The sequence below is a fragment of the Microbispora hainanensis genome (genome assembly GCF_006874475.1).
In the GTDB taxonomy this organism is placed as follows: Bacteria; Actinomycetota; Actinomycetes; order Streptosporangiales; family Streptosporangiaceae; genus Microbispora; species Microbispora hainanensis.
On the sequence record NZ_VIRM01000022.1, the window covers coordinates 55,923 to 113,280 of the forward strand.

The following is a 57,358-nucleotide window of genomic DNA, read 5'->3' on the forward strand; positions in this document are numbered from 1 at the left end:
TGGCCCAGATGGAGTATCCCGAGCTCGTGGCCCGCGAGTCGCGCCGCCTTATGGCCTACACGAGAACGCCCCTGCGCCGAACAGCGTGATCGGGGAATGCCTTGATTGGGGAATGCGGGGCCACCCCGGTTAAGTTGTGAGAAGAGCTTGTGTTGGGCCCATGGAGCCGAGCGCGACCATTGGCACGAAAACGGGACACGGAGAGCAGGAGTGGGACTGTGTCGTTGCCACCGCTGGTAGAACCGGCAGCAGAGCTGACGGTTGACGAGGTGCGCCGCTACTCGCGCCATCTGATCATCCCTGACGTGGGCATGGCGGGTCAGAAGCGCCTCAAGAACGCCAAGGTGCTGTGTGTGGGCGCGGGCGGCCTGGGCTCTCCCGCGCTGCTCTACCTGGCCGCGGCCGGGGTCGGGACGCTCGGCATCGTCGACTTCGACGTCGTCGACGAGTCGAACCTCCAGCGCCAGGTGATCCACGGGCAGTCCGACGTGGGCCGCCTGAAGGCCGAGTCCGCAGCCGCCAGCGTGCGTGAGATCAACCCGCTGGTCAATGTCGTCATCCACAACGTCGCTCTCACGACCGACAACGTGATGGACATCTTCTCCGGCTATGACCTCATCGTGGACGGCACGGACAACTTCGCCACCCGCTACATGGTCAACGACGCGGCCGTGCTGCTCGGCAAGCCGTACGTGTGGGGGTCCATCTACCGGTTCGACGGGCAGGCGAGCGTCTTCTGGGCCGAGCACGGCCCGTGCTACCGCTGCCTCTACCCCGAGCCCCCGCCGCCGGGCATGGTCCCGAGCTGCGCCGAGGGCGGCGTGCTCGGCGTGCTGTGCGCGTCGATCGGCTCCGTCCAGGTGAACGAGGCCATCAAGGTCATCACCGGCATCGGGGAGCCGCTCGTCGGCCGTCTGATGATCTACGACGCGCTCGAGATGAAGTATCGCGACGTGAAGGTCCGCAAGGACCCCGAGTGCCCGCTGTGCGGCAAGAACCCCTCGATCACCGAGCTGATCGACTACGAGGCGTTCTGCGGCACGCTCTCCGACGAGGCGCAGCAGGCCGCCGCGGGCAGCACGATCACCGCGGCCGAGCTGGAGGCGATGCGCGAGCGGGGCGAGGACATCATGATCATCGATGTCCGCGAGCCGAACGAGTACGAGATCGTCAACATCCCGGGCGCCGTGCTGATCCCCAAGGGCGAGTTCCTGAACGGCTCCGCGCTGGAGACGCTGCCGCAGGACAAGAAGATCGTGCTGCACTGCAAGTCGGGCGCCCGCTCGGCCGAGGTGCTCGCGGTGCTCAAGAACGCCGGCTTCTCCGACGCCGTCCACGTGGGCGGCGGCGTGCTGAGCTGGATCAAGACGGTCGACCCCAGCCTGCCGACCTACTGACACGCGAACGACCGGCGGCCGCCGCCTCACGCCGAGGCGGCGGCCGTCGCCGTATGGCTACGCGTGGTCGTCCGGCACCACGCTGAGGCCGCTGGGCGCGACGATGCGCTGCAGGGTCTCGACGTAGGCGGCGAACGCCGCCCGCCCCTTGCCGGTGAGCGTGAACCACGTCTTGGGCCGCTTGCCCACATATCCCTTGCGTACGGCGACGTATCCGGCGGCCTCCAGCGCGCTGCCGTGCTTGGACAGGACCGAGTCGCTGACGCCCAGGGTGTCGCGGACGAACGCGAACTCGGCCTCGTCGGCCGCCGCGAGCAGCGAGACGATCTGCAGCCGGGCGGGGGCGTGGATGACGGGATCGAGCTCCATCAGCGCGTCTCTTCGAATCGGCGGGCCACCCGGCCGGCGATGCGACGGGAGATGCGGCGGGAGATCGCCCGGCTGCCGAGGACGAAGTAGGCGGTCAACGCGACGCCGCCGGCGGCCATCCCGTACGGCACGTCAGCGGCCTGGAGGGCGAACGACACCACCCAGCACAGCACGATTCCGGCGAAGAGCCAGGGCAGATAGACGGCCGAGAAGGCGCGTTTCATCGCGGGGTCGCTGACGGTCATCGGCCGCGTCTTGGCGAATACGGCGATCAGGGCGCCCAGCGCCGCCAAGAGCAGGATCCCGCCGCCGACGATCACCGGAACCGGTGTGCCGGGCTCGCTGACGACGAGGATTCCGGTCACGAGCAGTCCGATGCCTCCGATGAACCAGGCGGGCAGCCAGGTTTGGGATGTGATCGCCTTCGCCTGGGTCTGCCGGATCGTCGCCAGGCTCCGCGCCGCTTCCTCGGGGTTCATGAGGCTCCTCTCGAAACGCTTTCCATCTCGGAAAGTACTTTCCACTTTCCAGAGCGTCAAGTACTTTCCGATGGCATTTGTGGGGATGGCTGGCGGTAGGTCGCGTTAAGGTCACTGAAGGAGGGAGGCCACGACGGGAACGGAGGCGCAGTGGGCGAGACGCGCACCTGGCCGGCCGTGGCCGTGGCCTCCGCGTTCACCCTCGTCTGCGCGATCGTCGGCGGGATCGCCGCCAGCGCCGCCGTCGCCGAGCTGACGAGAGGGCCGAGCACGGCGGAGCTGCGCGAGGCGCAGGCGGCCGAGACGGCGCTGCGCTGGGAGCGCTGGCCGGCCGGCCGGATCTTCCCCGCCACCCTGGCCTACACGAGCGAGCAGGGCGGGCGTGAGTGGGCGCGGCGGGTCGGCATCTCCTCGCGCACCGACTGCCGCGGGGCCGTCGACACGGCCATCGCCGGTCAGATCACGGCGGCCGGCTGCCGGGCGGTCCTGCGGGCCACCTATCTCGACGCCCTGCAGGGCATCGTGGTGACGATCGGCGTGGCCGCCTTCCCCGACGCGCTCAAGGCGCGATCGGCCGTCCCCATCTTCCCCGGCGACGGCTCGGCCGCCCCCGGCCTGCGCGCCCTTGCGTTTCCCGGCACCGTGACCGACCGCTTCTCGGCGGGCGGCCGTCAGTCGCTGGTCCTGCGCACGGCCGGGCCGTACCTCGTGATGGCGACGGCGGGCCAGGTCGACGGGCGTCCGGCCCGTGCGCTCGGTGAGCAGCGGGAGACCATGTTCTCGTTTACCGGCGACCTGGCCGAGGAGGTCGGCGCGATCCTCACGGCGCCGGCGTCCCCGGACTGCACCGCCAAGGAGTGGCAGTGCTGACCACGCCGCTCCGCAGGGCCCTCGCGGCGTGCGCCGCCGCGTTCGCCCTGGCGGGTGGCACGTTCCTCGTTCCCGGCCCGGCCAGGGCCGACGACGTACGGCTCAGCCAGCAGGACGTGCTGCGCACGCTCGACGCCGACGACGCCTGGCGGCTGACGAAGGGCAAGGGCGTGACCGTCGCGGTCCTCGACTCGGGTGTCGATCCCGGCCACCGCGACCTCGCCGGATCGGTCGTCACCGGCAGGGACTTCACGGCCGGGGCCAACCCGCGCGGAGTGCAGCCCGTGCGCCTGCACGGCACCTACATGGCCTCGCTCATCGCCGGGCACGGGCACGGTCCCGGCGGCGCCGACGGCATCATCGGCATCGCGCCGGAGGCCAAGGTGCTGTCGGTGCGGGTGATCCTCGAAGACGAGGAGCCCGGGTTCCGCACGTTCAACTCCGATGCGCGCTACGAGGCCGTGGTCGCCAAGGGCATCCGCTATGCCGTGGACCACGGCGCCGAGGTGATCAACCTCTCGCTGTCGAAGGACGTGCCGACGAAGGACGAGCGCACGGCGATCAAATACGCGATCTCCAAGGGCGTGGTCCTCGTCGCCGCGGCGGGCAACGAGGGCGCGGGCAAGCGGACCGCGCCGTACTCCTACCCGGCGGCGATCCCCGGCGTGATCTCGGTGGCCGCCGTCACGTCCACGCTGAGGCGGGCCTCGTTCTCCAACCGGAACTCCTCGGTGATGGTGGCCGCGCCGGGCGTCGACGTCCTCGGGGCCGGCCCCGGCGACGAATACTGGGTCGGCCGGGGGACCTCCCAGGCGACCGCGCTCGTCTCCGGCGTCGCCGCGCTGATCAAGTCGCGGTATCCCCGCATGTCGCCCGCCCTCGTCGCGCAGGCGCTCGCGTCGTCGCCCGCCCGGAAGGGGCCGTACAACACCGGCACCGGGTTCGGGGTGGTCAACGCCCACCGGGCGCTGAGCGTGGCGGCCACCCTGGCCCGGCATCGCGCCACGGCGTCGGGGACGGGCGTGCAGAACCCCTCGCGTGCCGTCCGTGCGGCGGCGGCCGACCCGGACCCCATCGTGGTCGTACGGCGCGACACGGGGTCGATCCTGCTCTGCGGCGCCATCGCGCTCGGCGGCTTCGCCGGCTCGGGCGCGGGCGTGGCCGTCCTGCTCGTCCTCACCCGGCGGGCGCGCAGACGGCAGCGGGAGGAGGACGACGCGCTGCCGCCTGCTCCTTGGCCGACGGGCCTGCCGACGTAGCATCGAGGTATGCCGCCCGAGCAGCCCCGCATCCCGCAGACGGCGCGGACGCCGTCCGGTCTCCGGCGGCCGGGTCCGCGGGCGCTGCCGCTCGGCGCGTCCGCGCGCCGCGCCCGCGCGCGGCCCTGGACGGCGTCGAGGGGACGGACCGCCGCCGCCCAGGCGGCCAGGGAACGCGCCGAACTCGCGCGCGGCATCCGCTTCCGCTCGCTCTACCTCACGATCATGGGCGTCGTCCTCGCCGTCGCCGCGGTGAACGTGCTGCTGGGATCGGTCGGGCTGATCCAGGAGAACCAGGCGAGGCCGCTCACCGACGCCGAGCGCGCCCGATATGTGGCCGAGGACGTGGCCCGCCGGTGGCGCGCGTGGCCCGCCGGCATGGTCTTCCCCGAGGAGCTTCCATACCTCGCGCTCGGCCGCGCCCAGCAGTACGCGCGCCGGGTGGGCATCGCCCCCGAGGCGGCGTGCGCCGCGGCGGTCGACTCGCCGGTGGCGGCGGTGCTGCGCAAGCACGGCTGCCAGGCCGTGCTGCGCGCCACCTACGTCGACCAGACCTCGACGTTCGCCGTCACCGTGGGCGTCGCCGTGCTGCCGAGCGAGCAGGACCGCGCCGACGCGGCGGGCGAGCTGCCCGTGGACGACCGGGTGGGCGTACGGCCGGTGGCCTTCCCCGGCACGGTCACCGACACGTTCGGCGCGGCCCAGCGCCAGCGCACGGGATGGGTGGGCGCCGGGCCGTACATCGTCTTCTCCACAGTGGGGTACACCGACGGAAGGACGCGCGCCTCCGTCCCCCTGGAGGAACAGGTGAACAGCGAGATGTGGCCCGTGGCCGAGACCGTGGCCGGGCGCATCGCGCGCGCCCTCGGCGAGCCCCCCGACGTCCCCCGCTGCACACAGGGGAACGTGTGCTGAGGCCGGCCTTCCTCTGCGCGGCGATCACGGCCGTCCTCCTGGGGACGGGACCGGCGGCCGCGGCCGCGCCGGGCGACGAGGACGCGCGGTGGGCGCTCGACGCCGTCAACGCCGCCGCCGCCTGGAAGGTCAGCAAGGGCGCGGGCGTGACCGTCGCCCTGCTCGGCGGCGGGCAGCCCGACGCCGGCCTGCCCGGGCTGAGCGGCCGGATCGAGCTGGGGCCCGACCTGACGGGCGCGGCGATCGGCGACGACACGGTGCCGCCGGGCGACGACGCGACCGCTCTGGCCGCGGCGATCGCCGGAAGCGGACGCGGCGGGGGGACGCCGGGGATCGCGCCGGAGGCGCGGGTGCTGTCCGTCCCCGTGGCCCGGAACCCTTCCGGGGGCCCGGCGGGACCCGCGGAGACACAGGACAGCCCGATCGCCCGGGGCATCCGCTACGCCACGGGCCGGGGCGTCAAGGTCATCTGCCTGCCCGTCCCGGCGTACGCCGTGGACCGGGCGGAGCGGGACGCCATCTCCTTCGCACAGGCGAGGGGCGTGGTGGTCGTCGCGGCCGTGGGGGACGCCGGCCGGTCGCCGTACGCCCGGGAGAACGGCACGTCCTACTGGGCGTTCCCCGCGGGCTACCCGGGGGTGGTGGGCGTCGCCGCCGTCGACCGCAAGGGCGCCAAGACCCCGGGCAGCAGCGACAACCTCTCGGTCCTGGTCGCCGCGCCGGGCGACCGCGTGCCCGTGACCCTCGCGGGGGGCCGCCGGGGAGCCGTCTCGGGGACCGGTGTGGCCAGCGCGCTCGTCGCGGGCGCTATCGCACTAATAAAGGCGAAATATCCGGATTTGCCGCCGGAGTTGGTGTCGCGTGCTTTGACGGCGACCTCGCGGCCTCGTCCGGCCGCGGGTTATGACGACAAAGTCGGATTCGGCGTCATAGACGCGGCGGCGGCCCTGCGGAAAGCCGCGGAGCTGACCGAATATGGCCGCGCGTTCTCCATGCGGGACGACGTGGTGCAGGACGACGCGCATTTCGGCAGTGGCCCGGTCTCGGAGGGGCCGGCGCGCCCGGGGCCCGATCCGGTTAGGCTCTGGATCTACGGCATCGCCGTCGCCCTGGGAATCGGCGGTTTCTGCACCGCGTCCGTCGCGTTGCGCCGCCGTTGACCCGAAAGCCGCCGCTGCCCGAGTGCCGCCGGTGATCACATGTTGGCCGCCGTTCTGCAGCATTTCGGACGCGGTCTTCCCGATGTTCGTGTTTCCGGTGACAGAGCCCGGTTAAATTTCGCTAAGGTCGCGGCTCATGGGGTACGAGCTGCGCGTAGAGCGGGATGCACCGCTCGCCTACGCCGAACTCGCGAGCGTCTCGGCACGGGCCGGATTCGAGCTGCGCGGGTCGCAGGAGGCGGGCGAGGTCGTCGCGCGCCACGGCGACTCGGTGCATCAGATCGCGACCTGGTCGGGGCGGCTCTCCGGCCAGCCCGGGTCCGACTGGCAGGTCGCCCAGCTGGCTCTTCTCACCGATCTCATGGGGGCCCGGCTCCTGGGTGAGGACGGCGAGGCGTACGGCATCAGGAACGGCGTCGTCGAGCAGATCAACGGATCGTCCACGTACGAGTTCGGCAAGCTCGAAGAGATCCTCGCGGCCGGGCCGACCGAGTGGAGCGCTTGAGGGACGGCCGCGGCCAGCCGCCGCCGTACGCGGAGCGGGTGCTCGACGTGGTCGAGCGGATCCCCCGCGGCAAGGTGATGTCGTACGGGGACGTCGCCGAGTATCTCGGCGAGGGCGGCCCGCGGCAGGTCGGCCGCGTGATGTCGCTGTGGGGCGGAGCCGTGCCCTGGTGGCGCGTGATCCACGCCGACGGCACCCCGGCGGCCGGCCTCGAGGCCGAATGCGTCGCCCGGTGGCGCGAGGAGGGCACCCCGCACCGTGGGACGCGTGCGGACATGCGCGCGGCCCGCTGGGACGGCCGGGACCGGCCGTGACGGTGATCATCGTAACCGTCTTCCGGTGCTGACTCCAGAGCTGACTTCGGGCCTGACGATCCGCGCCCCGGACGGTCGGATCGGCGTCCCACCCCTCCCCGTAGTGCCACTCGTCACCCGGTGCCACAGGGGTGTCACCCGCTGATTCACAGGAAATCCACAGGCTTTCGCGAGTCAGGTCTGGCAGTGTTCTGGGGGCATTACCATTTTCTGAAACCAGGTCTGGCGAAGGGTGGTGCCTCCCGAATGACACCCGCACCCACGAGCGACGCCGTCGCTGAACGACTGCGGGCTGTCCAGGAGCTATACGACCGGGGCGAGCCGATAGACGCGCTGGTCGCGCTCGTGCGCGCGGAGGGGCTCAGCCCCGCGCAGCGCCGGGAGGTCGACCGCGAGGCGATCGTCGGTCCCCTGGGTCTGCGCCTCGACGCCGCCGCCAAACGCGGGCCCGCCCGCCGCCGTCAGACCATCGACGCGCTGCGCCCCTACCTCGCGGAGGTGGACCCGAAGGTCAAGCGGGAGCTGCCGGTCGGGCGCCGGGTCGCCTGCCACCTGATCGAGACGCAGGACCCGGGCGAGCTCGCCGAGGGCGACGCGCTGGCCAAGCTCGCCGCCGCCGCGGCCGAGCCCTCCCGCCGGGTGCGGCGGGGCCTGCGGTGGTACGCCGACCTGCCGGTGGAGGTCGGCGACCCCTCGCTGCTGCGCCTGCGGGCGGCCGACCTCGTGCCGGTCACGCAGATCGACGACATCACCTGGGTGGGCAACCGCCTGAGGGTGACCGGGCACGCCTACATCGCGGGCCTGTCGGTCCGCAGCGGGCGGTTCAACCGCGCCACCGTCGTGCTGCGCGGCCCCCGCTGGCTGCCCCGGATCACGATGAAGACCCGCAGGACCTACCGGCCCGAGGCGACCCACGCGGCCCGCGAGCCCGGATGCAACTACGACTGGGCGGGCTTCACCGCCGAGGTGCACCCGTTCGCCCTGCGCTGGCGCGCCGGGGTGCGGGCCCTGGTGCGCGGCACGAAGCGGGTGCTGCGCCGCCGCCACATCGTCCAGGACACCACCACCTGGCGGGCCGAGATCGTGATCTGGAGCCGCGCCGCCCGCGCGAAGGGCGTGCTGCGCGGCCCGGTGATCGGCCGCACCGAGCGCCCGGCCGGGCTCCAGGTGCGCCCGCGCTGGTGGGTGCGGCCCGTGTGGACCTCCGACAAGGCGCTGCAGGTGGTCTACCAGCCGACCCGCGCCCAGCTCACCGGTGTGCGGCTGAACGGCGACAACATCGAGCTCACCGGCTTCCTGCCGGGCCGGCCCGTCACCAAGGGCAAGGCCCGCGTCGGCGGCCACCGCATGTCGGCCGACTTCACCCCGGTCGAGGGCGGCAGCCGGTTCTCGCTGTCGCTCGCGGTCGGCACCCTGCTCAACGCCGAGTCCCGCCGGCTGTGGGTCGAGCCCAAGGGAGACCCGGCCGCCGCCGTCATGCTGGAGGGCGCGGAGGAGACCCGCCTGCTGCTCGGCGAGCGCGAGGTCACGGTGCAGGGCGACCGGCGCGACCGGGTCGTCATCTCGGGTCACAAGATCCTGCCGGTGATCACCTCGGCCGAGTGGCACGACGAGTCGATCACGCTCACCGGCCGCTACCCCGACCCCGACCAGGGCCCGCGCGACCTCGTGCTGCGGCACCGGGGCGGGCTCACGATCCGCGTGCCCCTGGAGCGCGACGGCGAGCGCTTCACCGTACGGCTGTCGCCCGGCGCGATGCCGCGCTTCGGGTCGGCCGTGCCGCTGGCCGAGGGCACCTGGAACGTCTCGGTGGCCCCGCCCGGCCGGTACGGCCCCGCGATGGTGCCCGTCCGGTTCGACCACGCCGGCCTCGACGCGCTGGACGAGAGCCCCCGGCTCATCGACGGCCGGGTCTACCGGTTCGTCGCCACCCGTTACGACGTGCCCGTGCTGGTGGCGGCCGAGGACCGGCCCGGCGACGAGCGGAGCGCGGCGGGCGTGTGGGCGCTCAGCCGCACCTTCTACCCCGCCGAGCGCGCCCGGCCGCTGCGTGAGGCCACCGTCTACGTCTCCTTCGACGGCCGTGCCTACTCCGACAACCCGCGCGCCATCTACGAGGAGCGGGTGCGGCGCGGCGACGAGGGCGAGCACATCTGGGTCGTCAGGGACGGCGCGTTCGTCCCGCCGGGCTCGCGCGAGCTGGGCCTCGGCGACGGCGTGACGCCCACGGTCGTCCGCGAGGGCAGCCGGGAGCACTACGAGGCGCTGGCCCGCGCCCGCTACATCGTGTCCAACGGCTTCATGCCGCAGTGGTTCCGCACCCGCGACGACCAGGTGTGCGTGCAGACCTGGCACGGCACGCCGGTCAAGCACATCGGCCGCGACCAGGCGCACATGAAGCGCGAGCCCCGGCCCCCGGTGTGGCACCGCCAGGCGGTGGAGGTGCGCGGCTGGGACCTGCTGCTGTCGCAGAGCCCGTGGGCGTCGTCCGTCCTGCGCAAGGCGTTCGGCTACGAGGGCGAGATCCTTGAGTCGGGCTACCCGCGCAACGACGTGCTCGTCTCCGGCGAGCGTGACGCGATGGCGGCCGAGATCCGGCGCCGGATCGGCATCCCCGAGGGCAAGCGGGTCGTCCTGTACGCGCCGACCTACCGCGACTACGACCGCAGGAACGCCACGGTCAAGCTCGACCTGGCGGACGCGAAGCGGGCGCTCGGCGCCGATCACGTCGTGCTGGTCCGCGGGCACATGATGCAGGCCTTCCCGCACGTGAACGCGCACGACGGCTTCGCGATCGACGTGACGACCTATCCCGACACCGCCGATCTGCTGCTGATCGCCGACGTGCTCGTCACCGACTACTCCTCGGTGATGTTCGACTTCGTGGCGACCGGGCGGCCGGTCGTGCTGTTCACGCCGGACCTGGCCAAGTATCGCTCCTCGCGGGGGCTGTACCTCGACCTGGAGTCCCAGCGTCCGGGGCTGCGGCTGGAGACCTCACCCGAGGTCGTGGAGGCCCTGCGCAACATCGACGCGGTGACCGCCAAGCTGGCCGACCGTTACGCGGCCTTCGCGCGGACCTACGCGCCGCACGACAACGGCAAGGCCACCGCCCGGGTCATCGACCACGTGTTCTCCTCCTGACCGGCGCCGAGAACGCCGAGGATCGCGAGGCACCGGTGCCGGACGGAGGAGGTCCCCAGGGGACGAGGCCAGGGCTGCGGCCGTACGCGCTGATGCTCGTGCTGGCCGCGGCGGTGCTGGTCGTGGACCAGGCGACCAAGTTCTGGGCGACCTCCGCACTGTCCGGCGGTGAGTCCATCACGGTGATCCCGGGCCTGATCGGGTTCCGGTTGTTGCTGAACCCCGGTGCCGCCTTCTCGACCGGCACCGGGGTGACGTGGGTGTTCACCCTGGTGGCGGCCGTCGCGGTCGCCGTCATCCTGTTCGTCGGGCGGCGGCTGCGCTCCCGGGCGTGGACCTTCGTGCTGGGGGCGTTGCTCGGGGGCGCCACCACCCATCTGCTCGACCGCCTCTTCCGCCCGCCCGCCTTCGCTCAGGGGCATGTCGTGGACTTCATCGACTACGGCGGCCTGTTCGTCGGCAACGTCGCCGACATCGCGCTGACCGTGGGCTGCGCCTTCCTCCTGCTGCTGGCCCTCCGCGACGTTCCTCTCGGGGGCGTGGCCGGCGAGGAACACCCCTCGGTGTAGGCGGCCTGGCGGGAACCCGTCGGCATGTGACGCCAATGCCCCTGGGAGGGCACACGGCCGGCTGGTTGGCTGTCCGACGCGGGTTCGCCACTCGCGCTCACGACAGCCATCCGAGAGAGCCGCACGACCATGAATCTTGTCCTGCCGATCCTGATCGGCCTCGCCTACGCCGTGCTGATGTCACTGATCCCCGAACCGGCCCGCCGCCGCTTCAACGCGATCATGGTGGGCGGGGCGGGGGCCGCCTACCTCAGCGGTGGGGGCCTCGGCGGCTGGGAGTTCCCCTTCACCGCCCTCGTCGCCTACTGCGCCTACCGCGGCCTGGAGTCGTGGACGTTCATCGGGATCGCCTGGCTGCTGCATACCGGTTGGGACGTGCTCCACCACCTCAAGGGCAGCCCGATCATTCCCTTCGCCCACGACTCGTCCTTCGGCTGCGCCGTCTGCGACCCCGTCATCGCCCTGTGGTGCTTCTGGGGCGGTCCCTCGCTCATCGGCCTCGTACGGGCCCGGATCGCCCGGCCGCGCACGACGGTTTCTCCGTGAGGAGTGGCGCTTCTCCCTCTCCGCCCCGGTAGCGTCCTGAACGTTCATGAAAGGACGCCATGTCGACTTCGTCATCATTCAACGGGGGGACCCCCGCACCGGCCTGGCGCCGCATCACCGCCTGGCTGATCGACTGGTTGTGGATCCTCATCCTTCCGCTGCTCCTGGTCCCCGTCGGCGTGGTCGTCTACTCGGCGGGACTGCGACTACCCGTCCCCCTGTGGAACCTCATATCGTTCCTCTTCCTGATCGCGCCGGTGACCCTCTGGTGCGCCCGGCGTGAGTCCGGCCGCTTCCAGGCCACGCCGGGAAAGCGGGCCAGGGGCCTGATCGTCGTCGACGCCCGCTCCGGGGGACCGATCGGTTTCGGGCGGGCGCTGCTGCGCAACACCGCCAAGATCGCTCTGCCGTGGCAGCTGGGGCACACCGTCGCGTACGGCTTCGCCGCCGAGGCCCGGAACCCGTCCGGGTCTCTGATGGTGCTGACGATCACCGTCTACGTCATCATGTTCGCCTGGCTGGGCGCCCTTTTCCTGCCCTCGGGCAGGACGCCCTACGACCTGCTCGCCGGCACCCGGGTCGTCCGGGCGCACGCGCCGTGATCGGCCGGCCCGCTCAGACCTGGTTCGCCGGAAGCACGACGACCTGACGGAGGTTGACGCGCCTGGCCCGGCTGACCGTGTAGGCGATCAGGTCGGCGACGTCCTCGGCGGTGAGGGACGTGATGACCTCGTACATCCCGGCGAGCTGCGCCCCGAGCTCCCGGCTGTCGACGTGGTCGCCCAGCTCCGTCGCCGTCAGGCCCGGCTCGATGTTGGTCACCCGCACGCCGCGCGGGCCGAACTCCGCCCGAAGGTTCGCCGACAGGTGGGTGAGGGCGGCCTTGGTCGCCCCATAGACGGCGTAGCCGGGGAAGACGGCGTGGGCGCCGATGGACGAGATGTTCACGAGGTCGGCCGTCCGGCCCTCCGTCCCCGCCGCGAGCAGGTCGGCGGTGAAGGCCCGGATGATCCGCAGTGCGCCGGCGAGGTTGGTGTCGAGCATCCGCGTCCACTCGTCGACGCGGCCGTCGTCGATCGGGTTGGGCAGCATCACGCCCGCGGTGTTGACCAGCAGGTCCACCGGGCCGAGCTCGGCATGGACGCGGTCGGCCGCGGCCGCCACGCTGTCGTCGCGGGTGACGTCGGCCGCCACGGCCAGCGCGGAGCCGCCGTCCGCGGCGATCTTCCGGGCGACCTCCTCCAGCCGGTCGGCGCGGCGGGCGAGCAGCGCGACCTTCGCGCCGGAGGCGGCCAGCAGCCGCGCCGTCGCCTCTCCGATGCCGCTGGCGGCCCCCGTGACGACGGCGACGCGTCCGGCAAGGTTCTCGTAGCTCATGGTGACTCCTTCGCGTTCGAGGTTGACGAGAGCCACCCTGCCGGGGCGGGCCGGGCACACCCAGCACACGCTTTTTCCTGGTAAAGCCAGTACTAGTCTGTGTACTAGTCTTGGGGCGTCATGGATGGCGATCTGGGACGGTTCCTACGCTCTCGCCGGGCCCGGATCCGGCCCGAGGACGTCGGCCTCCCGGCGCACGGGCGGCGGCGGGTCAGCGGGTTGCGGCGCGAGGAGGTCGCGCTGCTCGCGGGCATGAGCGCGGAGTACTACATCCGCCTGGAGCAGCAGCGCGTCCGCAACGTCTCCGACGAGGTGCTCGACGCGGTCGCGCGGGTGCTGCGCCTGGACGGCACCGAGCGGGCGCACCTGCGCCGCCTCCTCCGGCCGCCGGGCGACCGGCGGGCTCCCCTCGGCCAGGTCCGGCCCGGGGTGCGGATGCTCCTGGACGCGGCCGGCTCCGTGCCGGCGTTCGTCCTCGGGCCCCGGATGGACGTGCTCGCCTGGAACGCCCTCGCCGACGCGATCACCGGTTTCTCGGACATGCCCGAGGGCGAGCGCAACATGGCCCGCCAGACGTTCCTGACGCCGCGTGCGCGCTCCCTCTATCGCGACTGGCCGGCCGTGGCCGCCGAGACCATCTCCTATCTGCGGCTGTACGCCGGGAGGCACCCCGGCGACCCGCTGCTGGGCCCGCTCGTCGCCGGCCTGTCCGCCGACCCCGGCTTCGCCCGCCTGTGGGAGGAGCACCGGGTCGCCGAGAAGACCTTCGGCGTCAAGCTGCTGCGCCACCCGGAGCTCGGCGACCTCGACTTCGCGTACGAGACCCTGGCCCTGCCGGGGGACCCCGATCTGCTGGTCGTCATGTACACGGCCGATCCGGCCTCCCCAACCGGCCGTGTGCTGGCCCGGCTCTGGCGGGCGCATCGCGGCGATCTGGACGAACCGGACGTACGGGTGACCGCGGCCGACTGATCCGCCCCACTGGGACATGGAGTGGGCATTCGGGCACGATCTGTCTCAGTGATCTGGTGGAATGCTGTGTTGTGAGTGGTCAGAACTACCGGCTGGTGCGTCGCGGGGGAGTGGGACGCCGCGCGGCTCCCGTGCTGGACGAACATCAGCGCGCCGTCGTCGAGCACGAGAGCGGCCCGCTGCTCGTGCTCGCCGGGCCGGGCACCGGCAAGACCACCACGATCGTGGAGACCGTCGTCGACCGGGTCGAGCGCCGCGGCGTGGACCCCGAGCGGGTGCTCGTCCTCACCTTCAGCCGCAAGGCGGCCGGCGAGCTGCGCGAGCGGATCACCGCCCGGATGCGCAGGACCACCAGGACCCCGCTGGCCCTCACCTTCCACAGCTACGCGTACGCGCTGCTGCGCCGTGAGGCGGTGCTGGCCGGTGAGCCGCCGCCGCGCCTGCTCACCGGTCCCGAGCAGCTGCTGGAGATCCGGCGGCTGCTGCACGGCGAGCTGGAGGACGGCGCGCGGCACTGGCCCCCGGACATGCGGGAGCTGCTCAAGACCCGGGGGTTCGCCGAGGAGCTGCGCGACTTCCTGTCCCGCGCGGCCGAGCGCGGCCTGTACGGCGACGCGCTGGTGCGGTTGGGCCGCGAGCACGGCAGGCCCGACTGGGAGGCCGCCGGGCTGTTCTCCTACCGCTATCAGGACCGGTTCGACCTCGATCCGGTGCCCGCGCTGGACTACTCGGAGCTGATCCGCGAGGCGGCCGGTCTGCTCGCCGACGGCGAGGTGCGGCGGCGCGAGCGGGACGCGTACGACCTGGTGCTCGTCGACGAATACCAGGACACCGACCCGGCGCAGGAGTTCCTGCTCAGGCAGCTCGCGGGAGACGGCCGCGACCTGATCGCCGTGGGCGACCCCGACCAGTCGATCTACGGCTTCCGCGGCGCCGACGTGCAGGGCATCCTCCGGTTCCCCGAGCGCTTCCCTGCGCGCGACGGGCGGGACGCCCCGGTGGTCGCGCTGCGGGTGTGCCGCCGCAGCGGCCCGGCCCTGCTGGAGGCCTCCCGCCGCGTCGCCGGCCGCCTCCCGGCCGTACCAGGCCATGAGAACAGGACCGGCGGCCACCGGGACCTGATCCCGCTGGAGGACGCCGACCCGGGCGAGGTGAAGGTCCTGCTGGCCGACAGCACCAGCCAGGAGGCCGCGGTGGTGGCCGACACGCTGCGCCGGGCGCACCTGCTCGACGGGGTGCCGTGGTCGCGCATGGCGGTGCTGGTGCGCAGCGCCGTGCGCCACGTGCCGCTGCTGCGGCGGGCGCTGGTCACCGCGGGCGTGCCCGTCGTGGTCGCGGGCGACGAGCTCCCGTTGGTGCAGGAGCCCGGCGTCCGGCCGCTGATCACGCTGCTGCGGATCGCCGCCGCGCCGGCCGCGCTCGACGTCGCGACCGCCGAGGAACTGCTGACCGGTCCGCTCGGCGGCACCGACATGATCGGCGTGCGCCGGCTGCGCCGCGCCCTGCGGATCGCCGAGCACGAGGCGGTCGCCGCGGAGGCCGCCGCCGCGGAGGAGGCGGGTCAGCCGCCGCTGCCCTTCACCCCGCGCTCGTCGGACGAGCTGCTGGTCGCGGCGCTGCGCGACGCCCGGGAGCTGGGCGGCGTCGAGCCCCACGTCGCGGCGCCGGCGGAACGGCTCGCGCGGCTCATCGCGACCGCCCGCGAGGCCGTACGGCACGGCCAGGGCGCCGAGGAGACGCTGTGGGAGATCTGGCAGGCCAGCGGGCTCGCGGAGCGCTGGACCGAGGCCAGCCTCGCGGGCGGTGCCCGGGGCGCCCAGGCCGACCGCGACCTCGACGCCGTCGTGGCCCTGTTCGACCATGTGGCCCGCTTCACCGACCGGCTGCCCAAGGCCGGGGTCGCGGTGTTCCTCGACGACCTGACGTCCCAGGAGATCGCCGGCGACTCGCTGGCCGAGTCGGCCCCCGAGGGCGACGCCGTACGGATCCTGACCGCGCACCGGTCGAAGGGCCTGGAATGGGACGTGGTGGTGGTCGCCGGCGTCCAGGAGGGCCTGTGGCCCGACCTGCGCCTGCGCGGTTCGCTCCTCGGCACCGAGGCGCTGGTGGATCTGGCGGGCGGGGTGGAGTTCACGGGCGGAGTGGAGTTCGCGGGCGGCTCGGCGCTGGACACCACGCAGGCGGCGACCGCCGCGCTGGCGTCCAAGCTGCTCGCCGAGGAGCGGCGGCTGTTCTACGTCGCGGCCACCCGCGCCCGCAGGAAACTCGTCGTCACGGCCGTCGGCGGCGAGGACACCGACGAACGGCCCTCCCGGTTCCTCACCGAGCTGCTGCCCGGCGGGGTGGAGGCGGCGACCGTGGACGACCGGGCGCGGTGGCTCAGCATGTCGGCGCTGGTCGCGGACCTGCGCGCGGCGGTGTGCGACACGACCAAGCCCGAGGCGATGCGCCGCGAGGCGGCCGCGCACCTCGCCAGGCTGGCCCAGGCGGGGGTGCCCGGGGCCAACCCCGGCGAGTGGTACGCGCTGACCCCGATCTCCGACGACCGGCCGCTCGGCTGGCCCGACGACGTCGTCCAGATCTCCCCGTCGTCGGTGGAGAGCTTCACCAAGTGCGGCCTGCGCTGGATGCTGGAGACCGCGGTCGGGGCCGGGTCGTCGAACGTCACCCAGAACCTCGGCACGGTCGTCCACGCGATCGCCGCCATGGCCACCGAGGACGGCACCGACTACGTCAAGCGGCTCGACGACATCTGGGACCAGTTCGACTTCGGCGGGCTGTGGTTCAACCGCAAGCAGCGCCGCGTCGCCGAGCAGATGGTCGACAGGTTCGTCCGGTGGCAGAAGGACAGACCACGCGACCTGGTCGCTGTGGAGGAGGCGTTCACCGTACGGGTGCCGGGCCACGACATCCAGATCACCGGGCGGGTGGACCGGGTCGAGCGGGACGAGACCGGCCGGGCGGTGATCATCGACATCAAGACCGGCAGCGGCAGGCCCAAGGACACCGAGATCGACCGGCATCCGCAGCTGGGGGTGTATCAGCTCGCCACGACGCTCGGGGCGTTCGAACGGCACGGCCTCCTCCAGCCGGGCGGCGCGTCGCTGCTGCATCTGGGCAAGGCGGCGGGCCAGTCGGCCGACGCCAGGGAGCAGGCGCAGCGGGCGCTCGCCGACGACCCCGAGCCCGACTGGGCGGAGACCCTGGTCAAGACGGTGGCGACCGGCATGTCCGCCAAGGTGTTCGTCGCCACGGTCAACGACGGCTGCCGCAACTGTGCCGCTAAAATCGCCTGCCCTGTGAACGACAACGGAGGACAGGTGTGCTGACGCCCGGTGAGCTGGCCGGTCGGCTCGGGATCCTCCCGCCCACCCCCGAGCAGGCGGCCGTCATCGAGGCGCCCCCGGAGCCGATGGTGGTGGTGGCGGGGGCGGGATCCGGCAAGAGCGAGACCATGGCCGGGCGGGTGGTCTGGCTGGTCGCCAACGGCCTGGCCAGGCCCGAGCAGATCCTCGGCCTCACCTTCACGCGCAAGGCCGCCGCCGAGCTGGCCGAACGGGTGCGCCGGCGGCTGGCGGGGCTGGCGGCGGCCGGGCTGGTCGAGCCCGAGCTGCTCGACTCCGAGCCGACGGTCTCCACCTATCACGCGTACGCCGCCCGGCTGGTGACCGACCACGCGCTGCGCGAGGGGCTGGAGCCCACCATGCGGCTCGTCACGCCCGCCGTCGCCTGGCAGATGGCCGCCCGGGTGGTGGGCCAGTATGACGGGCCGATGGACCGGGTGGACCTGTCTCCGCCCAGCGTCACCGCCGCCGTGCTCGAACTGGCCGGAGAGCTCGCCGAGCACCTGCGCGACCCGTCGGACGTACGCGAGGTCGGCGACTGGCTGCGCGAGCGCCTGGCCTCGCTTACCGGGCGGATCGTCAAGGACCAGCGCAAGCCGGTCGAGACCCAGGCCGTCCGCGAGCAACTGCTGCCGATGGTCGAGGCGTACGAACGGCTCAAGCGGTCCAGGGAGGTCATCGACTACGGCGACCAGATGGCGCTGGCCGCGCGGATCGCCTCGCGGCATCCGGAGGTCGGCGCGTCCGAGCGGTCCCGGTTCTCCGTCGTGCTGCTCGACGAATATCAGGACACCAGCCACGCCCAGCTCGTGCTGCTGCGTTCGCTGTACGGCGGGGGCCACCCCGTCACGGCGGTCGGCGACCCCTGCCAGTCGATCTACGGATGGCGCGGCGCCTCGGCGGGCAACCTGTCCCGGTTCCCCCGGGACTTCCCCGCGGCGTCCGGAGAACCCGCCCAGGTGCGGCGGCTGTCGGTCAGCTTCCGCAACGGCGAGCACGTGCTCGGCGTCGCGGCCCGGATCCAGGCGCCCCTGCGCCGGGAGGCCAGTGAGGTGCCGGTGCTGGTGCCGGGCGGCAACCGGGTGGGCCGGGGCCGGGTGCTGTGCGCCTTCCACGAGACGGCCGAGGACGAGGCGGAGTGGATCGCCGAGGGCCTGGCCGGCATGCTGCACGGCGAGGACGCCCCGGACGGCCTGCCCTGGGGCGAGGGCGAGCGGGCCAAGCGCGGCCCCGCCCTGCAGCCGCAGGACGTCGCGATCCTCGCCCGCAAGCGGTCGCAGTTCCCGGCCCTGCGCCGGGCCCTGGAGGCCCGGGGGATCCCCGTGGAGGTCGTGGGCCTCGGCGGGCTGCTCACCGTGCCCGAGGTGGCCGACATCGTGGCGACCCTGCGGGCCCTGTACGACCCGACCGCCGGGGACGCGCTGGTGCGGCTGCTCGCAGGCCCGCGCTGGCGGATCGGCCCGGCCGACCTCAAGGTGCTCGGCGACCTGGCCCGCGAGCTCAACAAGGAGATCAGGCAGGCCAGGGGAGGACCACGGCCGGAAGACCCGCTCGACCAGGTCGTCGCCGACCTCGCCGAGGAGCGCGGCAGCCTGATCGACGCACTCGACGAGCTGCCCGACCGGCCCGACTGGCTGGAGCGGTTCTCCGCGCTGGCGCGGATGCGGCTGCCCGCCGTCGCCCGTGAGCTGCGCTGGCTGCGCGCCCACGCGGGACAGCCGCTGCCCGACCTGATCAGCGAGATCGAGCGCAGGCTCGGCCTCGACGTGGAGGTCGCCGCCAGGGGAGGCAGCCCGCTCGCCGCCCGCGCCGACCTCGACGCCTTCCTCGACGCCGCCTCCCGGTTCGCCGGCGACTCGGAGGACCCGACGCTCGGCGCGTTCCTGGCGTACCTCAAGGCGGCGGAGAGCGAGGAGTTCGGGCTGGAGGCCGGGCGGGTCGGCGACAGCAACACGGTCAAGCTGATGACCGTCCACGCCTCCAAGGGGCTTGAGTGGCCGGTCGTGGTGGTGCCGGGACTGTCGCAGCTCACCTCCCAGAAGGGCGGGCTGATCAAGGGCAGCATGTTCCCCGCGACCCCGGTCACCAACTCACGCTGGACGGAGAACCCGCGCAAGCTGCCGTACCCGCTGCGGGGGGACAGCGCGGACCTGCCCGAGCTGGCCGGGCTGGACCGGGAGGCATTGGGCGCCTTCGACGAGCGCTGCCGCGACCGCGACCTGATGGAGGAGCGGCGGCTGGCGTACGTCGCCGTCACCAGGGCGCACTACCTGCTGATCGCCTCCGGCTACCGCTGGGGCACCTCGTCGCGGCCTCTGGAGCCGTCGGACTTCCTGCGGGAGATCCGCGAGGCGGGCGCCCGGGTCGTCCGCTGGGCCGAGGACGCGGAGAGCACGGACAATCCGCTGCTCGCCGAGCCGCCGGTGGCCGAGTGGCCGTCCGTCACGGTGCGCGACGCGATCCTCGACGGCGCCCGCCTCGTGGAGGAGGCGATGATGGGCGACGCCCCGCCCCCGGCGGCGGACGATCACGCCCTGCTCAGGGACCGCGACCGGGAGCGGCTGCGGGCCTGGGCGCGCGACACCGACCTGCTGCTGCGCGAGCGGGAGACGAACCGGCAGCGGGCCGGGGCGGTCGTGGAGCTGCCGTCGCGGCTGTCGGTGTCGTCGCTGGTCACGCTGGCCCAGGACCCGGCGGCGTTCGCCCGGCAGGTGCGTCGTCCGCTGCCGCGCCGCCCTGCCCCGCTGGCGCGCCGGGGCACCACCTTCCACCGGTGGCTGGAGTCGCGCTGGGGCCAGCAGCGCCTGATCGACGACCTGGAGCTGCCCGGCGCCGCCGACGAGCTGTCGGAGACCGAGATCCAGCTCGCCGAGCTGCAGGAGCGGTTCGAGGAGAGCGAGTGGGCCGCGCGTGAGCCGGTCGACCTGGAGGTCCCGTTCGAGACCATGATCGGCGACCGTCTGCTGCGCGGGCGGATGGACGCGGTCTTCCGTGAGGGCGACGGCTACGTGGTGGTCGACTGGAAGACCGGTGAACGGCCGCAGGGCAGGGCCGCCGAGACCGCGTCGGTGCAGCTCGCGGCCTACCGGGTGGCCTGGGCCGCGCTGGCCGGGGTGCCGTTGGAGAAGGTCGGGGCGGCCTTCCACTACGTGCGCTCGAACGAGACCGTCCGCCCGGTGGATCTCCTCGACGCGGACGGTCTCACCACGCTCATTCAGCGGGTTCCGGAGGACTGACCACCGGGTCGAAGAGCGCGCTCGTCTCGATCTTTATCCCGAACGGTTCGGGCAGCTCCAGCACCTCGCCCTCCTCGGCGGTCACCATCCGCCGGTACGGCTGCCGCTCGTCGCGGGGGCCGAGGTCGGGGAGCGGGTCGCTCATCAGGGTCACCGTGCGTGGAGTCGCCAGGGGGTCCACGATCAGGTAGAGCGGCACGCCCGCCCGCGCGTAGTCGAGTGGCTTCTCCTTCCAGTCGATCTCGTGGTTGCCCGGAGAGCACACCTCCACGGCCAGCAGGACGCTGTGCCCGTGCACCCGCATCCGATCGAGCCGCTCGGCTTTCATCGGCAGGACGAGCAGGTCGGGTAGCCGATGGTCGAGCATCGGCGGGATGTGGACCGCCCAGTTGCAGAAGAAGCGCCAGCCCTTCGCCGTTATCAGGGGCAGCAGGAGCTTGGTGAGCCGGTAGACGATCTCGTTGCTCTCCTCACTCATCCACGGGCTCACGACGACCTGCCCACGACGAATCTCCGCCCGATAACCGGCGTCGTTGAGTCGCATGCACAGGTGCAGCACCTCGTCCGGGAGGGCCTGCGGCTCGTCGGGCTCGGGCTCGGGCTTCCTGGCCTCCTGCTGGGGTTCGTCCTCGCCGAGGACGGGGTCGTCCGGGGCGGGGTCGTCCTGCTTCTGCGGGACGGGGTGGTCGTGCCTGCCGCGTTTGGTCGGCTTGGTGAGAGCCATAGCGCCATCCTCTCCTGCTCCTCCATTGATGGTACGGAAGGTTTCCAGAGCGCCACGGAAAGTAACAGGAGAGTGATGGGCGGGAAATTGCTGGGAAGGGCGACGCGGTGAAGGAAGTCCCTACCGGGTGAAGGAAAATCGGCTCCTCAAATCAGTCATAGGCGACGTGCCTGCCACAAAGGTCCCGCGCCGGGTTCGGGATTATCCGCGGGAGTGATTCTCTATTCCGTCGACGCGGACCATTCATGATCGGCTAATAATGGCCTATGTCGGTTGTGCGGATGACGATGGCGGCGGTCTGCGTCGCGGTGGTGACCGGGTGTTCGGCGTCGGCGGCGGCGAATACTCCGGATCTCACGCTTCCCTTGGACGCCTACAGTCTCGGCGCGAAGGATCGCGCCCAGGTGACTCGAGCCCGGTTCATGCTGATGGAGGAATGCCTGCGCCATGTGGGGATCGATTTCCGCTTTCCCGCCGTCCAGCCGGTGACCGACCTGCGCAATGTCGATCTCCTGGGGTGGCTCGATCCCCGGCAGGCCGCAGAATCCGGATATCTGCAGGCTGGACGGAGCTCGGTCGAGATGACCGGCGTGCCGTCGTACTCGGTCGGCGACGAGGAGTTCGGCGTGCTGGAAGGGAAGGTCCGGCGATACCGCGGACGGACGGTGCCGCCCGGAGGCTGCAGGGCCAAGGCGGACGCCCTGCTGAACCGTGGAGCGCGAGGCGTGAGCCCGGCCGACGCCGGCAAGAGGTTCGACGACGACGAGGTCCCGCGTTTCGTCGACGCCGCGGCCGACGTGGCCGTGAAGGACCCGCGGATCGCGGCGGCCGAACGCGAGTGGAGCGACTGCATGCGGTCGGAGGGGTTCGACTATCGGAGCACCGTCGAGGCCGGTGGCGACCGGCGCTGGGCGGCGACCGTCAACGACGACTCGCCTGGTCACACCCCCAAGCCGCGCGGCACGAAGGCCGAGATCGACACTGCGGTCGCGGACGTGCGATGCCGGGCCGAGACCGGCTACACCGACGCTCGCCGCGAGGTCTTCGTCGAGGCCGAGAACCGGGTCATCGGCCGGAACCGGGCCCGGCTCGACGTCATCAGATCGCTCAACGAGGCCCGCCTCGCCAACTCCGCCAAGGTCTTCGACGGCACGCTCACGCTGTCCTGGTGATCACCGACCGGCGGCCGCCTCGATCAGCCGCAGGACGTCGTCCAGGTCGGCCTCGAACTCGGTGGCGAGGTCGGCGGGCAGGCGGAGCCATGGCGTGAGCCTGGCGTGAGCGGGAAAGCCGCCCTCGGGGTGACTGCCGCGGTGCCCGCGCGGATCGGGGTCGCCGCTCGTGAAGCGGCCCGAGACCTCGGAGGCGGCGAAGCCGATCACGAACGTGCTGAGCAGGCGCTCCAGCCGGGGCACTTCGCGATCCGGCACCCCGGCCTCGATGAGCGCGTCGTAGATCACGTCCACCGCGCGGACGGCGTCCGGCGTGACGGCGGGCCGGGAGAACAGCAGGGGCGCCGCCCAGGGATGCCGCCGGACCATCGCCCGGACGGCGCGTGCGAGGGCCGCGAGCCGTTCGTCCCACCGCTGAGGCTCCTGCCGATCCCGGCTCCGATCCGGCGGCAGGAGTGCCGAAAGCAGGTGCCCGACCATGGCGTCGAGCAGCTCGGCCTTGCCGCCGACATGCCGATACAGCGCCATCGGGGTCACTCCGACACGCTCGGCCACCGCGCGCATCGAGACCCCGTCGAGCCCGCGCTCGTCGGCGATGGCCAGCGCCGCCTCCAGGATCTCTTCCCGCCTGCCGCCCATAGGTATACAGTGTAGACGTATACACCGTATACATCGGAGGGACCGGATGCTCGCCGCGGAGAAGCTGGTGAAGCGCTACGGCCCGCGCCACGTGCTCGACGGCTTCGGCCTCACGGTCGCGCCCGGCGAGATCGCCGGCCTGATCGGCCACAACGGCGCGGGCAAGACCACCTTCGTCGAGATCGTCACCGGCCTGGTGCGCCCCGACGCCGGCCGCCTGTCGGTCGCCGGGCATGACGCGATCCGCTCCGGCGGTGCCGTACGACGTCTGCTCGGGGTGGCTCCGCAGGAGCTCGCCCTGTACAACCGCGTGAGCGTCCGGGAGCACCTGCGGCTGTTCGCGGGACTCGCCGGGCTGCGCGGGCGGCCCTGCTGGCCGCGGTCAGGGCCCGCGCCGAGGCGGGGGCCGCCGTCCTCTACACGACCCACTATCTGCCGGAGCTCGTCGATCTGGACGCGACGGTGGCGCTCGCCCGTGCCGGACGCGTCATCGCGCGTGGCTCCCAGCAGGAGCTCACCCGAGACCTGCCGGGCGAGTTGCGGGTCACCTTCGACGACCCGGGCGAGCCGGAGCTGCGCCTGCCGACCACGGACCCCGGCGCCGACCTCGCCGCGCTGCTCGCGTCGGGCCGCACGCCCGTCTCCGTCGACGTGCGGCGGCCCGGCCTGGACGACCTCTACCGCTCGCTGGAAGCCGCGTTCTCGGAGCAGGACGGGGAGGTGCGCGATGCGGTCGGGTGAGTCGGTGCGCCGCGTCGGCGTGCTGATACGTCACAACCTGCTGCTGATGCGGGGCGAGCCCGGCCCCCTGCTGAGCCGGATGATCCTGCCGCTCGCCTTCCTCGCCCTGCTGCGCCCGCTCTACACGGCGGCGCAGGGCGAAGCGGCGGGCACGGAGCAGGCGGTCGTGAGCACGCTGGTGACCTTCTCGCTGCTCGCGCTCGGCATCTCCGGCAGCGCGATCCTCACCGAGAGGCTCGGCCGCACCTGGGACCGCCTGCGCGGCACGGCGCTGCGTCCCGCGGAGATTCTCGTGGGCAAGGCCGTGCCCGTCTTCGCCGCCCTGCTCGCCCAGCAACTGCTCGTCATCGCCTTCGGCGTGTGGGTCCTGGGCCTGCGGGTGCCGCATCCGGCGCTTCTGCTTGGCGTCCTGCTCTGCTGGAGCTCCACCCTGCTCGCCCTCGGCGCGTTGCTCGGCGTGCTCGTACGCGGGTTGGGCGAGCTGTCGGCCGCGTACGACATCGGCGGCATGCTGCTCAGCAGTCTCGGCGGTGCGCTCGTTCCGCTCGGTGAGCTGCCGCACTGGGTCGCGGTCGCGGCCCCCGTCTCTCCCGGCTACTGGGCCGTTCGCGGGTTGCGCGCCGCCCTTTCCGGCGACGCGGCGACCGTGGCGGAGGTGTGCGGGGTGCTCCTCGTCGTCGCGCTGGCCTGCGGCGCCCTGGCGGTGGGACGTCTGAGGGGACGCAGCGGACGGCTGGTGGCGCTCTAACCCGGCAGGTAGTGGAACTCGGGCTTCGGGTGCATGAGGAAGTCGTGGTGGGAGATGTTCCAGGCGTACGCGCCGGCCATGGCGAAGGCCACGACGTCGCCGACGGCGAGTGAGGCGGTGACCCGGCGGGCGAAGACGTCCTTGGGGGTGCAGAGCCGCCCCACCAGGGTCACCGGGCCGTCCTCGCCGTCCTCACCCCTCGGGAGCACCACGAACGGCTGGTCGTGGCCCTTGGTGACCGGGGTCCGCAGGTGGTGGGTGCCGCCGGACAGGACGGCGAAGCGCTCCCCGTGGACGCGCTTCACGTCGAGCACCGTCGTCAGATACCACCCGCAGTAGGCCGTCAGGGCGCGTCCGGGCTCCACGCGCAGCGTCTCGCCGGGCCGGGCCAGCGCCCGCAGGCCCGCGCCGTACGCCGCCCAGTCGAACCGCTCCTCTGGACGGGTGTAGGAGACGGCCATGCCGCCGCCCAGGTTGAACTCGCGCAGCCCGAGGCTCCTGCCGTACGTCAGGACGGCCTCGGCGAGCGCGAGCAGGCCGGGGGCGGCGAGACCGCTCGCGAGGTGGGCGTGGATGCCGCGCAGCCGCACCGGCGAGGACCCGAGCAGGGCCAGGCACTCGGCGACCCCGGCGGGGTCCATGCCGAACGGCGTGGCGCCGCCGCCCATCGCGAGCGCCGCGCCGGTGACGGGCACGTCGAGGTTGACCCGCAGCAGCACGTCGGCCGGTTCGCGCATCCGCCGCAGCTCGGCCGGGCTCTCGACGTGCCAGCGATACGCCGAGGGGGCGAGGGCCAGCTCCGCGCCGGTCTTGCCCGGCCCGCCGAAGCTCAGCGGGACTTCCGGCAGCGCCGCCCTGATGTGCGCGAACTCGCCCCCGGAGGAGACCTCGAAGCCGTCCACGTGCGGCGCGAGCACCCGCAGCACCTCGGGGTCGGGGTTGGCCTTGACGGCGTAGCAGATCTGCGTGCCCGCCAGGGCGGCCCGCACGCCGGCCGCGTGACGGTCGAGCCCGGCCAGGTCGTAGACGTAGGCGGGGACGTCGTCCAACGACTCGGCGACCTTCCGCACGCCCGCCGGGACCTCGATGCTCATCGGCGCTCTCCTTCCGCCAGGCGGTGCACGCGGAGCGGGTTCGGGACGGGGACATATCCGGCGGTCCGGTCGGCCGCCCTCGCCCAGCGCACGCCCAGGTTGGCCTTGGCCGGCAGCGGCGCCCCGGCCAGCACCCGGGTCAGCGGTCCGGCCGGGCCGGGGGCGTGGTCCTCCATAAGACGGCTCAAAACCTCCCGGGCGGCCGCCCACAACGCGCGCAGGACGGCGTCGTCCGGGCCGGCCACCGTCGCGGCGACCTCTGCCAGATGGTTGACGAACAGGCAGTAGGCGACCCGGTTCCAGCCCCGCGCGGCGTCGTACGACAGAGGGGCGGCCACCTCGCCCGGCACGCCGGTCAGGTCGTGCCGTCCGGCGACCAGTTTGGTGCCCTCCAGGTCGCGGAAGACGGCCTCGACCGGCCACCCGGCGGCGTCGAATCCGACGAGCACGTTCTGCACATGCGCTTCGAGCACGACCCCGTGCCGGAAGAAGGCGTCGAGCACCGGGAACGCCACGCGCTCGACGTACGCCCCCCACCACGCCACAGGATCGGCCGTACGGCGGGCCAGGACGGCCTCGGGCACCCCGTCCGCGCCGGCGGCCAGGGCGCCGGCGAGCACCGGGGTGATCCCCGGCCCGCACACGGCCCACGGGCCGGTACGCACGATCACCCCGAGCCCTTCCAACAGCCGGGTGCCGAGCGCGGCGGACCGGTAGCCGGGCTCCGGCAGCCACCGCGTGCCGGGGAAACACCGGGCCAGCCGTTCGAAGACGGGAGCGAGCCGCCGGGTCAGCTCGACCGCGCCGCACAGCTCATACCAGGCGTTCTTGCGTACGCAGTTGGTGATGCGCACGTCGAGGCTGAACTTCAGGCACATGCCGGTGCCGGGGTCATACACCGTCCGGACCGACGACGTGGGCACGACCGCGCGGGGGCCGGGCCCGAGGTCGACCAGCCGCCCGTCCGCGAACGGCCCGCGCAGCTCGGCGGCCAGCAGGCCGAGCTGCCAGGGATGGGCGGGCAGCGGGACATATCCCTCCGGCGCGTCCCCGAACGCGTCGAGCGCCGTCGTGTCGCCTTCCTCCGTCACCAGGTCGGCGCGCACCCCGAGCAGCCGCGGCGCGAACCGCGCGTGCGTCTCGGGCGCGTAGTCCGGCCAGTCGTCCCCCGAGCGCGCCTTCGGAGCGGGGTGAAACGGGTGCCCGGCCACGAGGGCCTGCTCGGAGGCGAGCCACGGGTCGGCGGGCGGCACGGCCCGCGCGCGGGCGGCCAGGATCGCGGCGACCACGTCCCGCCCGGCCCGCACCTGGGCGGCGAACTCCTCGTTGCCCCCGTCGAGTTCCTGCTCCACCAGCGCGACGAGCGAGGACAGATCGAGGGGCCGCCAGCGTCCCTCCACGAGGTGCTCGGGCGGGCCGTCGAAGCGCAGCGCGATGCCGCCGCGGACGCGGACGCGCACCGGCGTTCCCGCCACGCGGAGCGTGAGGTGGGGTCCCGCGGCGCGCACGTGCCCACGAGGGCCGGCGACCTCGCGCAGCCAGCAGCGCAGCAGCGCCCCGAGCGCCGTCTCCTCGGCCAGGGCGGCGTGCGGATCCCGGGTGTGATTGTCGAGGAGCAGGCCGTCCATGCGTCAGGCACCCCTCAGATAGTTGGGACCGGTCGTGCCGTAGAACTTGTTGACGTCCCCGGCCCTGGTGCGGTCCTTGGCCACGAGCGTCCCGGCGACGACCATCGATTTGCCGGTGAGGCGGGCGGCCTCCAGCGTGCGCGCCCGCAGCAGCCGGGCCATCGGGTCGTCCCCGTACGGCTCCAGCGCGGCCGTCAGCGCCCGTGCGACGAGCGTGGCGGCGGACCCGGGCAGCGCGCCGTGGGCCACCGCCATGGCGGCGAGGTGCAGGGTGATCGTCACGAAGACGTCGGCGAGCGCGTACGGGTCGTCGGTCAGCATGCGCTCGTCGCCGAAGCCGGGCGGCTCGATTCCCGCCGCGTGCAGCCGCCGGGGCGAGGCGAGCAGCCCGTCGTTGTCCTTGACCAGCAGTCGCATGGGCCCGTCGCCGAACACCAGCGCGAGGTTCTGCTGGTGGGCCTCCAGCGCGACGCCGTACCGGACGAAGAGCGTGACGTTCCACGCGAGCAGCGCCGCGAGGTAGTCGCGCAGCAGCGCCTCCGCGTCGCCGCCGTAATGGCGCCCGGCCACCTCGTGCAGGACGAGCCGCCCGCCCTCGCCGGGCAGCGGCGCGAGCAGGGCGGCGACCGGCACGATCTGCCCTTCCGGCAGGTCGCGGACGAGCCAGCCCAGGTATTCGTGTTCCGCGTGCCCGTAGGTCTGCTCGTCCGCGACCGTGACCCGCAGGCCGGGTTCGCGCGCCAGGACCGCGCGCAGCAGCGACTCGGCCAGCGCGCCGTCACGCAGGGTCCCCGGTTTGATCGACCGGCGGTTGCGCAGGCCCAGCGTGCTGGCCGGGAGGGGCACCTTGAGATGGACGCGCTCGGCCACCTCGACCGTACGGGTCGACAGGGTCGGGCGTACGACCAGACAGGGCCGTGGTCCCGCGACCAGCCCGGGAAGCCCGGACACCAGCGGCTCCGTCAGCGGATGGACGGGAAGGAGCACGTGCGTGCGGGCCAGACCGGGCGGCAGCCCCACGTCACGCGGCGCCGGCCACCAGCGGGGAAGACCCGGCCGCGAGAGCGTCACCCGCTCGCGCGGCGCCGCCGCCCACCGCATCGCGAACTCCGGGGCGAACTCGGGCGCGTACGCCGCCAGGTCGCCGGGGGAGAGCCCGAGGCGGGCGCGGGCCGTCGGATAGAGCGGGTGGTCCACGGCCGCGGCCAGCGACTCGTACCGGATGAGGCCGCGACGCCCGCGCAGCCGCCGGGTCACCTCGCCGCGCATGCGGTGGTGGGCGTCCAGGGCCGCGAGCGCGTCGTGGCACTCCCGCTCGAAGGCGGCGACCCCCTCGGCGTCGGCGGGGTGGGCGACGGCCTTCAGCGTCTCCAGCACCTCCGCCAGGCGCAGGCGCTCGTGCGGGGCCGTGGCGAAGTCCTGGAACGGACTGCCCGGGGCGAGCCCCACCCGCCGCCCCGAGGCGAGCACGATCGCGACCCCGTCCTTGTCGTGGGTGACCCTGGCCGAGATCCCGGCGTAGTCCTCCCGCAGCAGGGCGTTCAGCACCCGCGCGGCCAGATAGCGCTCCCGCTCGGTGGCCTGGTCGTGCGCCGCCGGGATCATGCGAGCACCCAAGGGTGCTCCTTCCTGAACGTGCCGATCGCGGCGTCCACGCTCGCGTGGTCCGGGCCGACGGCGCGGAGCAGGCCGAGGTAGTCGCGGTTCGTGCCCGTCACCTCGACATGATCGCCGATCTCGCGCAGCGCCCGGTGCCAGAGCCGCACGCCGTCCTTCTCCGAGGACAGGTCCGGCGGCGCGGCGGCGACCGTGCCGGAGCGCTCGGCCACGAGGCTCACCACGGACCCGTACGCCGCTCCGCACGCCGCGCGCATGCCGTCGAGGTCGAAGGAGGACACCGGTTCGCCCGCGTGGACGCGCAGGATCCACTCGTGCAGCGGCACGCCGAGCAGGTCCGCGAGCAGGAGGTCGCAGTTGTCGCCGATCAGCCGATAGTTGATCTCGATGACGCGGGGGCCGTCGCGGGTGACGGCATATTCGGTGTGGCACGCGCCGAAGCCGATCCCGGCCGCGTCGAGTGCCGCGCCGAGATGGGCCAGGTGGTCCGCGTCGGGGGGCCGCCAGTCGAGACGCTCCTCCACGAAGTGCGGCAGCGGGCCGAGCGTGGTGGCGAATCCGCCCAGCACATGCCGGGTCTCGCCGTCGCCGAGCGTCTCCAGCGTGCGCACCGGCCCGTCGAGGAACTCCTCCGCGACCAGGACCTCCCCCGGCCGCCGCTCCCGTGCCGCCGCGACGGCGGCGGCCAGCGCGTCCGGGCCGTCCACCAGCACGACGTCCTCGCTGGCCACGCCCTGCGCGGGCTTGACCACCACCGGGTACGGCAGGCCCTCCGGCAAACCCTCAGGCAGGTCCGCGCCGGGAGGGATCCGTACGGACCCGACCGGTTCGACGGCGGCGAGGGCGCGGCGGGTGAGCGCCTTGTCCTTGGCGGTGACGCAGGCCCGCCAGTCCTTGCCGGGCAGGCCGAAATACTCGGCGGCGAGCGCGGTCGCGGCCTGGAGATGGTCGGAGTTGGAGAAGATGACGTCGGGCCGGTGGTGGGCGGCCACCGCGTCGATCACGGCCCGGAAGTCGCGGACGTCCGCCGCCACGACGTCGTGGCCCGGATACCGATCAGGCTGGTCGGTGAGTATCGTCACGTCCCAGCCCAGCGCGGCCGCGGCGGGGAGGAACCCGCCGGTCACCGAATCGGTCGGGTTGAGCGTGGTGAGGTACAGCCGCACCGGCCCTCCATAGGTAAGGCTAACCTAAGTGAGCGCATCCTAACCGGGAGCCCGATCATTTGACCGGCGAACGGGAAAGGGCGGGGAGATTGCCGGAGCGGCGCCAGTGGAAGGATGACGGCGTGGAAATCGCGGACGGACTGCTCGGACCCCTGCTCCTGGCGCGCAGCGCCATCGACCGATCGGCGGCCCTGCGGGGCGACGAGGAATGGCTGCGCCGGGCGTGGGAGGCGGAGAAGACGCGGGTCCTCTTCGTCCACGACGGCCGCACCCTGGTCCGCCGCTTCACCGACGGCGCGGCCCTGGTGCTCACCTCGCCGGCCGAGGCGCCGGAGGGCACCCGCTATCTGCTGGGCGTGGACGAGGACGGCGTGCCCTACTTCGCCGTCAACGCGCCGCTGCCGGAGGGCGACGTGGCGGGCCTGCGGGAGGCCGCGGTGCTGCTGGACGACCGCGACGCCGGGCTGCTCGTCTACGCGGTGGCCCTGGAGGCGTGGCACGCGAGCCACGAATACTGCCCGAGGTGCGGCAGCCGTACCGACGTGACCGCGTCGGGCCACATGCGGGTGTGCCCGCGCGACGGCAGCCAGCACTTCCCGCGCGTCGACCCCGCGGTGATCATGCTGGTGCACGACGACGAGGGCCGCATCCTGCTCGCGCGCGGCCCGGAGTGGCCCCAGGGCCGGATGTCGGTGCTCGCCGGGTTCGTGGAGCCGGGGGAGTCGCTGGAGCACGCGGTGGTCCGCGAGGTCCTGGAGGAGGTGGGCGTCGCCGTCACCGCGCCGCGTTATCTCGGCAGCCAGCCCTGGCCGTTCCCGCGCAGCCTGATGCTCGGCTTCTTCGCCCGTGCCGTCACCACCGACCTGCGTCCGGACCTGGAGGAGATCGCCGAGGCCCGCTGGCTGTCCCGGGAGGAGCTGGAGAGCCAGGTGCGTTCGGGCGACCTGGTGCTGCCCGGCCAGGTCTCGATCGCCCGGCGGCTGATCGAGACCTGGTATGGGGAGCCGATCCCCGACACCGAGTGGTGAGTCAGCAGGCGCCTTCGAGGTGCCGCTTCACCTCGGCGACGGAGGGGTTGGTCATGGTGTGGCAGTCCGCGACCACGGTGGGGACGACCTGGTTGCCGTTGTTCACGCTCGCGACGAAGTCCGCGGCGTCCGGGTGCTGCTCGATGTCCACCTCGCTGAAGACGATGCCCTCCCGGGTGAGCTGGCTCTTCAGCCGCTTGCAGGGGCCGCACCAGCTCGTGGTGTAAACCGTCAGCGCCATCTGTCGTCCCTTCCGTGCGCATCACTGTTGCCGAGAGCAGTCATGGCAACATCGTGAGCGCGCCGCATGTTCCCGGTTATCCGGCGACGCGTCCCAGCCGGGCGACGATCCAGTTCTGGACGGTCTCGGCGACCCCCGGCTCGCGGTAGAGCGGGGCGCTGTGCTGGGTGCCGGCCATCGTCTTGACGGTCATCCGGACCCCGACGCTCGCCAGCGCCTCCTTGAGCATCTCGCTCTGGTAGGGCGGGACGAACTCCTCGGAGGAGTGAAAGGCGAGCATCGGCGGGTCGCCGGGCGAGGCGTGGAACGGCACCTCCATGCTCGACCAGACGCTCGGGCACTTGGCGGGCGTGCAGCCGCCGGCCAGCTTGATCGCCGCCTTGCGCAGCTTCTGCTGCTCCTCGGTGCCGAACGCGCTGCCGTCCGCGAACGCCGACAGCGGCGAGACGGGCGGGGAGATCCCGACGACGCCGCGCAGGCCCGGCCGGCCGTCGCCGTACGCGCCGACGGCGGCGGCGAGGTGGCCGCCCGCGGAGAACCCGACCAGGACGTAGCGGCCGGGGTCGGTGTTGAACATCGCCGCGTGCCTGCGCACGGCGTTGACAGCGGTCAGCACGTCGGTGCGCTGCGCCGGCCAGGCCGCGTCGCCCGACAGCCGATAGTCGAGGTTCACGACCGTGTAGCCGAGCTGGAAGTAGCTGCGGCTGATCGACTTCATGTACTTCTTGTCGCCCCCGGACCACCAGCCGCCGTGGATGACGAAGACGGCCGGGCGCCGCGGCCCGGCGGTGTGCCACCACACGTCCATGGTCTGCCGCGCGTGCGAGCCGTACGCGTAGGTGCGGATGCGCGCGTCCGGCGGGGTGGGCGCCGACGAGGGCGAGGCCGACGGGGACGGCGAGGGCGACGGGCTCGCGGAGGGCGAGGCGGAGGACCCGGCGGTGGGCCGGCCGGAGGAGGCGCCGGAGTGCGTCGCGGAGGGGTTGGGGGAAGCGGAGGGGCGATGGGCGGGGGAGCCTGCCGGGGTGGCCGCCTGGGCGTCCGGCGAGGCGAGGGCGAGGGTGGCGAGGGCGGCGGCGCCCATGCCTAAAGCAGTTCGGACCGCGGTGGCCACGGTGTGTTCCTCCCCGATGTAGCGTCGTGCGCCGACCGGTCCCCGGGACATGCTCGGCCGGCTGCTGGAAGGATGATGCCAGTAACAACGTCCGCAACGCATGTTGGGAGCTCCTCCTTGGACGTCCTCGACGGTCTGGATCCCGAGCAGCGCGAGGTCGCCCAGGCGGTGCGCGGACCGGTGTGCGTGCTCGCCGGCGCGGGGACCGGCAAGACCCGCGCCATCACGCACCGCATCGCGTACGCCGTGCACACCGGGGTCGTCGAGCCGCAGGGCGTGCTCGCCGTGACCTTCACGACCCGAGCGGCGGCCGAGCTCAAGCAGCGGCTGCGCGGCCTCGGGGCGGCCGGCGTGCAGGCCCGCACGTTCCACGCGGCGGCCCTGCGCCAGCTCAGCTACTTCTGGCCGCGCGTGATCGGCGGCGACCCGCCGCAGGTGGTCGAGTCGAAGCTGCCGCTGCTCGTGGAGGCGGCGAGGCGCCTGCGCAGGAACCCCGACCGCGGCGAGCTGCGCGACGTCGCGAGCGAGATCGAGTGGGCGAAGGTCACCCAGGTCGGCCCCGAGGACTACCCCGCCGCCGCGGCCAAGGCGCGGCGCACGCCGCCGATCGCGCCCGAGGAGGTGGCCCGGCTGTACGAGGGGTACGAGAGCCTGCGCCGCCAGCGCAACCTGATCGACTTCGAGACGATCCTGGAGCTCACGGCGGCCGTGATGACCGAGCACCGCGAGGTCGCGGCGCAGATCCGCCAGCAGTACCGCTATTTCGTGGTCGACGAGTTCCAGGACGTCAACCCGCTGCAGAAGCTGCTGCTCGACACCTGGCTCGGCGGGCGCGACGACGTGTGCGTGGTGGGCGACCCCAACCAGACGATCTACTCGTTCACCGGCGCGACGCCCCACTACCTGACCAACTTCGCCGTCGAGCACCCCTCGGCGGCCGTGATCAGGCTGGTGCGCGACTACCGCTCGACCCCGCAGGTGGTGACGCTGGCCAACCGCGTGATGGCGCGCTCGCCCCACCGGCTGGAACTGGTCGCCCAGCGGCCCGACGGTCCCGAGCCGGTCTTCACCGAGTATGACGACGAGCAGGCCGAGGCCCTCGGCGTCGCGCTCACGGTCAAGAAACTGATGGCCGACGGTGTGCCCACCCGCGAGATCGCCGTGCTGTTCCGGGTCAACGCCCAGTCGGAGGCGTACGAGCAGGCGTTCACCGACGCCGGCGTGCCCTATCTGCTGCGCGGGGCGGAGCGGTTCTTCGAGCGCCCCGAGGTGCGCCAGGCCGTGGTGCTGCTGCGCGGCGCGGCCCGGTCGTCGGCCGACGAGCCGCTCGCGCCCGCCGTGCACGCGATCCTGTCGGGCATCGGGCTGACCGCCGAGCCGCCCGGGGGCGGCAAGGCCAGGGAGAAGTGGGAGTCGCTCAAGGCGCTCGCCGACCTGGCCGAGGACATGGCGGCCGAGGGCGCCGACCTGCCCAGGTTCGTCGGCGAGCTGGAGCGCAGGGCCATGGAGCAGCACGCGCCGCCGGTCGAGGGCGTGACGCTCGCCTCCCTGCACGCCGCCAAGGGCCTGGAGTGGGACGCGGTCTTCCTCGTCGGCCTCACCGACGGCATGGTCCCGATCGTCTACGCGGAGACGCCGGACCAGATCGAGGAGGAGCGCCGGCTGCTGTACGTCGGGATCACCCGGGCCCGCGAGCACCTGCACATGTCGTGGGCGCTCGCCCGCTCGCCGGGGGGCCGCCGTTCCCGGAGGCCGTCGCGTTTCCTCGACGGGCTGTCCCCGCGTACGGCGAGCGTGGCCAGGGCCGAGCGGCCGGGGGGCTCCGGCGGCCGGGCGAAGCGGTCGGCGGCGCCGCTGCACTGCCGGATCTGCGGCAAGACGCTCTCTGCCGCGGCCGAGCAGAAGCTGGGCCGCTGCGCGACCTGCCCCGCGGACTACGACGAGGCCCTGCTCGAACGCCTCAAGGCGTGGCGCACGGCGGAGGCGAAGGAGCAGAAGGTCCCCGCGTACGTCGTCTTCACGGACGTCACCCTCCAGGCCATCGCCGAGCGGGCGCCCGCCTCAGAGGAGGACCTGCTCGCGATCGCCGGAATCGGACGCGTCAAACTTGAGCGGTACGGCGACGCGGTCCTGGAGCTCTGCCGCGGCGCCGGTAGTGTTACTGACGAGTAATACCCGCGTGTGCTGGAGGCTGCCGTGAACTCGGCCCTGAAGGAGCTGCTGGACCTGCTCGACCTCGAACCGATCGAGCTCGACATCTTCCGGGGACGCAGCCCGGAGGAGCGCATCCAGCGGGTCTTCGGCGGCCAGGTGGCGGCGCAGGCGCTCGTGGCGGCCGGCCGTACGGTGCCGTCCGACCGGATGGTCCACTCGCTGCACGCCTACTTCATCCGGCCGGGGGACCCGGCCGTCCCGATCGTCTACAACGTCGAGCGGGTGCGCGACGGGCGGTCGTTCACCACCCGGCGCATCACGGCGATCCAGCACGGCAAGGCGATCTTCTCGATGTCGGCGTCGTTCCACATCGAGGAGCCGGGCGTGAGCCACCAGGCCGTGCGCATGCCGCAGGTGCCGGACCCCGAGACGCTGCCGACCTTCCAGGAGCGGATGCTCGACGTCGTGGGCGACGAGCCGGGCTGGCGCGAGCTGCTGGCCAAGCCGCGACCGGTGGACGCGCGCTACGTGAACGCGCTGACGTGGGAGGCGGCCCACGACCCCGCCCTGGTCACCCCGGAGAACAACGTCTGGTTCCGCTACGACGCCGACCTGCCCGACGACCCGCTGCTGCACGTCGTGCTCGCGGCCTACGCCAGCGACTTCACGCTCGTCGACACCGTGCTGCTGGCCCACGGCCTGGCCTGGGGGTCCTCGGCGGTGTCCGGCGCGTCGCTCGACCACGCAATGTGGTTCCACCGGCCCTTCCGGGCCGACGAATGGCTGCTGTACGCCCAGGAGTCGCCCTGGTCGGGATCGGCGCGCGGGCTCGCCCGCGGGCAGATGTTCACCGCCGCCGGGGAACTGGCCGTGTCCGTGGTCCAGGAGTGCCTTATCCGGGTGTCGCCGGCGTTGCACTCCGATGTCACGAAGTCGTGAAAATCGCAGGTAGAAAATAGGTTGCCCACCCTGCCGCAGCGGTTTAGGGTCTTGGACAAGTCAGCCGGACGCTTCGGTCCGGCGAGATCGCACTGAAATGGAGGTGAGTCCAGTGAGGAACATTACGACGTCCCGCACGCTGTGGCTCGCCTCCGCATGCCCGGCCGCCATTGTCATGCCGAAACTGCGGCGTGGCGAGGCCGCCTCTGCCCTGGCTCCGGTGACCGGAGCCGCGGGCTCGGCCGCCTTCGGCGCGTTCGCCGGCCTGGCCGGTCGCCGCAGCAGCCTGGCCAGCCACCGCAACCCCGTCCAGCGACCGGTTTACGTGAACCGGCCGATGGGCGATGAGCAGATCCGCACCGCCGCTCGCGGAGGTGCGCAGGGTCCGCACGATGCCTGGAGAGGACCAGTCATACCCTGACTAGGTCTCCATCTCCGGGCCGCGGATCCCACCCAGGATCCGCGGCCTTCTTGTTTGTCGGCCACGAATCCACACCCCACAACGAGGACAACCAGACCAAACCATTCAAAGAGGTGACGCAGATGGCGGCCCCGGTCATGGACCTGATCGAAGCCGAAATCCCCTGTCGTACCGAACCCGACCTGTGGTTCGCCGAGTCTCCCGAGGACGTGGAGTTCGCCAAGGCGCTCTGCGGCGGCTGCCCGATCCAGAAGGCCTGCCTGGCCCGCGCGCTGGAGCGCGAGGAGCCGTGGGGCGTCTGGGGCGGGGAGCTCATCCTGAGGGGGGTCGTCGTACCCCGCAAGCGCCCCCGTGGGCGCCCGCGTAAGTCCCCTGTCGCCGCCTGACCAGCAACCACAGCAATTTCCGGAAGGAACCGATCCAGATGAGCATCTCCCCGACCACCGCCCTGTATCTGCATCAAGAACTGGCGTACGAGCGAATACGAACGCTCCACCGCGAAGCTGCGGAGGAGCGGCTGGCCGGCCGGATCAGGAGCGTGCAGAGGGCACGCCGGCAGGCCGAGCGCGCGTCCCGGCGGCTGAGCTCCGCGCTGTCGCGCATGTGACGCGAGCCTGACACGACGACCGACCATGTGAACCGATGACGAAGGCCCGGGCCCGGAGAGCGGCCCGGGCCTTCGGCCGTTTTCCGGGCAGGCCGCGCTCGTAAAGATGTGATCACCGAACGCACAGAAGATCGTCTGCCGTGGGAGCGGGCGAGGACCACGGGGTATGAGGCGGATCGCCGCCGGGGCCGGGATGGTCACCAGGGGCAGGCGAAGTGGTGCATGAGCGGTGGGTGGGACTCGGATGGGCGACCGTACGTCAGGCGCGCTTGATCTCGTGGCGGCTGCGCGACGGCTCGCCGTCACCGCGCTCGTCGCCGGACTGTGGTGTTCGGTCATGCCGGAGGCCGAGGCCGCGCCGATCGCCGCGACGTCGCGGGTGGCCCGCCACGGCGACGGGAACGGCGGCGGTCACGGCGACGGAGCGACCCAGGCCAGCGGGGGCACCAACACCTCGAACGCGCCCGCCATCAACAGCCCGCCCAAGCAGATATCCGGGGGCCGGCGCAACGTGAACGCCCCCGCGGCCAACAGCGCCGTCACATTCGTGGGCGTCCAGCAGGTGTCGAGCGTCAGCGTCTTCACCAACACCCTCAACGGCAACTGCAAGAGAGGGATCAAGCGCTGCGTCATCAACCAGAACCTGCAGACGAGCGAGGGCCGGGGCGGCCGATAACGCCGCAGGCTCAGGTCAGGGCGAGCGCGTTGTCCTCGGATTCGCCCGTCTCGTCGGCGAAGCCGGGCACCCAGCGCACCACCTCGTCGCGGAAGCGGGCGGTGGCGCCGAGCTGGCACAGCACGCCGACGCCGGCCGCGTGCACGCGGTGGATCAGCACGTACGACGCGGGCAGGTTGAGCTGGCGGACCACGCTGTTCGGCCGCAGGTCGGCCACGGTCGCCGCCTGCTCCCGCAGCCACTCCCTGCTGAAGGCGAACTCCTCGACCCGGGTCGGCTCGACGTACGGCGCGAGGAAGGCTCGCAGGGCGTCGACGTCGACCTCGATGTGCGGGCGGATGAAGCCCTCCGCGCGGAGCCCGCGCACGACCGTGTCCATGTCGCCCTGGTTGAAGATGCGGGTGAGCCTGCCGAAGGCGACGGGGTAGCCGTCGGGCATGCGGTTGACCGCCCCGAAGTCCAGCACGCCGAGGCGCCCGTCCTCCAGCAGCCAGAAGTTGCCGGGGTGCGGGTCGGCGTGCAGCATCCCGACCCGGGCCGGGGAGCAGAACAGGAAGCGGACGAACAGCAGACCGGCGTGGTTGCGCTCCTCCTGGGTGCCGTCGGCGATGATCCGGGAGAGCGGGGTGCCCGTCATCCACTCGGAGACGAGGATCTGCTCGTTGGCCGCGATCACGGCGGGCACGTGGAAGTCGGGGTCGTCGCGGAACTCCTCGGCGAACGCCTGCTGGGCCTCCGCCTCCTTCAGGTAGTCGAGCTCCTCGGCCACCCGCTCCTTCAGCTCGGCCAGCACCGGCTTGATGTCCAGGCCGGGCAGCAGCGCGCCGAAGAGCTTGCCGAGCCGCGCGAGCTGGTTGAAGTCGGAGATCAGGGCCTTGCCCGCCCCCGGATACTGGATCTTCACGGCGACCGGGCGGCCGTCGTGCCACACGGCGCGGTGCACCTGCCCGATCGACGCCGCGGCGCTCGGCCGGTCGTCGAACTCCAGGAAGTTCTCCCGCCAGTCGTCGCCGAGCTGCTCGGTCAGCACCCGGTGGACGGTGGCGGCCGGAAGCGGCGGCGCGGCGTCCTGCAGGCGGGTGAGCGTCGCCCGGTAGGGCCCGGCGATCTCGGGCGGCAGCGCCGCCTCGAAGATCGAAAGTGCCTGACCGAGCTTCATCGCCCCGCCCTTGAGCTCGCCGAGCACCTTGAAGACCTGGTCGGCCGTACGCTTCTGGATCTCCTGGGCGACGATCTCCGCGGAGGCGCCACCGAGCCGCCTGCCCAGTCCGAGCGCGGTGCGGCCGGCGAACCCGAGAGGGAGTGTCGCGAGCTTTGCCGAGCGGGTCACGGCGCGGTGGGGAAGGTCACTCACACGACCATTGTCGGCGATGAAGAGTGCTTTCGACCACAATTTCCGATCGAGCGGCCGCCAGGGCACCGGAGGGCGCGAGCCTCGCGGAGGAATACGCCGTCTATGAGATTGGTCACACCGCGACTGCCGTGACGAGAGTATCCGCTGGTTAGCGGGGTGGTCTGTGGCCGTTCACGCGGCCCGCCCGGGAGCGCGGGGCAGGGTCGCCGCCGCGCCGGTCGCGTCGCTCGGGACGCAGCCGCAGTCGGGGTGCGGCTCGCAGGTGCGGTGCCGCCAGCGCCACCCGGGCGACACCTCCAGCAGGCCGCCGGGCACGCGCCCCTCGTCGAGATAGGCCAGAGCCTGACCGGCCGCCTGCGCGGCGACCAGGCACGACAGCACCACGTCGCAGGCGATCTCACCCGCCGGGTAACCCCCGAGCCGGGCGCCCACGAGCGGCCAGGACGGATCCCGGTCGCGGCGGCCGAGATCGAGGCAGCGCAGGCAGGGGGTGAGCCCGGGGACGACGAAGGGCCCCACCGAGCCGTGTCCCTCGAAGGCGCAGACCAGCAGGTGGGGCACCCCCTCGGCGACGATTTCGTGGACCAGCGTGGCGTCGAGCGGCTCGGCGGGCGCGAGGATCACCAGGTCGGGGCGTACCCCGCCGTCGGACAGACGGGAGGCGGCCCGCCCGGGCCAGGCGTTGACCGCGGGGGAGATCCGCCGGGCCGCGAGCACGGCGGCCTCCTCGCGGGTCGTCCCCGTCTCCGCGCGGCCGAGCCCGCCGGGGGCCACGTCGCCCCAGGTGGCCGTGCCGGGATCGACCACGCAGATGTGCCCTGCTCCCGCCGCGGCGAGGAGCGTGACGACCCGTGCGCCGACCCGGCCCGCGCCGTACACGCGGATCCGGGCCGCTCGGCGCGCCGACATCGCGCTCATGCCGCCGTCGGTGGAGGTCAACGCCAGCCTGTCCAGGTCGGGGCGGAGGCGGTCGCGCTCGGCGAGTGGCAGGTCGGCGAGGGGCTCCGGCCGCGCCGCGGCGTCCTCGATCAGGCCGTGCGCGGCGAGCCGGGCGACGACCTCCAGGGCGGACGCCTCGTCGAGGCCGCTGCTCGCCACCGCCTGCCGCAGGGTGCGGGCGCCGTCGAGGCCGTCGATCAGGCGGCGCACGGGCGGCTCGACACCGGTCAGCACGACGGCCCGGAGCGGATGGACGCCGAACTGCAGCGTGCGGCCGTCCCGTTCGATCCGGCGCAGGACCGGCTTGAGGCGAGGTCTCATAGTCGCCAGACCTTGCCATATGCCGGGTGGGCGCGGCGTCGATACCAGCGTGGCTGTGGATAATTACCGGGGTGATCGTGGTCGGTGAATATCCGCAACCCCGTAGCTTTCACGCCCGCAAGGTCACGTTCGCCCGATTGACCAGGGAGAACGTGTACCACCCCCTGTGGAATTCGGCGCGTGTCGGCTACCTTTCATATGTGCCCCCCGAGACAGTCGAGGTTCGTCGGAGCGCACGACGGCGGCGAACCGTTTCCGCGTACCGCGATGGCGACAAGACCATCGTGCTGCTTCCGGCTGGTCTGAGCACGACCGACGAGGAGCAGTGGGTACGCCGCATGCTCGACCGCCTTGCGGCCAAGGAGCAGCGAAGACGCCCGAGCGACGACGACCTGCTCGAACGGGCGACGGAGCTTTCGGCGCGCTATCTGGACGGCAAGGCCCTGCCGGCAAGTGTCCGCTGGGTGGAGAACCAGCTGCACAGGTGGGGGTCGTGCACCCCCGACCACGGCACGATCAGGTTGTCGGCCCGGCTGCGGGGCATGCCGGCCTGGGTGGTCGACTACGTCATCATGCACGAGCTCGTCCACCTGCTCGTGCCCAGTCACGGCCCGCGTTTCTGGGCGCTCGTGGAGCGCTACCCGCGGGCGGAACGTGCCAGGGGTTTCCTCGAAGGATTCTCGATGGCCGCCAACGGCGCGCCGGAGGAGTGTTGACCCGGGTCGTCGCGGTGCTGGTCACTCCGGGCATGGCGGACGCGGCTCCGCCCGGCGTTGACCCGGCCGAGTTCCTGACGGCGATGGCCGAGGACACCTATGAGATGGTCGCGGGGCTCGAACTCGTGCGGCCGGTGATCCTGTCGGCCGGCGTTCCGGGGCTTGAGGACATCGCGTGGCCGGGCACGCCCGTCCTGCGGATCGCCTCGCCCGCCGACGCCTTCGCCGTGCTGCCAGCCGGCGACGAGACCGCGGAGGAGGGCGTGGTCGTCAGCGCCGACGCCCCCGACCTGCCGCCGCTGCTGATCGGAAAGCTGTTCCGCGAGCTCGGGCGGGCCCACCTCGCGGTCTGCCCTGCCGAGGGCGGCGGTGCCGTCGCCGTGGCGGCGCGCCTGCCGGTCCCCGAGTGGGCCGCGCCCGACCTCGACGAGCCCGACGCCGTCGCGGCGATGCGCCGCCGTGCGCCGGGCCCCCGCATGGTCGCCACCGGTCCCGGCTGGCACCGGCTCAGGAAACCGCAGGACGTGGCCCGTCTCGACCCGGGGCTCGAAGGCTGGGACAACACCCGGGCTCTGCTGAGCTGATCTACAACTGCCGGGGCAGGCGGAGCTCGGCGAAGAACGCCCGGTGGTCGCTGCCCGGCACCCGGTGGACGCCGGTGCGCACGGCCGACGCCCGCTGGTCGTACAGCACGTGGTCGATCGTGATCAACGGCGGAAACCATCGGTCGGCGGGCCAGGTCGCGGTCAGGCCGCCGCCGGTCGCGCCGGCCGCGTCCGCGTAGCCCCGCCCGAGCACCGCGCGCAGCGCGGCGTGATCGAGGCTCGCGTTGAAGTCGCCCGCCAGGACGCGTACGACGCCGGGGGACGTGGCCGGGAGCGCCGCCAGATCGGCGTCCCACCGGGCCGCGTAGGGAGCGTTCAACGGCGCGAGGGTGTGCACGTCGACGATCTCCACGGGCGGCCCGGACGGCAGGGAGAGCCGGGCCCTCGGCATATGGTGACCGCCCTCGGGCACGAAGTCGGGCGCCGCGGTGAGGGGGTGACGCGCGTAGATCCCGCTGCCCGAGGGCCCGGGCCCGTCCTCCAGGTGCCGATAGGGCAGCAGGCGCGCCACGCCCGCCGCGTCCAGCGCCTCGACGGCCTCGGGAGTGAGCTCCTGGGTGGTGAGCACGTCCGGCCGGAGCCGGCGTACGAGGTCCACGACGGTCGCGGCGTCGCCCGCGCCGAAGAAGAGGTTGACCGTGAGGATCCGCAGCGACGGCCCGGCGGCCGTGGGGGCCGAGCCGGCCGCGCGGGGCAGGACCACGGCCGCCAGGAGCACCGACGCCGCCACCGCCACCGCGATCACGGCCGCACGCCGGGCGGCCAGCGCGATCGCCACCGACAGGAGCGACGCGGCCGCGACGTAGGGCGTGCCCGTCATCAGCGCGACGCCCACTCCGCCAAGGGGGACGGCGCCGTCGGCCCCGGCGAGCCGGGCCGCCGCCCAGACCGCGAACGGCGCCACCGCGAACCACGCCAGGATCGGGGAGACCCGGAGCCTCCGGCGTGGGGGAGAGACGATCTCGCCGCCCACGTCCAGCTCGGTCATGGGGTGACACTAGCCACCGGACGGGAAACGCGGCGTAAGGGAGACGTGCGCGAACCGTGCACAGGGTGAACACCCTGCGGGCGTCAGGCGCGGCACAGCGACCGGGCGCGGCGGGCCAGCCGCCGCGTCGCCTCGTCGCTCAGCTCCGGGATCTCCTCCACCGGAAACCAGCGCAGGTCGAGGGACTCGTCGCTGATCACCGCCTCGGCCCCCGGCGGCGCGACCGCGCCGTACTCGACGTCGAGATGCCAGCTGTGCGGCGGGTGGCACCAGACCTTGTGCCGGTCGAGCGCGAGCGGGCCGTCCAGCAGGGTCAGCCCGGCGATGCCCGACTCCTCGGTGGCCTCGCGCAGGGCGACCTGCGCGAGCGTCGTGTCGGACGCCTCGCAGTGCCCGCCCATCGGCAGCCACATCCCGGCCTTGGGGTGCAGGGTCAGCAGCACCCGTTCGCCGTCGTGCGACAGGACGGCCGTCGTCGCCGTGAGGTGGCCGGGAGCGCACTCGCGCCACATCGCGTCCTCGTGGCCGCGCAGGTGCGTCAGGAACTCCTCGCGGAGCCGCTCCTCCTCAGGGGTGGGCGCGACCCATCCGGCCAGTACGGCTTGCGCGTCACGATGCAGGCTCACCGGCGCAGCCTACCGACAGCAGCCCAGCCTTACTTGCCGGACTCCTCGCCGGTCGCCTCACCCGAGCCGGGCTCCTTGGGCTCCTCAGGCTCCTTGGGCTCCTCCAGCGCGGACAGGTCCCACTCGGCCTCGCCCTTCACGAACGACTCGGGGTTGTCCAGGTCGTCGGCGGTGGGCATCAGGTCGGGGTGACCCCAGACGGCGTCCCTGCCCTCGATTCCGCGCTCGGCGTCCAGGGCCTTCCACAGGGCGGCCGCCTCACGCAGCCGTCGCGGGCGCAGCTCCAGGCCCACCAGGGTGGCGAAGGTCCGCTCGGCCGGGCCGCCCGTGGCGCGGCGGCGCCGTACGGTCTCGGCCAGCGCCGCGGCGGACGGGAGCTTGCCCTCGGCGGCGGCGTCGACCACCGTGGCCACCCAGCCCTCGACCAGCGCGAGCGCGGTCTCCAGCCGGATGAGCGCGGCCTTCTGCCGCTCGGTCTCCTCGGGCTTGAGCAGCTCGCCGCCGCCCAGGACCTCCTGGATCCGCTCGGGGTCGCTGAGGTCGAGCCCCTGGAGCTTGTCCTGCAGGGCGGACACGTCCACCGTGATGCCCTGGGCGTACTCCTCGACCGTGCCGAGCAGGTGCGCCCGCAGCCACGGCACGTGCTGGAAGAGCCGGTGGTGCGCCGCCTCGCGGAGCGCCAGGTAGAGGCGGATCTCGTCGGAGGGCGTCTCCAGGCCGCTGCTGAACGCGGCCACGCCTCCGGGCAGCAGGGCGGCGGTGTCCGACAGCGGCAGGCCGATGTCGGAGGAGCCGACCACCTCGCGGGCGAGCGAGCCGAGGGCCTGGCCGATCTGCTGGCCGACCATCATGCTGCCCATCTGCCGGAGCATGCCCATGAGCGGCCCGGCCACGGCCTGCGCCTCGGGCGGCAGGCCCGCCCCGCCGAGCGTGCCGCCCATCGTCTCGACCATCTGGGCGGCGACGGGATCGCACAGCTGCTTCCAGACCGGGATCGTCTTCTCGATCCACTCCGACCGGCTCCAGGCCTGCGGGGTGGTCACGCCGCTCGGCAGCGTGGTCACCTCGTTGAGCCACAGGTCGGCCAGGTTGAGGGCCTCGACGATCTGGCGTCGCTCGCCCTCCATGACGCTCGGATCGCCCTCGGCGACCACGGCGTGCCGTGCGATGTTCTTCGCCATGTCCCAGTTGACGGGACCGGCCTCCGGTGAGGCCGACAGCATGTCGGCGAACTGCCGCATGGCCGCGGCGATCTGCTCCGGGCTGCCGAACATGGCGAACGGGTTGTCGTTGGGGTCGTTTTCGCGACCTGGCAGGTCAGTCACCGCGCCACCTCGTGCAGGATGGAGGAGTCCACATCCGCCACGTTATCCGCCGTGGGGCGGATCAGTGCAAAGTGAGGACCTCGTGCCTACCTCGAAACGCCTGCGTCCCCCCGTCGTCGCCGTCACCGGCGCCGCCTCCGGTCTCGGCCGGGCGTTCCTCGCGAAAGTGGCCTCGTCTGCGGATTTCCGCCGCGTCGTGGCCATCGACGAGCAGCGCGGCGACACCCCGGACGTCACCTGGCGGGTCCTCGACATTCGCGATCCGCTCTTGGCGAACCGGATCTCCGATGTGGACGTCCTGGTGCATCTCGGCACGGACGAGTCGCTCGACACCGACCCCGCCGCGCGCCGCCGCTACAACCTGCGCGCCGCCCAGACCGTGCTCACGGCCTGCGCCGCGGCCCGGGTGCGGCGGGTCGTGCTGGTCACGAGCGCGATGGTGTACGGCGCCGCCGCCGACAACCCGGTGCCCCTGCCCGAGGACGCGCCGGTCGCGGCCGAGCCCGACACCGGCCTGGTGGGCGACCACCTGGAGATCGAGGCCCTGGCGCGGCGGTCGCTGCGGGCGCACCCCGGCCTGGAGGTGATCGTGCTGCGGCCCGCCGCCCTGGTCGGGCCGGGCGTCGACACCGTCATCACCCGCCACTTCGAGGCGCCGCGGCTGCTCGTGGTGAAGGGCTGCCTGCCGCGCTGGCAGTTCTGCCACGTAGACGACCTGGTGTCCGCACTGGAGGCCGCCGCCCTGGGCCGCGTCGGCGGCGTCGTGGCGGTCGGCTCCGAGGGCTGGCTGGAGATGGAGCAGGTGGAGGAGATCTCCGGCCTGAAGCGGTTCGAGCTGCCGGCGGGGCTGACGTTCGGCACCGCGCAGCGGCTGCACCGGCTCGGCATCACGCCGACGGCCGCGACCGACCTCCACTACGTGGTCTATCCCTGGGTGGTCGACGGCGTGGCGCTGCGGGAGGCGGGCTGGAAGCCGGCCTGGACCAACGAGGCCGCGCTGCGGGAGCTGCTCGAACTGTGCGAGGGCAGGCACGCGGTCGTCGGCCGCCGCCTGTCGGGCAAGGAGGCCACGATCACCGCGGCGGGCGCGACCGTCGCGGTCATCGGCACCGCCGCGATCGTCCGGGCCGCCCGCCGCAAGCGCCGCACCTGACGGGCCGCAGGCACTACCCTCGGTGACGTGGACGTCATCCGATTGCTGGGCATTCGCGACACCCCGTTGTCCGTGGACGAGGTGCTGGGCGCGGTGGAGGACCACGCCGCCGGAGGCACCGCGGTCTTCGTCGGCACCGTGCGCGAGCAGGACGGCGGCAGGCCGGTGACACTCCTGTCCTACTCGGCGCATCCGTCCGCCGAGGAGCGCCTGCGCAGGGTCGCGGAGAAGGTCGCGGCGGATTTCCCCGTCACCGCCCTGGCGGCCGTCCACCGGGTGGGCGACCTGCGCCTGGGGGAGATCGCCGTCGTCGTGGCGGCCGCCTGCCCCCACCGCGGCGAGGCGTTCGAGGCGTGCCGCAGGCTGATCGACGACCTCAAGCACGAGGTGCCCATCTGGAAGCACCAGGTGTTCGCCGACGGGGACGCCGAGTGGGTCGGCGCCTGCGACTGATGCACCCGGAATGCCCGGAGCCCGGAACGCATAGAGTTCGTCCATGTCCCGACGCGCTCTGACCCTGCTGGTCGCGGGATTCCTCGCGCTCGCGCTGGCCGTGATCGGCGCCATGCTGCCGGTGCCGTACGTCGTGCTGAGCCCCGGACCCACCGAGAACACGATCGGGGACGTCAAGGGGAAACCGGTCATCACGATCTCGGGTCATGAGACCTATCCCACCCAGGGCAGGCTGAGCCTGGTCACCGTCGCCTACCAGGGCGGGCCCGACAACCGTCTCGACCTGATCACCGCGCTGCGCGGCTGGCTCGACCCGACGGTCGCCGTGGTGCCGGAGGAGACGCTGTTCCCGAAGTCCACCTCGGCCGAGCAGGTCCAGGAGCAGAACACACAGGAGATGACCGACTCGCAGCAGTCGGCCACCGCCGCCGCGCTGAACGCCCTCAAGATCCCCACCGAGAAGGTGATCACGGTCGCCGGGACCGACAAGGGCACGCCGGCCGACGGCAAGCTCAAGCCGGGCGACGAGATCACGGCGGTGGACGGCAAGACGGTGGGAGAGCTCTCGTCCGTCGCCTCGTCCGTGCAGAGCCGCAAGCCCGGCGAGCAGGTGACGTTCACGGTCAAGCGCTCCGGCGCCTCGACGCAGGTGCAGGTCGGCACCGTGGCGGGCGACGACGGCAAGGCCAAGGTCGGTGTCCAGATGCGCTCGGGCTACCGGTTCCCGTTCAAGGTCGACATCAGCGTCGGCGAGGTCGGCGGGCCGAGCGCGGGCCTGATGTTCTCGCTGGGCATCTACGACAAGCTGACGCCGGGGGCGCTCACCGGAGGCATGTCGGTCGCGGGCACCGGGACCATCGACCCGGCCGGACAGGTCGGCCCGATCGGCGGGATCGAGCAGAAGATGGTCGGCGCGCGCCGGGCCGGGGCGACCGTCTTCCTCACGCCAGCGGGCAACTGCGCCGACGCCGTCAAGGCCGCGCCCGCCGGGCTGCGCCTGGTGCGGGTCGAGACGCTGGACGGCGCCATCAAGGCGATCGACGCCCTGCGCGATCACAAGGGCGAGGTCCCCGCCTGCCCGGCCGGCTGACCGTACGACCCGGGCGCGGGGCCGTGACCTGCTCGTCCTGTCCGCACGTGGCGTCGTGATAACGATCAGATCTGTTACCACGACCACGCCAATCGCGGTGTAGGTTTCCAAGCACGGACCGTTGCCCTCTGACAATCATGGCCCTGCCAATCTGAGACAAGGGGTTGAGCGTTGAGCTTCCGGAGCCCCGGAGCCGGACGGGCGGTGCGCTTGCCCCGACGGCCGCGCCTTCTGATACCCGTGCTGCTCGCCGTCGTGGCGATCGTCGTGTTACTGCTGGTCTTCTCGGGGATCTACACCGACTACCTCTGGTATGACTCGGTGAGCTTCTCCTCGGTGTTCTCCACGATGCTGATCACCCAGGTGGTGCTGTTCATCGTGGGCGCCGCCCTGATGATCGCCATCGTGGGCGGCAACATGGTGCTCGCGCACCGCACCCGCCCGATGTTCGGGCCGGGGATGTTCGGGGCGCCGCAGGGCGCCGACCGCTACCGGGTCGCGCTCGACCCGCACCGGCGGCTGGTCTTCCTGGTCGGCATGGGCGTCCTCGCCCTGTTCACGGGCTCGTCCACGGCGGGGCTGTGGAAGACCTGGCTGCAGTTCGTGAACCGCACGCCCTTCAACCAGAAGGACGCGCAGTTCGGCCTCGACCTGTCGTTCTTCGTGTTCACGATGCCGTTCCTGCGGATGCTGCTGAACTTCCTGTTCACGGCCGTCGTCCTGTCGATCATCGCGGCCGTGATCGTGCACTACCTGTACGGCGGGTTCCGGATCTCCTCGCCCGGCGGAGTGCACGCCACCCGGGCCGCCAGGGGGCACCTGTCGGTGCTGCTCGGCGTGTTCGTCCTGCTCAAGGCCGCGGCCTACTGGCTCGACAGGTACAGCCTGGTCTTCTCCGACCGCGGCAAGACCTTCGGCGCGTCGTACACCGACGTGCACGCGGTGCTCCCGGCCAAGGGGATCCTCGCGGTCATCTCCCTCATCTGCGCGCTGATCTTCTTCGCCGGCGTCATCAGGCCGGGCGGGATGTTCCCGGGCGTGGCGTTCGGGCTGCTCGTGCTGTCGGCGGTCCTGATCGGCACCGTCTATCCCTCGCTGGTCGAGCAGTTCCAGGTCAAGCCGAACCAGCAGAGCAAGGAGCAGGCGTACATCCAGCGCAACATCGACGCGACACGAAAAGCCTACGGAGTCAATACGGCGAAGGTCACGGAGTACAGCGCCAAGACCGACACCGACGCCTCCGTGCTGCAGACCGAGGCGTCGGCCATCCCCGGCATGCGCCTGCTCGACCCGAGCCTGCTGTCGCCGACGTTCCAGCAGAAGCAGCAGATCAAGGGCTACTACCAGTTCCCCGAGCAGCTCGACATCGACAGGTATCCGGTCGACGGCAAGCCGCGTGACACGGTGGTGGCGGTTCGCGAGATCGGCCGCCCGCCGGACGGGCAGCGCAACTGGATCAACGACCACCTGGTCTACACGCATGGTTTCGGCTTCGTCGCCGCGCCCGGCAACAAGGTGGACAGCAGCGGCCTGCCGGAGTTCAGCGAGCGCGACATCCCGCCGGTCGGCGACCTCGGCGACTACGAGCCCCGCGTCTACTTCGGCGAGAACTCGCCCGACTACTCGATCGTCGGCGGTCCCACGACCGGCAAGAAGATCGAGCTCGACTACCCGCAGCAGGGACAGGCGGGCGACGCACAGCAGAACAACACCGGCCAGGTCAACAACACCTACGAGGGCAAGGGCGGCGTCTCGGTCGGGAACTTCTTCCGCCGCCTGCTCTACGCGGTGAAGTACGGCGAGACCAACCTGTTGCTGAACTCGAACATCAACGCCGAGTCCCGCATCCTCTACAACCGGGAGCCGGTGCAGCGCATCCAGCAGGTCGCGCCGTTCCTCACGCTGGACCGCGACCCGTACCCGGCCGTGGTGGGCGGACGGATCGTGTGGATCGTGGACGCGTACACGACCTCCGACTCCTATCCCTACTCGGAGCGGAAGAGCCTGGAGTCGCTCACCACCGACGTGCAGTCGAGCCGTCTCGGCGTGCCGCAGGTGCCCAGGGACGAGATCAACTACATCCGCAACTCGGTCAAGGCGACCGTGGACGCCTACGACGGCACGGTCACCCTGTACGCCTGGGACGAGTCCGACCCGGTGCTCAAGACCTGGGAGAAGGCCTTCGGCGGGGTCGTCAAGCCGGCCTCGCAGATCAGCGAGGAACTGCGCGCCCACCTGCGCTACCCGGCCGACCTGTTCAAGGCCCAGCGGGAGATCCTCACCTCCTACCACGTCACCGACGCCAACGCGTTCTTCGGCGGTCAGGACTTCTGGAAGGTCCCCGAGGACCCGGCGACCGGCAAGAGCAAGCAGCCGCCCTACTACGTGACGATGAAGATGCCCGGCAGCGACACCGAGCGCTTCTCGCTGACGACCACGTTCGTGCCGAACCAGCGGCAGAACATGGCGGCGTTCATGGCGGTCGACGCGACGGCCGCCACGCCGAACCCGCCACTGGAGATCCTCCAGTTGCCGAGCACGACCGCGATCCAGGGTCCGCCACAGGCGCAGAACCTGTTCGAGTCGAACACGACGGTGTCGACCGAGCTCAACCTGCTGCGCGGCGGCGGCACAGACGTGCTGTACGGCAACCTGCTCACACTGCCGTTCGGCAACGGTCTGCTGTACGTCGAGCCGGTCTACATCCAGCCGCGCGCGGAGACCTCGGGCAAGTATCCGACCCTCCGCCGGGTGCTCGTCCTGTACGGCGAGAAGGTCGGCTTCGGCCCCACGCTCAGCAACGCGCTTGAGCAGGTGTTCGGCGGCACCGTGGCGACGCCACCGGAACAGACGCCCGACGAGACGGCGAACCAGCCGCCGGGTCAGGTGACCCCGCCGGAGAGCTCGTCCGCGCTGACGTCGGCGCTCGACCGGGCCCAGCAGGCGTACGACGCTTCGCAGAAGGCGCTGTCGTCGAACCCGCCCGACTGGAAGGCGTACGGCGACGCGCAGACCTCGCTGAAGAAGGCGCTGGACGATCTGGCCAAGCTCAAGACCGGGGCGTCCCAGACCCCGGCCCCGAGCGCCAGTCCGAGTGCGAGCGGGAGCCCACCGGCCGGTGCGACTGCCAGCCCGGCACCGAGCGGCTGAGACACGGGCGGCTGAGCCATCCGGAGCCCCGCGTCCCGACGGGCGCGGGGTTCCGGTTTGCCTCCCGCGCGATGCCAGGATAGTGTTCATAGAGCCGACGCGGGGTGGAGCAGCTCGGTAGCTCGCTGGGCTCATAACCCAGAGGTCGCAGGTTCAAATCCTGTCCCCGCTACCACGTCAGAGGCCCGGTCTCCGGAAACGGAGACCGGGCCTCTGGTCTTTTCCGAGGCCTCTGGTCTTTTCCGAGGATGGCCCGCCTGGTCGCTCACCCCGGGCGAGCGCCTGACGCGGTCGGCGACGGGGCCGGTCACCACAAACGATTTGGCACCCGTTCCCAACCGGGGGTAAGCTTTGAACACAACGACGCGGGGTGGAGCAGTTCGGTAGCTCGCTGGGCTCATAACCCAGAGGTCGCAGGTTCAAATCCTGTCCCCGCTACCAAGAGACGAAGGCCCGGCCTCCGGAAAACGGAGACCGGGCCTTCGGCGTTCCACGGGGTTCGGTCCGGTGCGGGAGTAGCGCATGATCACGTTGGATCGCCTGGTCAACGTGCTGGGCGCGTACGGCGTGCGGCTGTGCGGGCGGCCCGAGAGGCGCTCGGCGCGGCTGCGCAGCGTGGCGATGCCGGACGCCACCGACGGCCGGGTCACCGGTGACGTGCTGGTGGCCGTGGGGGCCGGGTCGGTGACCGAGGCGGTGCGGTGGGCGGTCGCGGCGCAGGCCGCGGTGGTCCTGGTGCGGGCGGGCGCCGAGACCGCGCGCGAGGCGGCCGTGGCCGGCGAGAGCAACGACGTGGCGGTGCTGCTCGTCGATCCCGCGGTCTCGTGGAGCCACCTCGTCGGCGTGGTCTACGGACTGGTGCTCGAAGGGCGGGAGACCGAGTCGGGGCGGGGGCCCACCGACCTGTTCGCGCTGGCCGACAGCCTGGCGGACGCCGTCGGCGGCGCCGTGACCATCGAGGACCCGCTCTCGCGGGTGCTCGCGTACTCCCGGTCGCAGCAGGCGGGCGACCCGGCACGGCTGGAGACGATCCTGGTGCGGCAGGTCCCGGAGCGGCTGCGCGAGGTCTTCCGGGAGCGCGGGGTGTTCGCCCGCCTGACGGCGACGGACGAGCCGATCTTCGTCGAGCCGGACCCGTCGCACGGCATGACCGGGCGGATGGCGGTGGCGGTGCGGGCCGGCCGCGAGCTGCTCGGGTCGGTGTGGGTGACGTGCGGCAGCCCCCTGACCGGCGCGCGGCACACCGCGCTGGCGAACGGCGCGCGCACCGTGGCGCTGCACCTGCTGCGCTCCAGGGCGAGCGCGGACCTGGAACGGCAGGTGGAGTCGGACCTGGTCGTACGGCTGCTGGAGGGCACCGCCGACGCGGCGACCGTGGTCAGCCGGCTGGGGCTGCCCACACGGGAGATGCGGGTCGTCGCGGTGCGCACGCACACCTCCGAGGAGCCGCACGCCATGCTCCTGCTGGCCTTCGAGAAGGCCACCACCGGCTTCGGCTGGTCCAGGCCCGGGAGAAGCGCGCTGCTCGGCGACACGCTCTACACGGTCCTGCCCGGCGCGGGGGCGGCCGTGGCACGGGAGTGGGTGGCCGCGCTGGCGGCCGGGCTGCCGCCGCGGGTGCGCGTCGCGGCCGGGATCGGGGCGGCGGCCCAGGCGGCGGAGCTGCCGGCGAGCCGCCGGGAGGCGGAGGAGTGCCTGGCGCTGCACGAGAGGGAGGCCTCCCGTGCGGAGCCGCCGGCCTACGACGAGTCGTGGGACGACATCCTGCTCCAGCGGTTGCGCGCCGCGGCCCGGGCGGGCCGCGTCCCCGCCCGCGGGCCGGTGAGCGCGCTGCGCCGGCACGACGTCCTCTACGACACCCACTATGTGGCGACGTTGCGGGCGTGGCTGGAGGCCCAGGGCGATCTGCTGGCCGCCGCCGAACGGCTCGGGGTGCACGTCAACACCGTCCGCAACCGCCTGCGCCGGATGAGCGAGGTGACCCCGCTGCACCTGGACGACCCGCGCAAGCGCCTCGCCATGGTCATCACGCTGGCGGCCGAGGACGAGTAGGAGGCTGTCCGAAATCCACAACAGGGGCGCCGCGATTGTGCGGCCGCTACAACGGCGCGCGGCGCCGTACGGGTGATGCTGGCCGGGCAAGCAGTCGTCTGGTGTGGAGGTGGGGCATGTCCGAGCGCGTCGACGGGTGGCCGCGGTCGGTCGTCGTGGTGGGCGCGGGGATCGTGGGCCTGTCCACCGCGTGGTTCCTGCAGGAACGCGGTGTGGAGGTCACCGTGGTCGACCGCCGGGGCGTGGCGGCCGGCGCGTCATGGGGCAACGCGGGCTGGATCGCGCCCGGCCTGGCCATCCCCCTGAACGAGCCCTCGGTGCTGCGCTATGGCCTGCGCTCGCTGCTCAACCCGGCCGCGCCGCTGCACGTCCCGGCGACCGTCGATCCGGGGCTGTGGGCGTTCCTGACCCGCTTCGCCGCCAACTGCCGATGGTCGTCGTGGACCCGGGCCGTGCGCGCCAACCTGCCGCTCAACGACGAGTGCATCGAGGCGTACGAGGTGCTCGCCGCCAACGGCGTGGCCGCCCCCGTCGAGGACGCGCCGATCACCGCCGGGTTCCGCACGCCCCGCCAGGCCGCGGGCCTGCTCCACGAGCTGCGCAGGATGGCGGAGGCCGGGCAGCCCGTCGACCACACCGCGCTGGACGCGCGGCGGCTTGCCGAGGCCGTGCCGCTCGCCTCGGAGGCGCTGACCGCGGGCGTGCGGATCGACGGGCAGCGCTACGTCGACCCCGGCCGCTTCGTGCACGCGCTGGGCGAGGCCGTCGTCGCCCGGGGCGCCGCCGTGGAGACCTTCGAGGTCACGGACGTGCGCGGCGACGCAGGGAAGGCCGTCGTGGCGGGCCGGGACGGCGCCGTCCTGTCCGCCGACGCGGTGGTGCTGGCCACCGGCGCGTGGCTGTCGCGGCTCGCGGGCCGCTGGGGCGTACGCGTCCCCGTGCGGGCGGGCCGCGGCTACTCGTTCACCGTGCCGGTGGACCACCCCGTCCCCGGCCCGATCTACCTGCCCGACGTGCGGGTGGCGTGCACGCCCTACCAGGGCGGGCTGCGCGTCGCGGGCACGATGGAGTTCCGCGACCCGGACGCTCCGGCCGTCGAGGCCCGGCTGCGGGCGATCATCGCCTCGGCCCGTCCCCTGCTGCGGGGTGTGCGCTGGGAGGAACGCACGGACGTGTGGGTCGGACCCCGGCCGGTCACGCCGGACGGGCGGCCCCTGATCGGCGCGACCGGCGCCCCGGGGATCTACGTGGCCGGCGGGCACGGCATGTGGGGCATGGCCCAGGGCCCGGCCACCGGGCGGCTTCTCGCCGAGCGGATCACCACCGGCAAGCAGCCCGCCGTCCTGCGGGAGTTCGACCCGCTGCGCTGACGCCGGCCGCCGGGCTGTTGTCGTGATACGACAACAAATGTCCGACCGGTGGTCGCCGGTGACATTGATGCAGGACCGCCCGGTGGTGAAGGCTCCCCCGCATGCAGGCCCGCATAACACTGGAGGACGTCGCCGCGCTGGCTCGCGGCTGCGCGGTGCTCGGCACCGGCGGCGGCGGAGACGTCCGTCCGGGCGCCATCGCCGCCCGGCGCGCCATACGCGAGCACGGCGAGGTGCCGCTGATCACCCTGGACGAGCTGCCCGACGACGCCCTCGTGCTGCCGTTGTCCGGAATCGGCGCACCGACCGTCAGCAACGAGATGGTCCACGGCTCGGACGAGCCGGTCAGGATCGCCGAGGAGATCGAGCGCATCTTCGGCCGGCCGCCCGCCGCGGTCATGTCCTCGGAGATCGGCGGCGGCAACGGCGTCGCCCCGGTCGCCTGGGCGGCCAGGCTGGGGCTGCCGCTGCTCGACGCCGACGCGATGGGCCGGGCGTTCCCCGAGGTCCAGATGGTCTCGATGTACGTGGCCGGGATCCCGGCCAACCTCGTGGTCATGACCGACGTCGTCGGCAACGTCGTGACGATCCGGCCGGTCGACGGCCTGTGGTCGGAGCGGATCGCCCGTGCCGTCTGCGTGGCGGCGGGGTCGAGCGCCCTGATGGCCGACTACGTGCTGACCGCGCGCGAGTGCGAGGGCGCGGTGATCGAGGGCACGGTGAGCCGGGCCATCGCCGTCGGCCGGGCGACCGAGGGGGCCGCCGACCCGCTGGCCACCCTGACCGCGGAGCTCGGCGCCGTACGGCTCATCTCCGGCAAGCTGGCCGACCTGGAGCGCAGGACCACCGGCGGGTTCGCCCGGGGCACGGCGACGATCGAGGGCACCGGCGACGACCGGGGCAGGACGCTGACCCTGGAGATCCAGAACGAGAACCTCGTCGCCGTCGAGGACGGCCGGGTCAGGGCCATGGTGCCCGACCTGATCACGGTGGTCGACAGTCAGACGGCGACGGCGATCCAGACCGAGGGGCTCCGGTACGGCCAGCGGGTGACCGTGCTGGCCTGGCCCTGCGACCCCCTGTGGCGTACGCCGAAGGGTCTGGAGACGGCGGGCCCGCGGGCGTTCGGCTACGACATGGACTACCTGCCGGTGGAGAAGATCGCATGAGCGAGCGAACCGGAGAACACCGTACGACGCTGCGGGTCGGCATCGACGTGGGGGGCACCAACACCGACGCCGTGGTGCTGGACGACGACGACCGCGTCATCGCGACCGCCAAGCGGCCCACCAGCCCCGACGTGACCGAGGGCCTGCGCGCCGCGCTCGACGCGGTCCTCGCCGAGCTGCCCGATCCCGAGATGGAACAGCGTGTGAAGCGGGTGATGCTCGGCACCACCCACGCGACCAACGCCATCCTGGAGCGGCGCGCGCTCGGCCGGGTGGCCGTGCTGCGGCTCGGCGCCCCGGCGACCACGTCCGTGCCGCCGCTGAGCGAGTGGCCCGGCGACCTGCGCGACACGGTCGCGGCCGGAACCGCGATCGTGCGCGGCGGCTACTTCGTCGACGGGCGTGAGATCGCGCCTCTCGACGTGGACGCGGTCAGGAAGTTCGTGGCCACGACGCCCGCCGACGCGATCGCCGTCGCCGGCGTCTTCAGCCCGGCGAGCGCCGACCAGGAGAACATGGTCGCCGAGATCATCCGGGCCGAGGTCGGCGACGTGCCGGTGAGCCTCAGCCACGAGATCGGCTCGCTCGGCCTGCTGGAGCGCGAGAACGCGACCGTGCTCAACGCCGCCCTGTACGGCGTGGCCCGCGACGTCACCGCCGCGCTGCGCGAGGCCCTCACGGCGCGGGGCCTGGAGGTCGAGACGTTCTTCGCGCAGAACGACGGCACGCTGATGGCCGTCGACTACGCGGCCCGCTATCCGGTGCTGACCATCGGCTCGGGGCCGGCCAACTCGCTGCGCGGCGCGGCGTACCTGTCGGGTGTGACGGACGCGATCGTGGCCGACGTCGGCGGCACCTCGACCGACCTCGGCGTGCTCGTGGGCGGCTTTCCGCGGGAGTCGGCCGCGGCGGTCGAGATCGGCGGCGTCACGACGAACTTCCGGATGCCCGACATCCTGTCCATCGCGCTCGGCGGCGGCACGATCGTCGGGGCGGAGCCGCGCTCGGTGGGCTACCGCATCGGCACGGAAGCCCTCGTCTTCGGCGGGTCGACCCCGACCATGACCGACGCCGCGGTGGCGGCCGGGCGCGGCACGGTCGGCACCCGTCCCGTCCCGGAGGAGTGGCGCGAGCGGCTGGCCCTGGCCGTGCGGGCGGCCGACGAGGCCGTCGCGGACGCGGTGGACCGGGTGGCGCTCGGCCGGGCCGACCGGCCGCTCGTGGCGGTCGGCGGCGGCGCGTTCCTGCTGGCCGACGAGGTGCCGGGGGCCCGCGAGGTGATCCGCCCCGCGCACGCGGAGGTGGCCAACGCCGTGGGCGCGGCCATCGCTCTCGCCAGCGGCAGGATCGAAACGATCGTGCCCGCTTCTGGAGGCGGGAGCTCCAGGGCTAGATTGATCGACAACGCCAAGGAGGAGGCGGCCGCACGGGCCGTCGCCGCCGGGGCCGACCCTGCAACCGTTCAGATCGTCGAGCTCAGCGAGATTCCTCTCAGCTACCTTCCTGAGCCCGCGGTGCGCCTGCACGTCAAGGCCGCCGGCCCCCTCGCCCGGCAGGCCGGATAGGAAAGGAACTCCCTCACATGCGCTGGCACATGCGACTTCTCGCCGCGGGGGCCGTGGCCGCCGTGACCGTCACCGCCGCGGCCTGCTCGGGCGGGCAGGTCCGCGGCGCCGCCGACTCCGCTCCGCAGTCCGGCTCCTCGGCGGGCGCGGCCGGAGGCACGGCCGACGACACGTTCACGTACGTCCCCAACCTGGATGTCGTCACCGACTGGGACCCCGCGAGCTCGTATTCCAACGAGAACATCGCGATGGAGAACATCTACGAGTCGCTGACCCGCTACAACCCGCAGACCAAGAAGGCCGAGCCCCGGCTGGCCTCCTCGTGGACCTCCTCGCCCGACGGCAAGAAGTGGACCTTCACGCTGCGTGAGGGCGCGAAGTTCCACACGGGCAAGCCCGTGGACGCCGCGGCGGCCAAGGCTTCGATCGAGCGCACGATGAAGGAGGGCCAGGGCGCGGCCTACATCTGGGGCGCGGTCAAGAAGATCGAGGCCAAGGACGCCACGACGCTCGAGTTCACGCTCAAGTACCCCGCGCCGCTCGACCTGATCGCCTCGGCCGGCTACGCGTCGTACGTCTACGACACCACGGCCGCCTCCGGCGACCTGAAGAAGTGGTTCGGTGAGGGCCACGACGCGGGCTCCGGGCCGTACACGATCGACACCTGGCAGAAGGGCAAGGAGACCGAGCTCACGCTCAAGGCGTTCGACGACTACTGGGGCGGCTGGGACGGCGCGCACTACAAGAAGATCGCCTACCGGGTCACGCCCGAGCTGACCACCGCCTGGCAGCTGCTGCAGCGCGGCGAGGTGTCGTTCGTCCAGCGGCTCAACGCGCAGCTGTTCGCCCAGGCGGGGAGCACCGACACGGTGCAGACCTCGCAGACGCCGTCGTTCCAGAACCTGCTCGTGCTGTTCAACACGGCCGACGGCCCGCTCAAGGACGTGAAGCTGCGGCAGGCCCTGCAGAAGGCGATCGACTACGACGGCCTCGTGGCGGCGCTGAAGGGCGCGGGCGTGGCCGCCAGCGGACTGGTCCCCGAGGGCCTGCTCGGCAACATCCCCGGCATGACGCCGAAGCAGGACCTGGCGGGCGCCGAGGCGCTGCTCAAGGAGGCCGGCTACGGCCCCGGCGGCAAGCCGCTCGACCTCACGCTGACCTACGCCCAGGGCGACGCCGACCAGGAGCTGCTGGTGACGTTGCTCTCCTCGGCGCTCGACAAGCTGAACGTGAAGCTGTCGGCCAAGCCGCTGCAGTGGACCACGCAGTGGGACCAGGGCAAGGCGAAGGACCCGTCGAAGCGCCAGGACATCTTCG

At 72.6% G+C, this 57,358-nt stretch carries 51 protein-coding genes, 2 tRNA genes and 1 pseudogene (2 of these 54 only partly in view); 38 read left to right on the forward strand and 16 right to left on the reverse strand.

The features are described from left to right. Both FLX08_RS19125 and moeZ read left to right on the forward strand, forming a co-directional pair. A protein-coding gene (locus FLX08_RS19125; RefSeq protein WP_142620238.1) for an alpha/beta fold hydrolase crosses the window boundary here: on the forward strand, positions 1-89 show its end. 826 nt of this gene lie to the left of the window's left edge; 89 of the gene's 915 nt are visible here — the last part of the coding sequence; its start codon lies beyond the left edge, outside the window; its stop codon occupies positions 87-89. Positions 90-218: 129 nt separating this feature from the next. Beyond that, complete coding sequence (gene moeZ / locus FLX08_RS19130) at positions 219-1,397, forward strand: adenylyltransferase/sulfurtransferase MoeZ (RefSeq protein ID WP_142620239.1); 1,179 nt, start codon at positions 219-221, stop codon at positions 1,395-1,397. 57 nt (positions 1,398-1,454) lie between these two features. Here the strand turns inward: moeZ and FLX08_RS19135 are convergent, their stop codons facing one another. Together FLX08_RS19135 and FLX08_RS19140 are read right to left on the reverse strand one after the other, a co-directional pair. Then, on the reverse strand, positions 1,455-1,766 hold the full coding sequence (locus FLX08_RS19135; RefSeq protein ID WP_142620240.1) for a winged helix-turn-helix domain-containing protein: 312 nt from the start codon (positions 1,764-1,766) through the stop codon (positions 1,455-1,457). After that, on the reverse strand, positions 1,766-2,245 hold the full coding sequence (locus FLX08_RS19140) for a hypothetical protein (RefSeq protein WP_142620241.1): 480 nt from the start codon (positions 2,243-2,245) through the stop codon (positions 1,766-1,768). The genes FLX08_RS19135 and FLX08_RS19140 overlap by 1 nt, the downstream gene beginning before the upstream one ends. A 150-nt stretch (positions 2,246-2,395) precedes the next feature. Between FLX08_RS19140 and FLX08_RS19145 the strand changes: the two genes are divergently transcribed. From FLX08_RS19145 to FLX08_RS19190, 10 genes are all read left to right on the forward strand, one after another. Further along, positions 2,396-3,115, forward strand: coding sequence for a hypothetical protein (locus FLX08_RS19145; RefSeq protein WP_142620242.1), 720 nt, complete (start codon positions 2,396-2,398; stop codon positions 3,113-3,115). After that, entirely contained in the window at positions 3,109-4,374 is a 1,266-nt protein-coding gene (locus tag FLX08_RS19150) for a S8 family peptidase (protein ID WP_142620243.1), read from the forward strand. The genes FLX08_RS19145 and FLX08_RS19150 overlap by 7 nt, the downstream gene beginning before the upstream one ends. 9 nt (positions 4,375-4,383) lie before the next feature. Further along, positions 4,384-5,289, forward strand: a complete 906-nt coding sequence (locus tag FLX08_RS19155; RefSeq protein WP_244312746.1) for a hypothetical protein — start codon at positions 4,384-4,386, stop codon at positions 5,287-5,289. After that, positions 5,283-6,449 carry a S8 family serine peptidase gene (locus FLX08_RS19160; protein ID WP_142620244.1) on the forward strand — a complete coding sequence of 389 codons (1,167 nt, stop codon included), beginning with the start codon at positions 5,283-5,285 and terminating at the stop codon, positions 6,447-6,449. The genes FLX08_RS19155 and FLX08_RS19160 overlap by 7 nt, the downstream gene beginning before the upstream one ends. Positions 6,450-6,585: 136 nt before the next feature. Beyond that, a complete protein-coding gene (locus FLX08_RS19165) occupies positions 6,586-6,954 on the forward strand; it encodes a hypothetical protein (protein WP_142620245.1) in 369 nt (122 codons plus the stop codon). Further along, complete coding sequence (locus FLX08_RS19170) at positions 6,951-7,268, forward strand: MGMT family protein (RefSeq protein ID WP_142620246.1); 318 nt, start codon at positions 6,951-6,953, stop codon at positions 7,266-7,268. The genes FLX08_RS19165 and FLX08_RS19170 overlap by 4 nt, the downstream gene beginning before the upstream one ends. 246 nt (positions 7,269-7,514) lie before the next feature. Continuing rightward, a complete protein-coding gene (locus FLX08_RS19175) occupies positions 7,515-10,412 on the forward strand; it encodes a CDP-glycerol glycerophosphotransferase family protein (protein ID WP_142620247.1) in 2,898 nt (965 codons plus the stop codon). Positions 10,413-10,447: 35 nt separating this feature from the next. Next, on the forward strand, positions 10,448-10,981 hold the full coding sequence (locus FLX08_RS19180) for a signal peptidase II (RefSeq protein ID WP_208761534.1): 534 nt from the start codon (positions 10,448-10,450) through the stop codon (positions 10,979-10,981). Positions 10,982-11,110: 129 nt separating this feature from the next. Then, complete coding sequence (locus tag FLX08_RS19185; protein ID WP_142620248.1) at positions 11,111-11,527, forward strand: DUF6010 family protein; 417 nt, start codon at positions 11,111-11,113, stop codon at positions 11,525-11,527. A gap of 59 nt (positions 11,528-11,586) precedes the next feature. Further along, positions 11,587-12,129, forward strand: coding sequence for an RDD family protein (locus FLX08_RS19190; protein ID WP_142620249.1), 543 nt, complete (start codon positions 11,587-11,589; stop codon positions 12,127-12,129). Positions 12,130-12,142: 13 nt separating this feature from the next. On the opposite strand, the gene FLX08_RS19195 is transcribed toward FLX08_RS19190, so the two are convergent. Continuing rightward, the gene (locus FLX08_RS19195) at positions 12,143-12,904 is read right to left on the reverse strand and encodes an SDR family oxidoreductase (RefSeq protein ID WP_142620250.1); all 762 of its coding nucleotides are present in this window, start codon (positions 12,902-12,904) and stop codon (positions 12,143-12,145) included. A 120-nt stretch (positions 12,905-13,024) separates the two neighbouring features. On the opposite strand from FLX08_RS19195, the gene FLX08_RS19200 reads away from it, so the two are divergent. From FLX08_RS19200 to FLX08_RS19210, 3 genes are all read left to right on the forward strand, one after another. Next, a complete protein-coding gene (locus FLX08_RS19200; RefSeq protein ID WP_142620251.1) occupies positions 13,025-13,876 on the forward strand; it encodes a helix-turn-helix transcriptional regulator in 852 nt (283 codons plus the stop codon). A 71-nt stretch (positions 13,877-13,947) separates the two neighbouring features. Continuing rightward, positions 13,948-17,205 (forward strand): ATP-dependent helicase, encoded by a 3,258-nt coding sequence (locus FLX08_RS19205; RefSeq protein ID WP_142620252.1) that lies wholly within the window; start codon positions 13,948-13,950, stop codon positions 17,203-17,205. Beyond that, complete coding sequence (locus FLX08_RS19210) at positions 17,199-20,456, forward strand: ATP-dependent helicase (RefSeq protein ID WP_142620253.1); 3,258 nt, start codon at positions 17,199-17,201, stop codon at positions 20,454-20,456. Before FLX08_RS19205 ends, FLX08_RS19210 begins: the two co-directional genes overlap by 7 nt. Here FLX08_RS19210 and FLX08_RS19215 read toward each other — a convergent pair. After that, positions 20,431-21,180: a Uma2 family endonuclease gene (locus FLX08_RS19215; RefSeq protein ID WP_142620254.1), complete on the reverse strand. Its 750-nt coding sequence runs from the start codon at positions 21,178-21,180 to the stop codon at positions 20,431-20,433. The genes FLX08_RS19210 and FLX08_RS19215 overlap by 26 nt on opposite strands. Positions 21,181-21,446: 266 nt before the next feature. On the opposite strand from FLX08_RS19215, the gene FLX08_RS19220 reads away from it, so the two are divergent. Continuing rightward, the gene (locus FLX08_RS19220; RefSeq protein WP_142620255.1) at positions 21,447-22,352 is read left to right on the forward strand and encodes a hypothetical protein; all 906 of its coding nucleotides are present in this window, start codon (positions 21,447-21,449) and stop codon (positions 22,350-22,352) included. Here FLX08_RS19220 and FLX08_RS19225 read toward each other — a convergent pair whose 3' ends face one another. Next, on the reverse strand, positions 22,353-22,991 hold the full coding sequence (locus FLX08_RS19225; protein WP_142620256.1) for a TetR/AcrR family transcriptional regulator: 639 nt from the start codon (positions 22,989-22,991) through the stop codon (positions 22,353-22,355). A gap of 46 nt (positions 22,992-23,037) precedes the next feature. Here FLX08_RS19225 and FLX08_RS42160 point away from each other — a divergent pair. The 3 genes and pseudogenes from FLX08_RS42160 to FLX08_RS19235 all read left to right on the forward strand — a co-directional run. Continuing rightward, a pseudogene (locus FLX08_RS42160) lies at positions 23,038-23,280 on the forward strand (ATP-binding cassette domain-containing protein); the annotation flags it as partial. 173 nt (positions 23,281-23,453) lie between these two features. After that, complete coding sequence (locus FLX08_RS42165) at positions 23,454-23,732, forward strand: hypothetical protein (RefSeq protein WP_244312752.1); 279 nt, start codon at positions 23,454-23,456, stop codon at positions 23,730-23,732. Beyond that, positions 23,719-24,480 (forward strand): ABC transporter permease, encoded by a 762-nt coding sequence (locus FLX08_RS19235; protein ID WP_142620257.1) that lies wholly within the window; start codon positions 23,719-23,721, stop codon positions 24,478-24,480. The genes FLX08_RS42165 and FLX08_RS19235 overlap by 14 nt, the downstream gene beginning before the upstream one ends. Here the strand turns inward: FLX08_RS19235 and FLX08_RS19240 are convergent. The 4 genes from FLX08_RS19240 to FLX08_RS19255 are packed head-to-tail and all read right to left on the reverse strand — an operon-like array spanning position 24,477 to position 29,985. After that, positions 24,477-25,574, reverse strand: coding sequence for a type III PLP-dependent enzyme domain-containing protein (locus FLX08_RS19240; protein ID WP_142620258.1), 1,098 nt, complete (start codon positions 25,572-25,574; stop codon positions 24,477-24,479). The two genes, FLX08_RS19235 and FLX08_RS19240, sit on opposite strands and share 4 nt — an antisense overlap. Continuing rightward, a complete protein-coding gene (locus FLX08_RS19245) occupies positions 25,571-27,202 on the reverse strand; it encodes an IucA/IucC family protein (RefSeq protein ID WP_142620259.1) in 1,632 nt (543 codons plus the stop codon). The genes FLX08_RS19240 and FLX08_RS19245 overlap by 4 nt, the downstream gene beginning before the upstream one ends. Positions 27,203-27,205: 3 nt before the next feature. Next, positions 27,206-28,819: an IucA/IucC family protein gene (locus FLX08_RS19250; RefSeq protein WP_244312747.1), complete on the reverse strand. Its 1,614-nt coding sequence runs from the start codon at positions 28,817-28,819 to the stop codon at positions 27,206-27,208. Continuing rightward, entirely contained in the window at positions 28,804-29,985 is a 1,182-nt protein-coding gene (locus FLX08_RS19255) for an ATP-grasp domain-containing protein (RefSeq protein ID WP_142620260.1), read from the reverse strand. Before FLX08_RS19255 ends, FLX08_RS19250 begins: the two co-directional genes overlap by 16 nt. 128 nt (positions 29,986-30,113) lie before the next feature. Between FLX08_RS19255 and nudC the strand changes: the two genes are divergently transcribed. Continuing rightward, on the forward strand, positions 30,114-31,013 hold the full coding sequence (nudC, locus tag FLX08_RS19260) for an NAD(+) diphosphatase (protein ID WP_425280631.1): 900 nt from the start codon (positions 30,114-30,116) through the stop codon (positions 31,011-31,013). A 1-nt stretch (position 31,014) separates the two neighbouring features. Here the strand turns inward: nudC and FLX08_RS19265 are convergent, their stop codons facing one another. Together FLX08_RS19265 and FLX08_RS19270 are read right to left on the reverse strand one after the other, a co-directional pair. Then, complete coding sequence (locus FLX08_RS19265) at positions 31,015-31,254, reverse strand: mycoredoxin (RefSeq protein WP_142620262.1); 240 nt, start codon at positions 31,252-31,254, stop codon at positions 31,015-31,017. A gap of 76 nt (positions 31,255-31,330) precedes the next feature. Continuing rightward, positions 31,331-32,368, reverse strand: a complete 1,038-nt coding sequence (locus tag FLX08_RS19270) for an alpha/beta hydrolase (protein ID WP_244312748.1) — start codon at positions 32,366-32,368, stop codon at positions 31,331-31,333. A gap of 75 nt (positions 32,369-32,443) precedes the next feature. Between FLX08_RS19270 and FLX08_RS19275 the strand changes: the two genes are divergently transcribed. From FLX08_RS19275 to FLX08_RS19295, 5 genes are all read left to right on the forward strand, one after another. Further along, positions 32,444-34,540, forward strand: coding sequence for an ATP-dependent DNA helicase UvrD2 (locus FLX08_RS19275; RefSeq protein WP_142620296.1), 2,097 nt, complete (start codon positions 32,444-32,446; stop codon positions 34,538-34,540). A gap of 24 nt (positions 34,541-34,564) precedes the next feature. Further along, a complete protein-coding gene (locus tag FLX08_RS19280; RefSeq protein WP_142620263.1) occupies positions 34,565-35,461 on the forward strand; it encodes an acyl-CoA thioesterase in 897 nt (298 codons plus the stop codon). A gap of 543 nt (positions 35,462-36,004) precedes the next feature. Beyond that, positions 36,005-36,268: a WhiB family transcriptional regulator gene (locus FLX08_RS19285; RefSeq protein ID WP_030507395.1), complete on the forward strand. Its 264-nt coding sequence runs from the start codon at positions 36,005-36,007 to the stop codon at positions 36,266-36,268. A 38-nt stretch (positions 36,269-36,306) separates the two neighbouring features. Then, positions 36,307-36,489, forward strand: a complete 183-nt coding sequence (locus FLX08_RS19290) for a hypothetical protein (protein WP_142620264.1) — start codon at positions 36,307-36,309, stop codon at positions 36,487-36,489. A gap of 277 nt (positions 36,490-36,766) precedes the next feature. After that, positions 36,767-37,165, forward strand: a complete 399-nt coding sequence (locus FLX08_RS19295) for a hypothetical protein (protein WP_142620265.1) — start codon at positions 36,767-36,769, stop codon at positions 37,163-37,165. Between the two features lie 10 nt (positions 37,166-37,175). Here the strand turns inward: FLX08_RS19295 and FLX08_RS19300 are convergent, their stop codons facing one another. Next, the gene (locus FLX08_RS19300) at positions 37,176-38,519 is read right to left on the reverse strand and encodes an ABC1 kinase family protein (RefSeq protein ID WP_142620266.1); all 1,344 of its coding nucleotides are present in this window, start codon (positions 38,517-38,519) and stop codon (positions 37,176-37,178) included. A 171-nt stretch (positions 38,520-38,690) separates the two neighbouring features. Next, complete coding sequence (locus FLX08_RS19305) at positions 38,691-39,779, reverse strand: ThiF family adenylyltransferase (protein ID WP_142620267.1); 1,089 nt, start codon at positions 39,777-39,779, stop codon at positions 38,691-38,693. A 200-nt stretch (positions 39,780-39,979) separates the two neighbouring features. On the opposite strand from FLX08_RS19305, the gene FLX08_RS19310 reads away from it, so the two are divergent. Beyond that, the gene (locus FLX08_RS19310; RefSeq protein ID WP_142620268.1) at positions 39,980-40,495 is read left to right on the forward strand and encodes a M48 metallopeptidase family protein; all 516 of its coding nucleotides are present in this window, start codon (positions 39,980-39,982) and stop codon (positions 40,493-40,495) included. Next, complete coding sequence (locus FLX08_RS19315; protein ID WP_208761535.1) at positions 40,492-41,079, forward strand: glycosyltransferase family protein; 588 nt, start codon at positions 40,492-40,494, stop codon at positions 41,077-41,079. The genes FLX08_RS19310 and FLX08_RS19315 overlap by 4 nt, the downstream gene beginning before the upstream one ends. Before the next feature lies 1 nt (position 41,080). Here FLX08_RS19315 and FLX08_RS19320 read toward each other — a convergent pair whose 3' ends face one another. The 3 genes from FLX08_RS19320 to FLX08_RS19330 form a co-directional block, all read right to left on the reverse strand. Further along, the gene (locus tag FLX08_RS19320; protein WP_142620269.1) at positions 41,081-42,088 is read right to left on the reverse strand and encodes an endonuclease/exonuclease/phosphatase family protein; all 1,008 of its coding nucleotides are present in this window, start codon (positions 42,086-42,088) and stop codon (positions 41,081-41,083) included. Between the two features lie 83 nt (positions 42,089-42,171). After that, on the reverse strand, positions 42,172-42,714 hold the full coding sequence (locus FLX08_RS19325) for an NUDIX hydrolase (protein WP_142620270.1): 543 nt from the start codon (positions 42,712-42,714) through the stop codon (positions 42,172-42,174). Positions 42,715-42,743: 29 nt separating this feature from the next. Then, complete coding sequence (locus FLX08_RS19330; protein WP_425280630.1) at positions 42,744-44,039, reverse strand: zinc-dependent metalloprotease; 1,296 nt, start codon at positions 44,037-44,039, stop codon at positions 42,744-42,746. Between the two features lie 82 nt (positions 44,040-44,121). On the opposite strand from FLX08_RS19330, the gene FLX08_RS19335 reads away from it, so the two are divergent. The 11 genes from FLX08_RS19335 to FLX08_RS19385 form a co-directional block, all read left to right on the forward strand. After that, positions 44,122-45,192: an NAD-dependent epimerase/dehydratase family protein gene (locus FLX08_RS19335; RefSeq protein ID WP_244312749.1), complete on the forward strand. Its 1,071-nt coding sequence runs from the start codon at positions 44,122-44,124 to the stop codon at positions 45,190-45,192. Positions 45,193-45,219: 27 nt separating this feature from the next. Further along, entirely contained in the window at positions 45,220-45,645 is a 426-nt protein-coding gene (locus FLX08_RS19340) for a molybdenum cofactor biosynthesis protein MoaE (protein WP_142620272.1), read from the forward strand. Between the two features lie 43 nt (positions 45,646-45,688). Beyond that, entirely contained in the window at positions 45,689-46,735 is a 1,047-nt protein-coding gene (locus FLX08_RS19345) for a YlbL family protein (RefSeq protein WP_142620273.1), read from the forward strand. Between the two features lie 204 nt (positions 46,736-46,939). Continuing rightward, on the forward strand, positions 46,940-49,885 hold the full coding sequence (locus FLX08_RS19350) for a UPF0182 family membrane protein (RefSeq protein ID WP_280117119.1): 2,946 nt from the start codon (positions 46,940-46,942) through the stop codon (positions 49,883-49,885). 98 nt (positions 49,886-49,983) lie between these two features. Then, a tRNA-Met gene (locus FLX08_RS19355) sits at positions 49,984-50,060 on the forward strand. Positions 50,061-50,249: 189 nt separating this feature from the next. Next, a tRNA-Met gene (locus FLX08_RS19360) sits at positions 50,250-50,326 on the forward strand. Positions 50,327-50,407: 81 nt separating this feature from the next. Next, positions 50,408-51,937 carry a PucR family transcriptional regulator gene (locus FLX08_RS19365; RefSeq protein ID WP_142620275.1) on the forward strand — a complete coding sequence of 510 codons (1,530 nt, stop codon included), beginning with the start codon at positions 50,408-50,410 and terminating at the stop codon, positions 51,935-51,937. A gap of 116 nt (positions 51,938-52,053) precedes the next feature. Continuing rightward, on the forward strand, positions 52,054-53,307 hold the full coding sequence (locus FLX08_RS19370) for an NAD(P)/FAD-dependent oxidoreductase (protein WP_142620276.1): 1,254 nt from the start codon (positions 52,054-52,056) through the stop codon (positions 53,305-53,307). Between the two features lie 101 nt (positions 53,308-53,408). Continuing rightward, positions 53,409-54,476, forward strand: a complete 1,068-nt coding sequence (locus tag FLX08_RS19375; protein ID WP_142620277.1) for a DUF917 domain-containing protein — start codon at positions 53,409-53,411, stop codon at positions 54,474-54,476. Further along, positions 54,473-56,041: a hydantoinase/oxoprolinase N-terminal domain-containing protein gene (locus FLX08_RS19380; protein ID WP_142620278.1), complete on the forward strand. Its 1,569-nt coding sequence runs from the start codon at positions 54,473-54,475 to the stop codon at positions 56,039-56,041. The genes FLX08_RS19375 and FLX08_RS19380 overlap by 4 nt, the downstream gene beginning before the upstream one ends. A 17-nt stretch (positions 56,042-56,058) precedes the next feature. Beyond that, on the forward strand, positions 56,059-57,358 hold the 5' portion of the coding sequence (locus tag FLX08_RS19385) for an ABC transporter substrate-binding protein (protein WP_142620279.1). The gene runs 335 nt beyond the window's last position; only the first 1,300 of its 1,635 coding nucleotides appear in the window; it begins with the start codon at positions 56,059-56,061; its stop codon lies beyond the right edge, outside the window.

Bases quoted from the DNA above. Each gene is read 5' to 3' on its own strand.
- FLX08_RS19135 (WP_142620240.1), bottom strand. From the start codon at position 1,766: ATGGAGCTCGATCCCGTCATCCACGCCCCCGCCCGGCTGCAGATCGTC.
- FLX08_RS19140 (WP_142620241.1), bottom strand. From the start codon at position 2,245: ATGAACCCCGAGGAAGCGGCGCGGAGCCTGGCGACGATCCGGCAGACC.
- FLX08_RS19155 (WP_244312746.1), top strand. From the start codon at position 4,384: ATGCCGCCCGAGCAGCCCCGCATCCCGCAGACGGCGCGGACGCCGTCC.
- FLX08_RS19165 (WP_142620245.1), top strand. From the start codon at position 6,586: ATGGGGTACGAGCTGCGCGTAGAGCGGGATGCACCGCTCGCCTACGCC.
- FLX08_RS19175 (WP_142620247.1), top strand. From the start codon at position 7,515: ATGACACCCGCACCCACGAGCGACGCCGTCGCTGAACGACTGCGGGCT.
- FLX08_RS19185 (WP_142620248.1), top strand. From the start codon at position 11,111: ATGAATCTTGTCCTGCCGATCCTGATCGGCCTCGCCTACGCCGTGCTG.
- FLX08_RS19190 (WP_142620249.1), top strand. From the start codon at position 11,587: ATGTCGACTTCGTCATCATTCAACGGGGGGACCCCCGCACCGGCCTGG.
- FLX08_RS19195 (WP_142620250.1), bottom strand. From the start codon at position 12,904: ATGAGCTACGAGAACCTTGCCGGACGCGTCGCCGTCGTCACGGGGGCC.
- FLX08_RS19200 (WP_142620251.1), top strand. From the start codon at position 13,025: ATGGATGGCGATCTGGGACGGTTCCTACGCTCTCGCCGGGCCCGGATC.
- FLX08_RS19215 (WP_142620254.1), bottom strand. From the start codon at position 21,180: ATGGCTCTCACCAAGCCGACCAAACGCGGCAGGCACGACCACCCCGTC.
- FLX08_RS19220 (WP_142620255.1), top strand. From the start codon at position 21,447: ATGTCGGTTGTGCGGATGACGATGGCGGCGGTCTGCGTCGCGGTGGTG.
- FLX08_RS19225 (WP_142620256.1), bottom strand. From the start codon at position 22,991: ATGGGCGGCAGGCGGGAAGAGATCCTGGAGGCGGCGCTGGCCATCGCC.
- FLX08_RS19235 (WP_142620257.1), top strand. From the start codon at position 23,719: ATGCGGTCGGGTGAGTCGGTGCGCCGCGTCGGCGTGCTGATACGTCAC.
- FLX08_RS19240 (WP_142620258.1), bottom strand. From the start codon at position 25,574: ATGAGCATCGAGGTCCCGGCGGGCGTGCGGAAGGTCGCCGAGTCGTTG.
- FLX08_RS19245 (WP_142620259.1), bottom strand. From the start codon at position 27,202: ATGGACGGCCTGCTCCTCGACAATCACACCCGGGATCCGCACGCCGCC.
- FLX08_RS19265 (WP_142620262.1), bottom strand. From the start codon at position 31,254: ATGGCGCTGACGGTTTACACCACGAGCTGGTGCGGCCCCTGCAAGCGG.
- FLX08_RS19275 (WP_142620296.1), top strand. From the start codon at position 32,444: ATGCCAGTAACAACGTCCGCAACGCATGTTGGGAGCTCCTCCTTGGAC.
- FLX08_RS19285 (WP_030507395.1), top strand. From the start codon at position 36,005: ATGGCGGCCCCGGTCATGGACCTGATCGAAGCCGAAATCCCCTGTCGT.
- FLX08_RS19290 (WP_142620264.1), top strand. From the start codon at position 36,307: ATGAGCATCTCCCCGACCACCGCCCTGTATCTGCATCAAGAACTGGCG.
- FLX08_RS19305 (WP_142620267.1), bottom strand. From the start codon at position 39,779: ATGAGACCTCGCCTCAAGCCGGTCCTGCGCCGGATCGAACGGGACGGC.
- FLX08_RS19320 (WP_142620269.1), bottom strand. From the start codon at position 42,088: ATGACCGAGCTGGACGTGGGCGGCGAGATCGTCTCTCCCCCACGCCGG.
- FLX08_RS19345 (WP_142620273.1), top strand. From the start codon at position 45,689: ATGTCCCGACGCGCTCTGACCCTGCTGGTCGCGGGATTCCTCGCGCTC.
- FLX08_RS19365 (WP_142620275.1), top strand. From the start codon at position 50,408: ATGATCACGTTGGATCGCCTGGTCAACGTGCTGGGCGCGTACGGCGTG.
- FLX08_RS19370 (WP_142620276.1), top strand. From the start codon at position 52,054: ATGTCCGAGCGCGTCGACGGGTGGCCGCGGTCGGTCGTCGTGGTGGGC.
- FLX08_RS19375 (WP_142620277.1), top strand. From the start codon at position 53,409: ATGCAGGCCCGCATAACACTGGAGGACGTCGCCGCGCTGGCTCGCGGC.
- FLX08_RS19380 (WP_142620278.1), top strand. From the start codon at position 54,473: ATGAGCGAGCGAACCGGAGAACACCGTACGACGCTGCGGGTCGGCATC.